A 57,671-nucleotide genomic window follows, 5' to 3' on the forward strand; every position below is an offset into this window, starting at 1 on the left:
AGGGCGTGTCTTCAAACTCCCGTCGTCCGCCCGGAGGGCGGGCGTGGCGGCGTTGGGGTGCGTGCATCGCAAGGCGGAGGAGGGAGTCCATGCGGAGCATCGGCGACTGACGACAACGCGGCGAGGTGCGTGCCCCAACGCCGGCGCGCAGGCGGGAGTTTGAAGACGCGCCCTAGCGGCGGGCGAGGCCGTCGATCATCAGGGAGACGGTGAAGTCGAAGCGGTCGTGGCCCGTGCCGGCGGTGATTTCGGCGGCGTGGCGGGTGGTGTGGGGGAAGGCCGCGGCGGGCAGGGCGGTGAGGCGGCGCTGCAGTTCGTCGCGGTCGAGGACCCACGCGTCGTCGTCGTGTGCCGCTCGCTGGCGCACGATCGAGACTTCGAGGCAGTAGGCGGCCACGTACAGCAGGAGCGCGTCGACGGCCCAGGCGGCGGCCTGTGGGGCGACGCCGCCGGCGAGCAGGATCGCCAGCATCCCTTCGCTGACGCGCATGGTTTCGAGGTCGGTGGGGGCCATGGCGAGCGCGGCGCGGGAGATCCCGGGGTAGTCCAGGTACTGGTCGCGGATCTGGGTGCAGACGCCGCGGATCTGGTCCCGCCAGGCCGCGGGGTCGGGCTCGGGCAGGGCGAGCGCGGCGCACAGCCGTCCGATGAGCAGTTCGTCGAGGTCGGCCTTGTTGACGACGTGGGCGTAGAGCGAGGCGGGTCCGGTGTCGAGGGCGCCGGCGAGGCGGCGCATGGTCAGTGCCTCGTAGCCCTCGGTGGCGATGACGTCCAGCGCGGTGTCGATGACCTGGTCCACGGTGATGGGGGCCTTGCGGCGCCGCGGCCTGGGGTCGGTCTCGGTCTCGGCGTCGGGGTTCGGCGGCTGGTGGCGTGCCGCGCGTCGCTCTCTCGGGTTCACCGGACCATCATAGCTTGACACGAACGCCGTTCGTTTATAGAACACTGTTCGTGACTATGAATGTGAACCAGGATTCGAACCAGGCCGTGAGCCGGGACGTGCAGCGGGACGTGGACGTGACCGTCGTCGGCGCCGGGCCGGTGGGCCTCGTGCTCGCCGCCGAGCTGGCGCTCTCCGGGGCGACGGTGCAGGTGCTCGAACGGCTCGCCGAGCCGGACCGGTCGATGAAGGCGGGGGCGGTCAACGTCCCGACGGCCGAGGCGCTCGACCGCCGCGGCCTGCTGCCGGCCGCCGAACAGGTGCAGCGGGAGCAGCTCGAACGGGTCGGGTCGTTCGCCCGCGCGGTCGACCAGTCGCCCGGCGGCGGCCGGCCGGCGCGCGCACCCCGCTTCACCGGGCACTTCGCCGGGATGGTCCTCGACGCCGACCTCGTGGACTGGTCCGACGCCGACCTCGCCGCGCACACCGCCGTCGACGGAGCGCGGATGGTGCCGCAGCGCGAGCTGGAGGCACTGCTGGCCGGCCAGGCCGCGCGCCTGGGCGTGGCGGTGCGTCGCGGGGTGGAGGTCACCGCGCTCGAAGACACCGGCGACGGCGTGCTCGTCACCACCACCGCCGGCACGGTGCGCACCGGATGGCTGGTCGGGTGCGACGGCGGGCGCAGCACCGTGCGCCGCCTCGCGGGCATCGGCTTCCCCGGCACCGACCCCGAACTCACCGGACACCTGGCGGTCGTCGACATCGCCGACCCCACGGTGCTCGCGGACGGATGGGCGTGGTCGACCCGGGGCGCCTACCGCTACGGGCCGCAGCCCGGGCGGGTGGTCACCGTGGAGTTCGACGGCGGCCCCGCCGACCGCTCCGCGCCGGTCACCCTTGAGGAGGTGCAGAGCAGCCTGCGCCGGGTCTCGGGCACCGACGTCACCCTCACCGTGCTGCGCGGCCCCGCGACCCGCTGGAGCGACAACGCCCGCCAGGCCGCGGCCTACCGCTCGGGGCGGGTGCTCCTGGCCGGCGACGCCGCGCACGTGCACTCGCCGTTCGGCGGCCAGGGGCTCAACCTCGGGGTCGGCGACGCGATGAACCTCGGCTGGAAGCTCGGCGCCGTGGTCGCCGGGTGGGCGCCCGAAGGACTGCTCGACACCTACGACGCCGAGCGCCGCCCCCTCGGCGCCTGGGTGCTGGACTGGACGCGGGCCCAGATCGGGGTGATGCGCGGTGACGCCAAGTCGGCCGCGCTCCGGGAGGTCGTCGCCGACCTGCTGGGCACCGGGGCGGGCGCGACCCACGCGGTCAAGAAGATCTCCGGGGTGACGCAGCGCATCGACCTGCCCGGCGACCACCCGCTGGTCGGGCGGTACGTCCCCGACCTGTGGCTGGGGGACGGCTCCCGGCTGGTCGACCACGGCCACGGCGGCGGGTTCCTGCTGCTCGACCGCACGGCGGACGGCGCGTTCACCCGCCTCGCCTCGGACTGGACCGGGCGGGTGACCGTTGTGACCGCTGTGGCCGACGACAGCGCGACACCGACCGGAGTCCTCGTCCGCCCGGACGGAGTGGTCGCCTGGGCCTGCGACACCACCAGCACCGCCACCGGGGCCGCCGCCGACGCCGCCGCCCTCGAAGCCGCCCTGCACCGCTGGGCGGGCACCCCGTCCCCCTCGCCGGGGCCCGAGCCGGTGCGCTGAACTTCGAGCCCTCCGACCGCCCCCGGAATCGGGACGGCTGCACGGACGCCCGATGCCCCGGTTGGCGCGTCGGCGGCGATCGGGCCGAACTCGGCCGCGAAAGGAGCCCGATGAAGCAACGCCCGAGAGCGCCGACGAGGACACCGTGAACCGCCGGACCCCCCGCCCTGAAGACGGTCCGGGAGATCTGGAAACGCTCGATGCCTGAGTCCGTAAGGTCCTTGACGCGCGAGACCTCTTGCGAACCGCCACTGCGAACTCCCTAGAGCACTCAACCTGTGTCCTAGGTCAGAAGGTAGAGCGAGGAGAAGTGCTGTCGGCTTCAACGTCGGTTCACTAGTGTGCTCCTGAGTGACTGTCACCTCGACCGAGGAGTAGCGCATGGCCGGCTCCAAGACGTTCACCGCGATCGCCGATCACTACCGGCAGGCGATACTCACCGGCGAACTCGTTCCAGGCGAGAAACTCCCGACCAACAGGGAGATGTGCCAGCGGTGGAACGTCGCAGCGGCAACCGTCAGCAGGGCCTTGAACCAGCTGATGGTGGAAGGGCTCATCAGGACGAGTCCGCGTGGCACGTTCGTCGCGGACGAGGTGACGTCGACCGCGACGGGACGGGACCGGCTGACCACGGTCCAGCGGCTCAGGTCCAGCCTGATGGAGGGCGAAACCAGCCGGGTCACGGCCGCCGAGCTGGTGGTGCCCCCGTTGTACGTGCAGGACATCTTCAACCTTGATCCCGGCGATCAGCTGGTCAGGCGCGAGTACATCGCGGGCCGGGGCCGGAGCCGGACCATGCTGGCGGTCGTCTGGTACCCGGCGCACTTCGCAGCGCTGGTGCCGGATCTGCTCTCGACGGCGCCCGGCAAGAACGCGGGTCTCACTGCGAAAGTGCTCGACGCTTCCGGCCGGACGATCACGCATGCCCGGGATGACATGCATGCCCGGGAGTGCGATGCCCGAGAGGCATCGGCCCTGGGTCTTCGCGTGGGGTCCCCGGTCCTGGGCGGGGTGCATCGCTGGTCGGACGACGAGGGCGTGATCGAGTTCGGCCTCTGGGTCGTCCCGACCCGGGTCACGGTCGGCTACGAGTACGGCGCCTGAGCCCCCGACACCTGCGCCACCGACAAACGCACAAGCCGCCCCGGCCCCTTAGGCCCTGTCCGGCCGATCTTGCCGGGCCCGCGACGCCGGGCATCCCGGCTGGACGCACGCCCGAATCGCCCAAGTACGTCCAGTACGAGGACGATTCGGGCGCACGCCCAGCCGGGCGCCCAACGCCGCGGGCTGATCCGCCAAGATCGACCGGATAGGACCTAGGCCGGGGCGGCTTCCTCGAATGATCGGTCCCGTCTCGGTCAGGGGGAGTCCGGCCTGGGGATGCGGACGCTGGCGGAGCGGAGCCTGGTCTCGACCAGTGCGACCAGCCGGGCCTCGGCCGATCCCTGTTCTTCGCCGTGGTGGGCGATCAGCTGGTACCGGGTCGCGGCTTCGGTGCGGGCTTGGAGGCCGGTCACGATCTTCAGCTGGGCGGGGTTGGCGAGGAAGTGGTCGGCCGCGGCGGTCGCGAGTTCGGCGATGCGCGGGTCGTCCGGCTCCCAGGTCGCGGCTTCGGCGCCGCGCTTGAGCAGGGCGACGAACCGGCTGTCCAGCAGGGCGTGTTCGACATGGGTGAGGTAGTCGTCGAAGCCTTCCGGGACCAGGGCCCTGGCCAGCACCCAGCCCTCCCTGGTGGCCGCCGCCTCGTCCGGGGTGAAGCCGAGGCCGGCCATCCGCTCCAGCAGCGCCACGGCGCGGTCGGGCAGCAGCGCCCGGTCGCCGTCGGCGAGCCGGTGCAGCGTGTCGCGCCGCGCGGTCAACTCCTCGATCCGCTCGGTGAGTTGACGTTCGACGTCGGCGAGCTTGGCGGTGAACAGCGCGGCGTCGGCGTCGAGCAGGGGCCCGGTCTCGGCCAGCGGCACCCCGGCGGCGGCCAGCGTCCGGATCTGCACCAGCCGCAACAGGTCGGCCGATCCGTACCGCCGGTATCCGGAGCTGTCGCGTTCCGGCTCCTCGGCCAGGCCGAGCTTGTGGTAGTGCCGCACCGTCTTCACCGTGATGCCGACGAATGCCGCCGCCTGCCCGATCGTGACTCCGTTCATCCGCCAATCCTGCCCCGTATTCGAACTCGGTGGCTACGCACGCCACATCAGTCCGTCGGCCGGGACGGATCGGCCGGCCCGCCGCAGAACACCTCGTCGACGAGCCTGTGCATCGCCTGCTGGAACGCCCCGCCGATGGACAGGTCGGCGTCGTCCACGCAGTTCAGCGCGGCGGTCAGGGTCCTGCTGCCGTCGGGCGTGCTGTACATCAGCGCCGCGTGGCCCACGGCGGCGCCGTTGTGGGAGACGACGGTGGCGCCGCCGTCCGTCGTCACCACGAACACGCCCAGGCCGTAGTCCATGTTCGGGATGCCCGTCGGGTGCGGGGTGCACATCTGCGCCAGCAGCGGGGCCGGCAGGAGCCTGCCGCCCAGCAGTGCGGAGATGAACGTGTGGAGGTCCCGGGTGGTGGAGATCATGTCGCCGCCGCTGGAGATCCAGGAGGGGTTCTGGCGGGTGATGTCGATCGTCCTCTGCTCGCCGGCGTCCTCGTACCGGTAGTAGGCGTGGGCGTGCGGCTCGGGGATCTCGGGCGAGGCGCCCGGCAGCACGGTGCCCGACAGCCCGAGCGGCCCCAGGATCAGCCGCTGCATCTCCTCGGCGAGCGGGCGGCCGGTGACCTTCTCGATCAGCAGCCGGGCCAGCACGTAGTTGGTGTTGGAGTAGCTCCAGCCCGCCCCCGGCTCGAACCGGGCCGGCCTGGACAGCGCCGGCCGTACCAGCTCCTGCGGCCGGTAGGTCTTGAACCGGTTGTCCATCCACTCCCTGCCCGCGGTGCCGTAGGGGATGGGGATGCCCGGCGCGACCGTCCCGTCGGCGTAGACCTCGCCGGTGTGGTTGAACACCCCGCTGGTGTGCTGCAGCAGCATCCGCACCGTGATCCGCCCGTCCAGCCCGAACTCGGGCAGGTAGTGCGCCGCCGGGGTGTCCAGCCCGACCTCGCCCTCGGCCACCAGTTGCAGCACCAGGGTCGCGGTGAAGGTCTTGGTATTGCTGCCGATCCGGACGTGCCCGTCCGTCGGCGGCTTCGCGGCCCCGCCCAGTTCGGCCGCCCCGGCGCTGCCGACCCACGCGCCCCGCTCGTCGTGCACGCGCAGCGACACCCCGGTGAAACCGGAGTCGACGATCTCCTCGATCGCCTTCTGCAGCTCCGGGCGGTCCTGCCCGGGGGCGCCGAGGGCGACGGTCCGCAGGGTGCTCTCGTCCTGGCCGGAAGGGCCGGAAAGGGGGAGTGACATGGTGGTGTGCTCCTTCGCATCGGTGACGTCCGGGTCGGCGTCGTGCCGTTGCGAGGAGCTTGAGCCCTGACCCAGGGTCAACCTCAACGGTGATCTGGCTCACAGTCGGGCGGGGGCTCGGTCGTCCGTGTCGCCGCCCGTGTCGCCGTCCGGCGCGCCTTGCGCCGCACACCGGGCACAGGTGCGGGTCACTGTCACACGAGCAGCGCCTCGAACTCCGGAAGTCGGCCGAACAGGTCGGGGAGGCCGCGCAAGCCGTTGCGCACGGACTCGTGCGACAGCGCGAGGTCAGGGCCGGTGCTCGCCTCGACACCGGCGAGGCACCGGAGGATGTTCCACCTCGTGTGCCCCAGCCAGCCGCCGATCATGAACACGAACCAGTTCGGACCTGACGGCGGCAGCGCTCCGCCCCCCGCGACATAGCCGTCGAGGACCGAGCGGAAGACGGCGGGCTCGATGTGGTCGAAGCCAGGCCCCTTCGCGAGGCTCAGCGCGGTCGAGCCGAGCTCACCGGACAGGTCGAGCATTCCCGAGAGCTCCCAGTCGAGCACCACCGGCCGACCCTCCCGAGCGAGCAGGTTCCACGGGTGGATGTCCTTGTGGGTCAGCACGACGGGGCCCGGCCGTTCGCAGGTGTCGACGAAGTGGGCGATCGCGAGGAACGCCTCGACGCGAGAGGCGAGTTCGTCGGCCCACGGTTGTCCGGTCGCCGCCGCCCGCGCGGCGAGCTCGGGCCAGTCCCGTGACGTCGGTTCCTCGATCGGCACATGGGTCCACGCGACGTCGAGCGCGTGGATGCGCGCGAGGATCTCACCGATCTCGAACGCGTACGCCGCCGACACCGGTGCTTCCGGCACCTTCTCTCCCTCGGCCCATCGGTGCACGAGCGTGTGCTGGCCGGCCGAGATCGGCTCCGGCATCGGGATGCCGGCGGCGAAGGCCGCCCGCTCAAACCTGAACACGTCCTCGACGCGATAGGTCCAGCGGCGGTCGACGAGGTTCAACTCCTTCACCGCGAACGACCCTTGGTCGGTGTCGAGCCGGTACATCCGGTTGGCGAACCCGCCGTGGACACGGATCATCGGCCCGATCGGCACGCCGAGATGCGAAAGGTTCACCCACGCATGCTAGGGGCCGGCAGTCATCGATGCACCGGACTTTCCCGCGCCGTGGTGCGGAGGTGCTGCGGAGGGTGCTCAACCCGCACGTCGAGCGGGAGTGCCGAAGGCCGGACCGTCCCGGTGTCGCCGCAGGTCACAGACCCGTGCCGACTGCTGCGCCGGCCCCGCCGGGCGCGTTGCCGGGCGGGGCGGGTGTCGGTTGCCGACTGTGCGCAGCGCGGTCTGCCCGGGTGGGGGTCAGACGGCGTCGTTGCCCGTCAGACAGAAGTTCTTGTCGGCGACGTGTTCGGTCAGGTACCCGGCGGTGATGAGGGCGGCGACGTCGTACGTGCCCGGGATGTCGCCCGGCTTCAGGGCCGGGTCGAGCCACTGCTGGAGTCCGTTGCCCGGCTGGGAGAACGCGCCCGCGATGTGCCCCTGCTGGACCTGGAACGGCTTCTGCACCTCGAAGCAGTGGTAGTTGTCCTCGCCTCCGTTGAGGGAGTCCGGCGGAAGGGCGCGCTGGGGGAACGGCGTGCCGCCGGGGGCGAGGAACGAGCCGTAGGCGCTGTTCCCGAAGCGGTCCAGCTTCTGGTGCTCCGTCATGCTCTGTACGGCCATGTCGAGAGTGCCGTTGTTATCGGTGAAGCCGTTGTTGTCCGGGTACTTCCACCCCCTCCAGTCCCGGTACCAGTCCAGGAAGCGCACCGGCGTCACTCCGCCCAGCCGGTCGTAGCCCGCCAGCAGCTTGGTCACCACGGAGTCCGTCGGCAGGGTGACCGGGCCGAGTTCCTTCCGGGTGCAGAGGTAGTCCTCGGCGCCGGCGTCGCGGACCTTGGGGACGCCCGCGCACTCCGTGATCGGCACCCCTCGGGAGGCGGAGGACTGGGCGGCGGCGGTGCCGGTGGCGGCCAACCCCGTCAGAGGTAGGGCGAGCGCCAGGGAGAGGGCGGCGAGAGCGGGGGTGCGCATGGGTGGGCGACTCCGTTCGGGGGCGGGACGGGGCGGGACGGGGCGGGACGGGGAGGGCTGCGGCCATCGGCTCGTACGGCGGACCGTGTGCCCGCTGGACCCGCGCACAGTTACGCACGGCGATTTGCCTTCGTGCACGCACAAGGCTTCCGGCGCCGCTGGTGCCCACCCGTTCGGCCGATCTCGGTGTCGGCTGTCGCGCTTCGGCGCGGAGGGCCCGGTCGGGGAAGTGCGGCCGTGCCGTCAGGGTGTCGGCCGTCCTGCGGGGCCGTGGTGCGGTGGGGTGTGCGGACGACCCCTCAATACCTGGAGGAATCATGCGCTTTCGAAACGTGGCGGCTGCCGCGCTCGCGGGGCTGGTCTTGGCCCTCGCCGTACCTGCGGCCGGCCACGCGGCCGGCGGTGTCCGGCAGGTTGCGGGGCCCGGCGCTCGACCGGCAGGTGGGCGGAGTGTTCAGCGCGGACAGCCGAGAATTCCTGCTCGGTGGAGCGCGTCACGGCGTCGGACGGGCCCGGAAACCGAGGCGGTGCGGGGCCACGCCAAGGGCAAGGGCAAGGGCGAGTGCCTGCCCTTGGCGTGGAGAGGAAGTGAGGAGGTGTGTCAGCTGGTCGACTCGGTGGCCGGCCAGTTCTCGGTGATGTCGAAGGCGTACTCAAGCTCCCCGAGCGTCGTGCCGTTGTCGTCCACGAAGGTTGACTTGGCGGTGTAGCTGCCGCGGGACAGCCGCCCGCTCGGAGCCTCCTCCCAGCCGTGCCGGGGAAGGCGCACCGTGTGCTCCTTGTCCTGCGGGCCGAATGAGCCGAGCATCTGCTGGTCCTTGGAGACCTTGAGACCCTTGCGGAAGACTGCGGAGACGTACTTGAGGCCGGACACGATGTCACCGCTCACCGTGAAGCTGTAACTGAGCCTGTAGTGGGCACCTTCGGCGAGGACGAACGGAGTCTTCTTCAGATCGGCGAGCACCTGCGGGTCGTCAAGGCGCCACGTGGTTGAGGGTCGGCCCTCTATGTCCAGGGTCAGCGTGCGCAGGGTGGCGCGAGTTACGGTCTCGTTCTCAGGCATTCCGTCTCCATCGTGTGTGTCGCGGGGCAGAACCGGGCCGCCGAACTCGGCGGTCCGGAACGAAGGGAAGCACAACCGGTGGTGGATCCGGAGTCGAAGTCGCGGAACCTGACAGAACCTCAACTTGATGATCTAGGATGTCGCCACCTCGCCCCGGGAAGCCCCGGCTGAGCCGCTCTTCGCCGGTCGCGACGCCCGGCATGGCAGCCTTCTGTCAACCGGTTCGCCTTCGCAGTGACCAGGCGCTCGGGACAGGACAAGACCATGCGGGTGTGGTGACCTTGCGATGCGGATCCCCGGGCGCCGGAGTGGCGGCCGGGGCGGCGGTCGTTGTGCGCATCACCAGGGCACTACGCCGGCGTCCTCGAAGAACTGGCCGGTGGGGCCGTCGTCGGGCAGGGTCGCGAGTTTGATCGCGATCGCCGCGCCCTGTTCGGGGGTGCGCACGCCGCGGAAGCCGTTGAGGTCGGTCGCGACGTAGCCGGGGCAGCCGGCGTTGATCAGGATGTTCGTGCCGCTCAGCTCCCGGGCGTACTGGAGGGTGACGGCGTTCAGGAACGTCTTCGACGGCGCGTACGCCACGGCCACCGGACCCGCCGTCTGCTCGGCAGCGGCTCCTGACTGCCGGGTGAGGGAGCCGACGCTGCTGGACATGTTCACGATCCGCGGCGAGGCGGAGCGGCGCAGCAGCGGCATCATCGCGTTGGTGACGCGGATGACGCCGATCACGTTGGTCTCCACGACCGTCCGGATGGTGGCGGGATCGACCCGGGTGGGCTCCTGCGGCATGCCGCCGGCGATGCCGGCGTTGTTGACGAGCACGTCGAGGCGCCCGGCCCGTTCCTCGATCAGCCGGGCGGCGGCGGTCGCGCTCGCGTCGTCGGTCACGTCCAGCGGGACGCCGAACGCGTCGACGCCGGCCGCGCGCAGCCTCTCCACCGCGGCCTCACGGCGCTGGTCGTCGCGGGCGCCGACGCCGACGCTCCAGCCGAGGGCGCCCAGGCCCGCGGCGATCTCGTAGCCGATTCCCTTGTTCGCGCCGGTGACCAGCGCAGTCGTTCGTTCGCTCATGGGGCCATGCTGCCCGCGGCCCCCGGTTGGGGTCCAAGACCGATCGGGTGGGCACCGATACCGTCCGGGTATTGATCCGGAGTACCGTGGCCGGATGGAGACCCGGGAACTGCGCTACTTCGTCGCCGTCGCCGAAGAGCTGCACTTCGGGCGCGCCGCGCAGCGCCTCGGGATCGCGCAACCGCCGCTGTCACGGGCGATCCAGCAGCTCGAACGCCGGCTCGGGGCAGCGCTGCTGGATCGGACCAGCCGCACCGTCACGCTGACCGAGGCCGGCTCGGTGCTGCTGGTCGAGGGCCGGGCGGCCCTCGACGCGGTCGACGCCGCCGAGCGTCGGACCCGCCGCGCCGCCGCTTCCCCCACCGGCGGCCCCGGCCTGGTCCTGGTCACGAAGGCCAGCGCGTCCAGCGAACTGCTGGCGGAACTGCTCGACGCGTACGCCGCCGAACCCGGCTCGGTCCCCGTCGACGTCATCCTGTGCGGCCCGGCCGAGCAGGCACGATTTCTGCTTGAGGGCCGGGCCGACGTGGCGCTGCTGCACCGGCCGTTCGACTCGACGGTCGGGCTGCACACCGAGGCGCTCAGCACGGAGGGCCAGGTGGCGGTCCTGCCGGCCGGGCATCCGCTCACCGTCCGGGACCACGTACACATGGCCGACATCGCCGGGCTGCCGGGCCTGCCGCTGCCGCGCTGGCCCAACCCCGACGGCACCTACGCGCCCGGACCCGGCCCCCAAGTCCGCGACCACGCACAGTTGTTGCAGCTCGTCGCGCTCGGCCGGGCTTGCGCGGTCTCGCCGGAGTCGTGCCGAGTCCAACTGCACGGTGGCCTCGCCGCCGTGCCCGTGCTGGACGCGCCGAAAGTCACCACGGTGATCGCCTGGCCACCGCACAGCCGGTCCAGGGCCGTCGCCGACCTCGTCCGGACGGCGACACGTCTCCCGTAGTTCCCACATGCCCGGCCGGGTTCCACCTGTGGTGGCCCGGTTCATCGTGCTCGTCAGGTGGCTCCCCGGGTCCCTCGGGTCCATCGGTACGCGCGCGCTTTGGTGTCAGCTGTCACGCTTCGGCGCCACCTGCGGAGCCTCCCCGGTGGTGCCGTAGCATCCGGATGGCACAACGCACACCTGTCAGCGGGGGAGAGTACTGCACTTGTTCAAGAGATCGACGGCCGTGCCGTCCGGGGCGGCCGGACGGGCGGCCTGCGCGGCCGTGTTGATGGTGTCGGGCGCCCTGGTGCTCGGCTCGTGCTCGTCCGTGGGGTCGCCGGGCGGAGGATCGGGAACACCGAGCGTGCCCACACGTGTCGAGTCCCGGGAGGAGGCGCTGGCCCGGACGGATCGGGTCCAGGACCACGTGCGCGAGCTGACGGGCCTTGAGCGCGATCCGTGGAGCAAGCTCGTCGGCTACTACAGGTGCCAGGGGCGGGGGTTGGGTGTGGCCGATGAGGGCGAGGCCTATCAGCTCAGCTCCGGGGTCCTGTTGAAGGCCGAGGACGACAAGCGCCCAGAGGTGCTGCGGGCGCTGCGGGAGAAGCTCGCCGGCGAGGGCTTCAAGATCACCTCGTTGGCGTCCGGTTCGGACGCTCAGTCCACCGCGCCCACCTGGGAGTTCGATGCCGTCCACGAGCCCGACGGCTACACCGTTTCGGCGGGTGCGTCGAAGCCCGGCCAGGGTGTGAGTGTGATGGTCGTCCTGCCCTGCCAGGCCCCGCCCACCGGCGCGGCTTCGCCCACTCCGACGGCCACCGGCTGAGGCCGGCGCGGCGGGTGCGTCAACTGCGTTACTGGATACGGTAGTTGGCGCCGGCCCCGGTGTGCATTCGGCGCCCGACGGGGCGAAAGGGGCGCTGGGATGCCCCGGCGTGGGTGCGCCGGGGCGTCCGGTCAGGCGTCGGTGCGGCTCGCCGCGGTCAGCGGGGCGTACAGCTCGGGGCGGCGGGTGCGCAGGAGGCCGAACTCCCGCCAGTCCCGGCACTGGTCGAGGTCGAGGTCGGCGACCAGGACGGCGGGCCGGTCGCGCGGGGCGCGGAGCAGGATCCGGCCGTACGGGTCGGAGATGAACGACGAGCCGTAGAAGGTGGACCGGCCCTCCGTCCCGATCCGGTTGGGCACGATCATGAACAGCGCGTTGGCGAGGCCGTTGGCGCTGATGGCGTGCTCCCACATGGGCCGGGTGTCGAAGTCCGGGAGGTCCACCTCGGAGCCGATGGCGGTGGGGTGGACGAGGACCTCGGCGCCGCCGAGCGCGTAGGCGCGGGCGAGTTCGGGGAACCACTCGTCCCAGCAGGTGGGGAAGCCGAAGGCGGCGCCCTGGTGGGTCAGGACGGGGAACCCGCTGTCGCCGGGGCGGAAGCACAGGTCCTCGCGGTAGCCGGGGAAGGCCGGGATGTGGTTCTTCCGCGTCCGGGCGACGAGGGTGCCGTCGCGGTCCACGCAGATGGCCGTGTTGTAGCCGAGGCCGCCGTCCTCGGCGCGCTCGTACAGGGAGGCGTGGACGCTGATGCCCAGTTCCGCGGCGAGTTCGGTGGCGAGGCGGGTGGTGGGCCCGGTTTCGACGTCCTCCAGGTAGCGGGCGGCGCCCTCCCCCATCGGGTCGTCGGTGTTGCAGAAGTAGGGGCTGCGGGTCAGCTCGGGCAGGCACACCATCGTCGCGCCCTGCTCGGCGGCGAGTGCCACGCCCTCGCGCAGCCGGGCGTCGTGCTCGGCCGGGTCGGCGTACCAGCGCATCTGCACGAGTCCGACGCGCAGCGGTGCGCGTTCGGCCGGCCTGGTGCGGCCGGGGGAGCCGAGCGGGGAGCCGAAGGAGGTGAGGGCGGCGTACGAGGTCACGGGCGGACCGCCCTCGGCTGCCGGCGGGGCGTCCGGCAGGTGCGGGAGGCGGGGCCTCCGGCGGCCGGTGGTGGTGGACGTGGTCATGGGTGTTCCTTCTGTTCTCTGGTGCTGGCGCGACCCTGCGGCATAACTGAAAGTTCAGTCAGCTTTGCTGGCGTGATGAAGAATGTAGCCATGCCGGAACGTTCCGGCAAGGGGTGAGGGCCAGCGAAGGAACAGCACGTGCCGCCGGAGGGCGGGGTGGGTCCTGCCCCGGCACCTCCGGCGGGCGGGCGGTCAGGCTCCGGCGGAGACGGCTTCGGGCGCCACAGCGGCCTTCGCGGTGAGGGTGCGGCTGTAGCGGCGCAGGAGGAGGGCGGCGGTGGTGGCGAGGCCGATGAGCAGCCCGAACCAGAGGCCGCGGATGTCGCCGCCGAGGGGGTAGGCGAGGAGCCAGGCGGAGGGCAGGCCGACGGCCCAGTAGCCGATGAGGGTGATGCGGAAGCCGCTCCTGGTGTCGTCGAGGCCGCGTAGCAGTCCGACGCCGATGTTCTGGGCGCAGTCGAAGAGCTGCAGGACGGCGACCATGACGAGGAGGCCGGTCGCGATGGTCAGGCCCTGCTGGTCGGCGGGCGAGTCCGGGTCGAAGTAGGGGCGCAGGACGAGGTCCGGGACGGTGAGGTAGACGATGCCGACGAGGGTGGTGACGACGGCGCCGCAGGCGAGTGCGGTGTTCTTGATCCGGCGGGCGGCCGCGTGCTCGCCGAGGGCGAGTTCGCGGCTGACGTTGATGGAGGCCGCGTGGGAGAGGCCGACGGCGACCTGGAAGACGATGTAGACGAGCTGGTTGACCGCGGTGTGGGCGGCGAGCGCCGCCGGGCCGAAGCTGCCGGCGAGCAGGGCGGTGACGGAGAAGAACCCGGCCTCGGAGCCGTAGGTGGCCGCGATGGGGGTGCCCAGGCCGAGCAGGCGGCGGACGGTTGCCGGATCGGCGCGCCAGAAGTCGAGGCTGAGCAGGGGGGCGAGGTGCGGGTCGCGGCGGGCGGAGGCGTAGAGGGCGAGGAAGGACAGCAGGTGGACGCTGCTGGTGGCGACGCCGATGCCGGTGAGGCCGAGCCGGGGCAGGCCCCAGGTGCCGTGGATGAAGGCCCAGTTGAGGGTGGCGTTGACGGCGACGGAGGCGAGGGTGATCTGCAGCAGGGCCTGGGGGCGGCGCATGCCGACGGTGAACTGGCGGACGGCCTGGAACCAGAGGCAGGGCACGAGGCCGGGGGCGAGGGCGGCGAGCATGCCCTGGGCGCGGTGGGCGACGGTGGCGTCCTGGCCGAGCCAGGTGGCGGCCTGGCCGATGAGGACCATCAGGACGGCGCCGGCCAGGCCGGCGAGGGTGGCGACGGCCATCGCGGCCCGCACCAGGCCCCGGACCTCGTGGTCGGCGCCGGTGGCCGGTTCGGCGCCGGTGGCCGGTTCGGTGGCGGCTCCGGTCTCCTCGGCGCCGCGCTCGGCGCGGGCCGCTGCCGCCGCCACCTGGTTGCCGACGGAGGTGACCAGCCCGACGCCCATGGTGCGGAGCTGGTTGAAGATCACCAGGGCGAGGCCGCCGGCGGCCAGCGCCTCGGTGCCCAGGACGCCCATCATGATCGTGTCGGTGGTGGTGAGGGCGACCTGGGCGAGCTGGGTGAGGGCGAGCGGGACGGCGAGGGCGGTGAGGGCGCGGCTGTCGCGCGCCAGGGTGGTCAGCTGCTGCATGGTGGGTGTCAGTCTCTCAATGTCACGTCTCTGGATGTCAGGGCCTGCGGAGTTTGGCGAGGGACTCGTCGATCTCGGCCTCGACGGCCTCGTCGATGAGGTTGCGGGCGGTCATCCAGTCGTCGTTGAAGACGGTATCCATGTACTTCTCGCCGCCGTCGTTGATGAACGCGACCATGACGGCGTCCGGCGGAAGAGCCGTCAGGCGGGCCAGGGCGTCGTGGACGACGCCGCCGGCGGAGCCGCCGATGAGCAGGCCGGTGCGGCGGGCGACGACGCGGGCGGTGGCGAAGGCCTCGACGTCGCCGACCTTGACGCCCTCGTCGATGAGGTCGTAGTCGACGAGCAGGCCGATGGTGGCGCCTTCGGGGGTGCCGGTGCCGGACTGGTGGTAGTCGTGGGCGGGCGGGCCGAAGGCGATGGAGCCCTTCGGCTCGACACCGACGACCGAGACACCGGGCACGTACTTCCTGAGCTCGCGGGCGGTGCCGCACAGGCCGCCGCCGGTGCCGACCGCGCCGATCAGCACGTCGACCCGGTTGTCGAGGGCCTGGGCGATCTCCCGGCCGACCGCGAAGTAACCCACCGCGTTGCTGGGGTTGTTGTGCTGCTCGGTGAAGAACGTGTTGTCCTTGCCGCGGGCCATCTCCTCGGCCAGTTCCTCGCGGGCGGCGGTGTGGAGTTCCTCGCCGTCGGTGTCGGCGTCGACGTACACGAGCTCGGTGCCCATCGCCTTCATGCCGCGCAGCTTGTCGGCGGCGGCGTGGTTGTCGACGACGGCGGTGAAGCGGTGGCCGCGCTCGGCGGCGACGACGGCCAGCCCGAGGCCGGTGTTGCCGGAGGTGGACTCGATGATGTGGCCGCCCTCGCGCAGCAGGCCGCGCTCCTCGGCGTCGAGGACCATCTGCCGGGCCATGCGGATCTTGGCGCTGCCGGTGGGGTTGAACATCTCCAGCTTCAGCAGGAGGCGGGCGCCGTTGTCGGCGCGGGCGAGCTCGAACAGCGGGGTGCAGCCGATGAGGTCGGTCATCCGGGTGACCACCGGGGGGCGGTGGAGGGCGTCGGTCATGGCGAGGAGCGCTTTCTCGGGAGCGGTGCGGTGTCGGGTCACAGGGCCGGGCGGCGGTCGAGACGCCAGCGCAGCCGGCCGTTCTCGTGGTGGATGACGACCTTGGCCGGCAGGGGGAGGTCGTGGAAGGGGGACTCGTTCGAGTCCATCTGGTAGCCGGCGGTGTTGGGATAGACGAGCAGGTCGCCGACCCGGGGGCGGCGGGGGAAGGCGATCTTGCGCCAGGTGAGCAGGTCGGAGTCGAGGCAGCTGGCCCCGCCCACGCACGCCCGGTACTCCGCGGCGTCCTGGTCGGGGTGCGGGGTGAGGAGCAGGGGGTCGGGCAGGTACTCGCTGTTGAACCACTGCTCGGACAGGCTCAGACTGCTGCCGTCGACGGTGACGATCCCGTACCCGGGGCGGTCCTTGACGCCCTGGACGGCGAACACCGAGGATCCGGCCCCGGCCAGCAGGGTGCGTCCGGGTTCCAGCAGCAGCATCACGCCCGCCTCCCGCAGCCGCCCGGCCAGCGGGTCACCCGTGCCGTGGGGGCGGGCGGAGAGGACGGCCCGCAGGGCATCGGCCCCGGCGACGGGCGAGTGGTAGGGGTAGAAGTCGCTCGTGCTGAAGGACTTGCGGGCGTGGTAGTCGTCGGGGCCCTGTTCGGCGAGGAAGGCGTGCCAGGCCTCGGCGGGCACGTAGTCGACGGCGAAGCCGCCGCCGATGCTGATCCGGTCGGCCTGCAGCCCCAGGAGCCTTGCCTTGAGGCAGAGTTCGACGAGCTCTCCGGCGAGGTCGGCGCGGGGCTGCACGTCGTAGCCGGACAGGTGGAAGCTGAAGCCTTCCATCCGGACCCGCTCCTTCGCCGCGGCGCAGCGCAGCAGCGCGGTGTCGAGCTGGTCGTCGGTGAGGCCGAAGCGGCTCCCGGTTCGGGTGGGTGGGAAGCGGCGCAGCAGGATGCGGACGGGCCGGGGGACGTCCAGGTGCAGGACGCGGCTCAGTTCGTCGAGGGAGTCGACGGCTATCAGTGCGCCTTGGAGGGCCGCGACGCGCAGCAGCGGCTCGGCTTTGGCGGGGCCGGTGACGACGAGGTCCTCGCCGCGCACACCGTGGCCGAGGGCTTCGCGCAGCTCGCCGTGGCTGGCGACGTCCACGCCGACTCCCGCACGGGCGCAGCGTTCGACGAACGCGGCGGCCTTGTTGGCCTTCTTCGCGAAGTACACCGTGCCCTCCACGTCCGCCTCGTCGAGCGCGGCCCGGAAGGCTGCGAGGTTGGCGTCGAAGCGTTCGGGCAGCACGAAGTGGAACGGTCCGCCGAAGGCGTGGGAGAGGTCGTGCAGGAGGTCTCCGGCCGCGATCCTGTCGTGGAGGGGATCGGGGTGGGCGGGAAGGGTCAGCGCCACAGCGCGACCTCGGTGCCGAGGTTCTGGTCGGCGGCGAGCTGGGCGAAGCGGTGGCCCAGCGCGATGTCGGTGACGACCAGGCCGCTGTTGTAGGCGAAGATCCGCTGGCCGGGTGCGGTACGGGCCTGGGAGGAGCCGGAGATGGCGGCGGGCAGCTCCAGGTCGACGGCGGGCAGGTTGCCGTCGGCGTCGGCCATGTCGGTGCCGGTGACGCGCATCTGGGCCTCGCTGGTGGCGATCACGCGGTCGGCTCGGTGCAGCGTGGACGGGGCGAGGCCGTGGCCGACGAGGATCGCGGTCGCGCCGGGCTTCAGCCAGTCGGCCTCGACGGCGGCGGAGGTGTGAGCGCCGGCGGTGGCGACGATGACGTCCGCGTCGTGCGCGGCGCGCTCGAGGTCGGTGACCAACTCCAGCTCGCGGCCGGGGAAGTGGCGCTCCAGCTCCTGGCGGACGGCGGCTATGCCGTCGGGGTGGGTGCCGGCCAGCAGCAGCCGCTCCAGCTTCGGCAGTGTGGTGAGCAGGAACGGCAGCGCGAGGCGGCCCTGCGTGCCCGTGCCGATCACCAGCGCCGTGGAGGCGTCGGGGGAGGCGCACTCGCGGGCCAGCAGGGCGGAGACGGCCGGTGTGCGGAGCGAGCCGATGCGCGAGCAGTCCATCATGGCGACCGGTAGGCCGGTGACGTCGTCGTAGACGGTCAGCGTCGTGTAGTAGTGCTGCTCCTCGCGGCCCTTGTCGAGGCCGTGCTTGTACGAGGTCTTGATGGCGACGACGTTGCGCGCCCCGTCGCGGCCGAGCATGGCGTAGGAGACGGAGTGTCCGTCGGTGGGCTTGACGGTGAGTTTGCGCGGGTTGTCGGACTGGCCCGCGGCCAGGGTGCGGTAGGCCTGTTCGACGGTGTCGACGACGTCGGTCAGGGTGATGTCCAGGCCGGCGAGGTCGCTGGTGGAGAGTACGCGCAGGGTGGTGTCGTCCCGGTCCACGGGGGTGCCCTTTCGGATGGGTGAGGCGGCATCTGGAAGGCGGTAAGTCGGTATGGCAGGAGAGCAGGAGAGCAGGAGAGCAGGAGAGCAGGAGAGCAGGAGAGCAGGAAGGCAGGTCAGGCGGTGAGCGCGGCCTGGCCGTAGCCGTGTTCGTCGTGTTCGGCGACCGGGCGGGTGGGGCGGCCCTCGACGCGCACGGAGGCGCGCTTGAGCCAGCGGTCGGTGCCGTCGTAGCGCGCCCGGAAGGGGACGCGGCCGTGGACGACGATGTCGTTGTCGACGACCAGCACGTCGCCCGGCTCCAGGCTCACCGCCACCGAGACGCGGGCGAGTTCGTCCTCCAGGCGCCGGTAGGCCGCGCGCCAGGTCTCGTCGGCGTCCTCGACCGGCGTGTAGGCGGGGTCGAAGCGCATGGTCAGGCCCTCGGGTGCCGCGAAGAGGGTGGGCACCGGTGCGGGTCGGCCGGCGAACTGCCGGGCCTGTTCGTAGGCGTCGTCGGGCAGGATCGGCACGATCGGACGCTTGAGCTGGGCGACGTCCTCGTCGGCGAGGTCGGTGAGGCGGATGCTGGCCGCGGTGGTGGCGATGTTGTCGTGGTTGCGCATGCAGCACAGCAGGAGCAGGTGGGCGCGGCCGGGGTGGAAGGCGTCCTCGGTGTGGGGGGTGAGCAGGACGGAGCTGGAGGCGCCGGTCTGCTCGCTCTCGTGGCCGGGCGAGGGGACGATGTTGTGTACGAACCGGCCTTCCTGCTGGCCGTCCCAGGCGATCGGGGTCCCCATCAGCGTGGAGACGAGCAGCAGCACGACGTCCCACAGCGCGCCCGCGTCCCCGACGGTCGACCAGTGGCCGGGTGTCGGGCCCAGCTCCGTGTCGTCCGGGTGCAGTCCGCGCAGCACGAACAGGCCGTCGGGGGTGTCCACGGGCCGCAGCGCGTGCCGGAGTTCGCGGCTGAGCTGGGCGCACATCACGGGCAGGTCGGCCAGCAGGCGGGGGCTGGTGGCGGAGCCGTGGAAGTCCAGCAGCTTGGCGGCGGTGGCGGTCAGTTCCGCGGTGGCGGCGGTGTCGAGACGGCGTACCGGGGCAGGGCAGGTGGGCACGGCGGGGCCTTCCGTGGGCAGGGGTGGGGAGAGGTGTTGCGGGCACGCGGCATCACCGCGCCGGTGCGGGACGGCGGGCGGGAGCAGCGCGTGAGGCGTGGGGTCCGGGTCGGCTCGGACGGCCGGACGACAGGAAACGTAACAACGACTTCGAGGTAAGGCAAGCCTTACCCGATCGGATGTCTACATTTACGTAGTCTCAGTTCGGGGTGGCGGCGCATGCGCCGCGCGGGGGCAACTCCGCTGCTCGGATTGCTGTTTGCGGCAGGGGGGCGCACGCCCGGTGGGCCGGTGCGCTCCGTCGGGCGGCTTGCGACCCGTCTCAAACTTAGGGTAGGTAAGCCTAAGCAAATCGAGCTCAACCCGAATCGAGGAACGAACGTGGGCGTCACCAGACGAGAGCTGCTGTGGGCCGGTGCCGGTATCGGGGCGGCCGGTGCGCTCGCCGCCTGCGGTAGTGGCGCGGGCGGATCCAAGGACGCCGCGTCCGCGGGCGCGGTGTCCTCGCAGCCCCGCGCCGGGGGGACGCTGAAGGTCGGCGCTCTCGGCAAGGCCTCCGCGATCACCCGTGACCCGCACGGCACGCAGGCCAACGAGAGCGACTACCTGATCATCAGTCTGCTCTACGACACGCTGGCCGTTCCCGGATCCACCGCCAACACCGTCCCGCGCCTGGCCTCCTGGAAGCCGTCGGAGGACCTGAAGACCTGGCGCTTCACGATCGCCGACGGCGCGACGTTCCACGACGGCACCCCGGTCACCGCCGCCGACGTGGTCTGGTCGCTGCAGCGCCTGCGCAACACCCCGGCGGGCAAGAGCCGGCTGCCCGGCATCCAGCCCGAGGGCATCAGGGCCGAGGACGCGAAGACCGTCGTCCTGGTCTCCGACTACCCCAACGCGGATCTGCCGCTGCTGACCCGTCTGACCACCTTCGTCCTGAAGAAGGACACCAAGGACGACGCGATCGCCGGGGCTCCCGGCACCGGCCCGTTCAAGCTCGACTGGTACCGCGACGGCAACGCCCGGCTGGTGCGCAACGACAACTGGTACGGCGGCAAGGTGCTGCTCGACGCCGTCGAGGTGCGCCTGTTCGAGAGCCCGCAGGCCATGGCCAACGCCCTGCTCGCCGGGCAGATCGACCTCGCCTCCAACGTCGGCGCCGTCGCCGCCCGCACCGCCGAGGCCCGCAAGGACGTCCAGATCCTGCGCCGCCCCAACGACATGGCGATGCCCGTCGTCATGCGCACCGCCGACGGCCCGTTCGCCGACGCACGGGTGCGCGAGGCCCTGAAGCTGGCGGTCGACCGCGACGCCATGGTCAAGCAGGTCCTCTCCGGCTACGGCAGCGTCGCCAACGACATCCTCGGCACCGGCGACCCCGCCTTCGCCAAGGACATACCGCAGCGGGGGCGCGACCTCGCCAAGGCCAAGCAGCTGCTCTCCGACGCCGGGTTCGACACCTCCCGGACCTACGACCTGGTCACCACCGAGGACGTCTCCGGCCTCGCCGAGTCCGCGACCCTGTTCGCCACCCAGGTCCGCGAGGCCGGCGTGAAGATCAACGTCGTGAAGCAGGACTCCAAGGTCTTCTGGGACGCCACCTGGCTCAAGGCGCCGCTCTACACGACGTACTGGGGCACCAACGACTCGGTCGTCTTCTTCGCCTCCAAGACGATGCTCTCCGACGCCGGCCAGAACGAGTCCGCCTTCAAGGACCCCGCGTTCGACGAGGCCTACCGCACGGCCATGGGCACCGCCGACGCCGCCGCGCGCGACAAACTGCTGCACCGGCTCCAGGAGATCGAGTTCGCCGAGTCCGGCTACCTGCTGTGGGGCATGGCCGACGGCATCGACCTCGCCGGAGCCGCCGTGCGTGACCTGCCCAGGCTTCCCGGCTACGGCCGCGTCCAGCTCGACAAGACCTGGCTGGCGCGTTGACCACGCTCCAGCCGGCCGGCGCCCGCGCGCCGCAGGGCACCCCGGCCCGCATCCTCCCCGGTGCGGGCCGGGTCGCCCGGCAGGCGGCCCGGCGCCTGGCCCTGCTCGTCGTCCTGCTCGCCGGCGTCTTCGCCGCCGTCGAGCTGCTCCCGGGCGACGCCGCCGGCGCGACCGCCGAGCGCGGGGTCACCGCCGCCGACCTCGCCGCCCGCCGCAGCGCCCTCGGGCTCGACCGCCCGGTGGCCGAACGCTTCTGGGACTGGATGACCGGCCTGCCCACCGGCGACCTCGGCGTCACCGCGCGCGGCCAGCACGTCACCGACATCCTCGCCGGCCCCTTCCCCAACACCCTGCTCCTGGGCGCCCTCGCCCTCGCCCTGAGCACCATCGGCGCCCTCGCGCTCGGGAGTTGGGCCGCCCTGCGCCCCGGCGGACGCGCCGACCGCGCCATCGACGCCGCCTCCACCGCCGCGTTCGCCCTCCCGGAGTTCGTCGTCTCCGTCGCCCTCCTGCTCCTGCTGTCCCAATGGACCGGCTGGCTGCCCGCCGTCACCCTCACCGGCCCCGACGGAGCCCCCGAGTCCTGGACCATGCTCGTCCTGCCGGTGCTCTCACTGGCCGTCCCCCAGATCGGCTGGAACACCCGCATCGTGCGCGGCGCGCTCGCCGACCAGGCCGCGCTGCCGCACGTCCAGGCCGCCGTCCTCGACGGCCTCGCGCGCCGACGCATCCTCAGCCACCACATGCTCCCCGGCGCCCTGTCCGCCATCGCCGTCGGCATCGCCACCTCCGCCGGCATGCTGCTGGGCGGCACCGTCGTCGTCGAGACCCTCTTCAACTACCCCGGCATCGGCGCCGTCCTGGCCGGGGCCATCGCCGACCGTGACACCCCGCTCGTCGCCGGAGTCGTGGCCGCGGCCGGCGCCGCCATCAGCCTGCTCCTGCTGCTGGCCGACCTCATCCGCACCACCGCCCTCGGAGAGGAGCGCCGATGACCGCCGATGCCCCGACCGCAGCGGCCCCCGCGCCCGCCACCCGGCGAAGGAGGCACGTGCTCGTCCGCGCCGTCCCCGCGCTCCTGCTCGTCCTCCTCGCCCTCGCCGGACCGCTCCTCGCCCCTCACCCCATCGACACCCCCGTCACCTTCCCCTACGCCGAAGCCGGCGGCGACGCGCCGCTCGGCGGTGACCAGCTCGGCCGCGACGTCCTCAGCCGCCTGCTGACCGGCGGCGCACCCCTGATCGCCACGGCCGTGGCCATCGCCCTGGTCGTCACGGCGGCGGCCACCGTCCTCGGCATCCTCGCCGTCCTGCGGCCCCGGCTCGGCCGGTGGATCGAACGCGCCGCCGACCTGACGATCCTCCTGCCCTCCGTCCTCGCCATCATGCTCATCGCCCTGGCCTGGCCCGCCGGCGGACGCCTGGCCGTCGCAGCCGCCGCCACCCTCCTGGGCATTCCCTACGCCGTGCGCATCGTCGCCGCGGCAGCCGCCCCCATCGCCGCCACCGGCTACGTCGAGGCCGCGGCCGTCGGCGGCGAACGCCTGTGGCACCTGATGGTCCGCGAGGTCCTGCCCAACCTGCGCTCCACCCTCCTCGCCCTGTTCGGCCTGCGCTTCGTCGAAGGCGTCTACATCGTCTCGGTCGCCGCCTTCCTCCAGCTCGGCCCCCAACCCCCGGAAGCCGACTGGGCGTTGATGATCCGCGAGAACGCCGCCGGGATCACCCTCAACCCCTGGGCGGTCGGCGCGCCGTGCCTGGCCATCGGGCTGCTCGCCATCAGCGTCAACCTCGCCGCCGAAGCCCTCGCCCCCGCCCGGCCGACCCCGGAGACCCCGCTGTGAGCACCGCCGCCCCCGCCGCCCGCGCCACGGGCCTGTCCATCACCCTCGCGGACACGCCCCTGCTCACCGACGCCACCCTCACCCTCACCCCGGGCCGGGTCACCGCCGTCACCGGCCCCTCCGGCGCCGGCAAGACCACCCTCCTGCGCGCCCTCGCCGGAGCCCTCCCACCAGGCGCCCGCGTCACCACCGGCACCCTCGACGTCCTCGGCCACGACATCCTCGCCCTCCCGCCCGAGGACCTGCGCCGCCTTCGCCGCCACAAGCTCGCCTTCGTCGGCCAGGACCCGGGCTCAGACCTCAACCCGCGCATGCGCGTCGACCGCCTCCTGACCGAGACGGCCGCCGACCGCCGCCGAACCTCCGTACCCGACCTGCTGCGCGCCGTCCGCCTGCCGGTCGGTGAGCGCCTCGAACACCGCCGCCCCGCAGGCCTGTCCGGCGGCCAGCAGCGGCGTGTCGCCCTTGCCCGCGCCCTCGCCCGACGGCCCGAGATCCTCCTCCTCGACGAACCCACCGCCGGCCTCGACCCGGCCCTGCGCGACGACATCGCCGACCTGCTGCGCGAGATCGCCGACTCCGACGGCCTCGCCATCGCCCTCACCAGCCACGACCCCGACTTCGTCGCCCGCTGCGCCGACGACGTTCTGGCCCTGTGGCCCGACCGCCTTGCCGCGGCCCCGGCTGGGGCCCCGGCTGCGGTTGGGGCTGCGGCGGTGGCTGGGGCTGTGGCCGGGGTTGTGCCGGCAACGGCCGTGCAGGCCGGACGCGTTCGTACCAGGGCCGCCTCCGGAATGCCGCCCGTCGTGGAGGCGAAGGCGCTCAGCGCCGGCATCGGTACGGTCCGCACCCGCCACCGCGTCTTCGCCTCCGTCGACCTCGCCCTGATGCCCGGCACGCTGACCGGGATCACCGGCCCGTCCGGATGCGGCAAGAGCACGCTGCTGCGCACCCTGGCCGGCCTTCACCGGCCCGAGTCCGGCAGCGTCATCCTCCACGGCGAACACCTGGCCCCGTCCTACCGGCGCCGCAGCCGCGACCAGCGCCGCCGCATCCAGCTCGTCCCCCAGAACCCCCTCGGCGCCCTCAACCCGGCCCACACCGTCGGTGCCACCCTCACCCGGCCGCTGAAGCTGCACTTCGGTCTTCCCGCCGCCCGGTGCGAGGAGCGCGTCGCCGAACTGCTCACCGCCGTCGGCCTGCCCCCGCACTACGCGACCCGCCACCCCCACGAACTCTCCGGCGGCCAACGCCAGCGCGTCTCCCTCGCCCGCGCCCTGGCCGCCGAACCCGACGTCCTGCTCTGCGACGAGGTCACCTCCGCCCTCGACACCGACACCGCTGCCGCGCTCATGGACCTTCTCGACGACCTGCGCACCAGCCGGGGCCTGGCGGTGGTCCTCGTGAGCCATGACCTCCCCCTCGTCACCGGCCACGCCGACCACGTCCTGCCTCTCGCGGGCCCCCGCCCCGCACCGCTCACCGCGCAGCAGCCCGCCGGCGTCCGCTGACTCCTACTCGGAGATCCACCGTCGGCGCTGTCCGCCGGTGAGCACCCAGCCGGGGCCCGAGGGCGAGGGCGAGGGCGAGGGCGAGGGCGTGCGGCGTCCCGCGCCGCGGGCGGCCGCCGTGCACACCCGCCGCAGCAGGGAGTTGAGTTCGGCGCGCTGGCCCTTCGTCAACGAGCCGAGCAGGTCGCCTTGGACGGCGGATGCGTCGTCGTGCAGCACGTCCAGCGCTGCCTGCCCGGCCGGGGTGATCGTCAGCACCTCCTGCCGCCCGCCGATCTGGACGACCATGGAGTGCACCAGGCCTGCCGACAGGAGGTCGTCCAGTGCCTGGGCGGAGTCGGCCCCGGTTGCGGCGGTTGCGGTTGCGGCGGCGTGCTCGGTGAGGTCGCGGCGCCCGTGCGGCCCCAGCTGGGCGAGTGCGGACAGCAGCGCCTGATGGGCCGGGCCCATTCCCCTCGCGTCGAGCCGGTCGGCCAGCAGCCGGTCGACCGCCCTGCCGGCCGTCGACAGGAGGTAGACGGTCTGTTCGAAGGGGCTCGTCGAGCCCGTCCTCCCGTCGTACACGCCAGGTCCCATCGTCCGGTGGCCGCCGTGTTCTCGGACCGGGGCCATGGTGGCGGCACCCGCGCGGGGATGCCGAGCCCGGAGGCCGGAGTGAACGCGGCCTCTGATCGCCGGCGGGCGGGCGGCTGCGCCAAGACCCGCACGGGTAAGCCGAGCCTCACCATAGCCGGACCCGCACGGTTGGTCTACATCGATGTCGTCAGACCGGGCCGTGAGCCCTCAGGGTCCGGGCCGCGTACTCGACGTACTCGTGCAGCCCGTAGGCCAAGGCCACGCCGAGCAGGGCCGCGACCGTGACGGCGGCGACCAGGGCGACGGCGGCGTGCGCCCTGCGGCCGGTCGGGCGGGCGGGTGCGGGGCCCAGGAGGGCCTGGACGCGCTGGGGCACGGGGCCGGTGTTCACGGACAGCAGGGGCCCGGCGGTTCGGCGGGCGGACGGCGATCCGGCCAGGGCCGCCCGGGCGATGGCGGTCGCGGCGGTGCGCCGGTCGGCGACCGCGGCGGCGGCCTGCTCGTCGGCCCAGCGTTCCAGGTGGTAGTCGAGGTCGGCCCGCAGCCGGGCCAGCGCCGGGTGTACGGCGGCGGCGAGGTCGACGGCGGCGGACAGCAGGTGGTGGCGCCCGCGCAGGTGGGCGCGCTCGTGGGCGAGGAGCACCGCGCGCTCCGCCGGGCCCAGCGCGCTCAGCATGCCGGCCGAGACGACGACGCGGCCGGGGCGCCCCCGGTGGCCGGGCAGGGCGAAGGCCTCGGCGTCCTTGCCCGCGACCACGAGCAGGTCGCCGTCGCTCGTCGCATCAGCGGTCAGGCCCCAGGCGCGGGCGAGGAGCACGCGGTGCCCGCGCCACCGCAGCGTCAGCCGTACGGCCTGGACGGCCAGCGCGGCCCCGGCAGCGCAGGACACCGGCACCACGGCCGGCCACCGGGCGACGACGCCGGACAGCGGCAGGTGCTCCAGGCCTGCCAGGAACGGGACGTGGAACAGCCCGGCGAGTGCCGCGACGGTGCCGCCCGCCAGCAGGACGGCCGCGCCCGTGAGTACGAGCGAGGCCTCGCGCGGAGGGAGCAGCAGGGCCAAGCGGCGTGCGGCGGGCGCCGCGGCCCAGGGGAGCAGCAGGGCCAGGGCGACGACCGTCAGGATCAGGCCCATGCGTCGTCCTCGGGCCCGGGCCTGCCGGAGTCCGCCGCGGTCGCGGCCCTGGCCCCGGTCTGGGCCCCGGTCTGGGCCTCGGCCTCGGTCTGGGCATCGAGGAGCAGGCGGCGCAGCACGTCCTCGTCGTCCTCGGACAGGGAGGAGACGAACCGCTTCAGCACGAGGTCCCGCTGGGGTTCCTTCTCCAACTCCCGGCGCATGCGCCCGGCCGCCAGTCCGGCGGCGTCCTCCACCGGGGCGTAGGCGAAGGACCGCGCGGGGCGGCTGCGGACCAGGGTCCCCTTCTCGTGCAGGCGCGTGAGGATCGTCGTCACGGTGGTGCGGGCCAGCCCGTGGTCCAGCGCCTCCTTGACCTGCTGGGCGGTCAGCGGCTCGCCGGCCGCCCACAACACCGCCAGCACGTCCGCGACCAGTTCCCCGTGCGGACGCCTGGCGTCCCGACCGACCCTCACATCGTTCTCCCTGTCCCGACACTCCCGGAAGGCACACTCCCGGCAGGCGCACCTCCGGCGCCGACAGCGGTCGGCGGCCGAGGCCTGCCCGCGCCGGTATGGCGAAGATGGGCCCGGCCTGTGTTGCTTAGGTGTGCCTCAGCTAACTTTACGGGCTCGTGGCCCCGCGCTGCCGGGCGCCTGATTTGCGGACACCGTCCGGTCACGTGCCGCTCGGCGCGGTGGAAAGCCGATGGCGCAACGCGCGTGCGGGCCTCTGGACTTACTAGGACGTCCAACTATATGGTCGACGGCAGGTCCGCGGTGTCAGGGAAGCCGGTGTGAGTCCGGCACGGTCCCGCCACTGTGACCGGGGAGTTCGTCCTCGCAGATGAAGGCCACTGGCAGCCAGCCGGGAAGGCCTGGGGGCGTGCGGTGATCCGGGAGTCAGGATACCGGCCGCGGGTGTTCCGTGTTTTCCACGAGGATGGAGACGACACGCATGACTCCGGGCTGCTCCCGCTCCACTGCCGCTCCTGGTCGTCCCGTGCCCACGGCCGCCGGGGCCCCGACGCCCTGACGTTCCGTTCCGCCGCCGCACGCCCGTGTCGCGGGGCGCACCACCGTGCGCCCGCCGACCGGCGGCGGCCTCCGATCCTCCTCCTCTCCCCACCCCTGTCGAGAGAAGGAACCCGATGGTCCGAGAACTGACCCACTTCGTCGCCGGCAAGCCCACCGCCGGCACCTCCGGTCGCTTCGGCGACGTGTACGACCCCAACACCGGCCGGGTGCAGGCCCGGGTGCCGCTGGCGAGCCGGGCCGAGGTCGAGGCGGTGATCGCCGACGCCGCGCAGGCCCAGCCCGCATGGGCCGCGTGGAACCCGCAGCGGCGCGCCCGCGTCCTGCTGCGCTTCCTCCAACTCGTCGAGCAGGAGAAGGAGGAACTGGCCCGGCTGCTGTCCGCCGAGCACGGCAAGACCGTGGCCGACGCCCACGGGGACATCCAACGCGGCCTGGAGGTCGTGGAGTTCGCCGCCGGCATCCCGCACCTGCTGAAGGGCGAGTTCAGCGACAACGCGGGCACCGGCATCGACGTGTACTCGATGCGCCAGCCGCTCGGCGTGGTCGCGGGCATCACGCCGTTCAACTTCCCCGCGATGATCCCGCTCTGGAAGGCCGCACCCGCCATCGCCTGCGGCAACGCCTTCGTCCTCAAGCCCTCGGAGCGCGACCCCTCGGTGCCGCTGCGCCTCGCCGAGCTGTTCCTGGAGGCCGGGCTGCCGCCGGGCGTGCTGAACGTGGTCAACGGCGGCAAGGAGGCCGTCGACACCCTGCTGGAGGACCCGCGGGTGCAGGCGGTCGGGTTCGTCGGCTCCACACCGATCGCCCAGTACGTGTACGCCACCGCCGCCGCGCACGGGAAGCGGGCGCAGTGCTTCGGCGGCGCCAAGAACCACCTGGTCGTGATGCCGGACGCCGACCTCGACCAGGCCGCGGACGCGCTGATCGGCGCCGGCTACGGCTCGGCCGGCGAGCGCTGCATGGCGATCTCGGTGGCCGTCCCGGTGGGGGAGGAGACCGCCGACGCCCTGGTGGCCAAACTGGTCGAGCGGATCGCCGCGTTGAAGGTCGGGCGCTCGGACGACCCGGCGGCGGACTTCGGCCCGCTGGTCGGCGCCGACGCGCTGGAGCGGGTCCGCGGCTACCTGGACCTCGGGGTCGAGGAGGGCGCCGAACTCGTCGTCGACGGGCGGGACTTCCGGCTGGAGGGGCACGAGGACGGCTACTTCCTCGGCGCCTCGCTGTTCGACCGCGTCACGCCCGACATGCGGATCTACCGGGAGGAGATCTTCGGCCCCGTCCTGACCGTGCTCCGCGCCGCCGACTACGAGGAGGCGCTGCGCCTGCCCGGCGAGCACGAGTTCGGCAACGGCGTGGCCGTCTACACCCGGGACGGCGACACGGCGCGGGACTTCGCCCGCCGGGTGAACACCGGCATGGTCGGCGTCAACGTGCCGATCCCCGTGCCGGTCGCGTACCACACCTTCGGCGGCTGGAAGCGCTCCGGGTTCGGCGACCTCAACCAGCACGGGCCGGACTCGATCCGCTTCTACACCCGCACCCGCACCGTCACCTCGCGCTGGCCCTCCGGGGTCAAGGAGGGCGCGAGCTTCACCATCCCGACGATGGGCTGAGGGCGCCGTGCACGACCTCACAGAGGACCAGCTCGCCATCGCGGCGACCACCCGGGCCTTCGCCCGCGAACACCTGGCGCCGAACGCGGTCGCGTGGGACCAGGCCAAGCACTTCCCGGTGGACGTGCTGCGCAAGGCGGCGGACGTCGGCCTGGCCGGTGTCTACGTCCGCGAGGAGTCCGGCGGCTCCGGGCTCACCCGCGCCGACGGCGTGCTGGTGTTCGAGGCGCTGGCCACCGGCTGCCCGTCCATCGCCGCCTACCTGTCCATCCACAACATGGTCGCCTGGATGATCGACCGCTACGGCGACGACGCCCAGCGCGCCCGCTGGCTGCCGGGCCTCAGCGCCATGGCGACCCCCGCCAGCTACTGCCTCACCGAGCCCGGCGCGGGCTCGGACGCGGCGGCACTGACCACCCGAGCCCGCCGGGACGGGGCGCACTGGGTCCTCGACGGCGTCAAGCAGTTCATCTCGGGCGCGGGCGTCTCCCAGGTCTACCTGGTGATGGCCCGCACCGGCGGGCCGGGGGCCGGCGGGGTGTCCGCGTTCGTCGTCGAACGCGACGACGCCGGCGTCTCGTTCGGGCCCGACGAGAAGAAGATGGGTTGGAACGCCCAGCCCACCCGCCAGGTGCGGCTGGACGGCGTCCGGCTCCCGGCCGACCGCCTCCTGGGAGCCGAGGGCGAGGGCTTCCGGATCGCCATGAACGGGCTGAACGGCGGCCGGCTCGGCATCGCCGCCTGCTCCCTCGGCGGAGCGCAGGACGCCCTGGAGCGGGCCACCCGCTATCTGGCGGACCGCGAGGCGTTCGGCGCCCGGCTCCTGCACGCCCAGGCGCTGCAGTTCCGGCTCGCCGACATGGCCACGGAGCTGGAGGCGGCCAGGTCGCTGCTCTGGCGGGCCGCCTCGGCCCTGGACCGGGGGGACCCCAGAGCGCCGGAGCTGTGCGCGATGGCCAAGCGGCACGCCACCGACACCGGCTTCGAGGTCGCCAACCAGGCGCTCCAACTGCACGGCGGCTACGGCTACCTGGCCGAGTACGGCATCGAGAAGATCGTCCGCGACCTGCGGGTGCACCAGATCCTGGAAGGAACCAACGAGATCATGCGCGTCATCGTCGCCCGCGGCCTGACCGGGGCCGCGTGATGGCCGGGAACGACCTCGACGAGGTCCTGGTCCACCGCGAGGGCCGGGCGGGCCTGATCGTCCTCAACCGCCCCGCGGCCCTGAACGCCCTCACCCACGGCATGGTGCGAAGGATCTCCGAAGCCCTGGACGCGTGGGAGGAGGACCAGCGGGTCGACACCGTGGTCATCACCGGCGCCGGTGAGCGGGCCTTCTGCGCCGGCGGCGACATCGTCGCCATCCACCGCGCCGCCACCGGCGCGGACCCGGGCGCCGTCGAGGAGTTCTGGCGCGACGAGTACCGCCTCAACGCCCGCATCGCCCGCTACCCCAAGCCCTACGTCGCGCTCATGAGCGGCATCGTGATGGGCGGCGGGGTCGGGGTCTCCGCCCACGGCAGCGTCCGGATCGTCACCGAGACCACACGCGTCGCCATGCCCGAGGCCGGCATCGGCTTCGTCCCCGACGTCGGCGGCACTTACCTGCTCGCCCTCGCACCCGGCGAGCTGGGTACCCACCTCGCCCTGACCGCGGGCTCCGTCGGCGCCGCGGACGCGCTGCTCTGCGGCCTCGCCGACCACTTCGCCCCGGCCGAGCGGCTGCCCGCGCTGCTGGACGACCTGGCCGAACTCCCCGTGCACGACGCCCTCGAACGGAACGTCGGGCCCGCACCGGCCGGCCTGCTGGACGGTCGGCGGGCCTGGATCGACCACTGCTACGGGGCCGACACCGTGGAGGAGATCCTCGACCGCCTGCGGGACAGCGGCGAACCGGAGGCCAAGGAGGCCGCGGACCGGATCGCCGCCAACTCGCCCGCCGCCGTGAAGGCCACCCTCGCCGCCCTGCGCCGGGCCCGCACCCTCGGCCCGCTGGAGGCCGTCCTCGACCAGGAGTACCGGACCTCCTGTGTGGCGCTCTCCACGCCGGACCTGGCCGAGGGGATCCGCGCCCAGGTGATCGACAAGGACCGCTCCCCGCGGTGGAACCCGTCGACGCTGAGCGCCGTCGAGCCCGCCACGGTGGCCCGCTACTTCGCCCCGCTCGGCGACCGGGAACTCGGCCTGGCCCCCACCACACCCCTGGAGCGCTGGTGACCCACCGCAACGGATTCAACGGATTCAACGGATCCAACGGAGTCATCGGATTCATCGGACTCGGCAACATGGGCGGCCCGATGGCCGCCAACCTCGCCACGGCCGGACACACCGTGACCGGCTACGACCTGGCGCCCGAGGCACTGCGGCGGGCGTCCCGGACGGAGAACGGCGTCCGTCCGGCGCGGTCCGCGACCGAGGTGGCGCGGGAGGCCGACGTCGTCATCAGCATGCTGCCGGCCGGCCGACACGTGCTGGCCGCCTACGCGGACCTGCTGCCCGCCGCCCGCCCGGGAACGCTCTTCGTCGACTGCTCCACGATCGACGTCGCGGACGCCCGGGCGGCGCACGACCTCGCCGTGCACGCCGGGCACCGGGCCGTGGACGCGCCGGTCTCCGGCGGGGTGGTCGGTGCCACGGCCGCGAGCCTCACCTTCATGGTCGGAGCCGCCGAGCCGGACTTCGAGGCGGCTCGACCGGTGCTGGAGGCGATGGGCCGCAAGGTCGTGCACTGCGGACCCCCCGGTGCGGGGCAGGCCGCGAAGATCTGCAACAACATGATCCTGGGCATCTCGATGATCGCGGTCAGCGAGGCCTTCGTGCTCGGGGAGAGCCTCGGGCTCAGCCACCAGGCCCTCTACGACGTCGCCTCGACCGCCTCCGGCCAGTGCTGGGCGCTCACCACCAACTGCCCCGTCCCCGGACCGGTGCCGACCAGCCCGGCCAACCGCGACTACGCGGCCGGGTTCGCCGCCGCCCTGATGGCCAAGGACCTCGGCCTCGCCGCCGGGGCCGCCGACGCCGCCGGCCTGCCCACCGAACTCGGACGCAGGGCGGCACAGCTGTACGCGGACTTCGCGCAGGCCGACGACGGCGCCGGCCTGGACTTCTCGGCGATCATCACCACCCTGAGGGAGGACGGCAAGTGACCGGCTACGAGACGATCCTGGTCGAGCGCAAGGGCCGGGTGGGGCTGATCACGCTCGACCGGCCCAAGGCGCTCAACGCGCTCAACACCCTCCTGATGAACGAAGTCGTGCAGGCGGCAACGGAGTTCGACCGTGACCCGGAGATCGGCTGCCTGGTCATCACCGGCTCGGAGAAGGCCTTCGCGGCCGGCGCCGACATCAAGGAGATGCAGTCCCTCGACTTCGTCGACGCCTACCTCGGCGACTGGTTCGCCGCCTGGGACCGCTTCGCCGCGCTGCGCAAGCCCGTGGTGGCGGCGGTGGCGGGCTACGCGCTGGGCGGCGGCTGCGAGCTGGCGATGCTGTGCGACATCCTGCTGGCGGCGGACACCGCGAAGTTCGGGCAGCCGGAGATCAAGCTCGGCGTGATCCCGGGCATCGGCGGTTCGCAGCGGCTGACCCGGGCGGTCGGCAAGGCGAAGGCGATGGAACTGTGCCTGACCGGCCGGATGATGGGCGCCGAGGAGGCCGAGCGGGCCGGCCTGGTCTCCCGGATCGTCCCGGCGGACCAGCTGCTGGCCGAGGCCCTGACGGTGGCCGAGACGATCGCGGCGATGTCCACCCCGGCGGCGGTCATGCTCAAGGAGAGCGTCAACCGCTCGTACGAGACCACGCTCGCCGAGGGCGTGCGCTTCGAACGGCGCCTGTTCCACGCCACGTTCGCCACGGCGGACCAGAAGGAGGGCATGGCGGCCTTCGCCGAGAAGCGCCCGCCGGAGTTCCTCAACCGCTGACGGTCCGAGCAGTTCGCGGCGCGATGTGGCGCGATGTGACGCACGAACCCTTGACCGGATCTTTTCCGTATCGCCATGATGGGCCGTCAAGTTGTGACTCCGCCGCTGGGGGAAGTCCGGTTCGAATCCGGCGCTGACCCGCAACGGTAGGCCGCCGACTCCACGTCGGCGGCGAGCCCGAGTACCCGGCGGCGGAGGTGTGTCGTCCCCTCCTCCCGTCGTGGTCTGCGGGCCGGAGCTCCGAGGGCTGCCCGGCTTGTTGCCGCCGCCCTCCGGGCCCCTGCGTGCGGGCCCGGAAAGGCCCACCGTGTCCCCGTTCCGACGCCCCCTGCGCCTCTTCGCGATACCCGCGCTCGCCCTCGCCACCGTCCTCCCGGCGGCCGCTGCCGCCCAGGCCGCGCCTGCCGCCGCGACCTCGTCCTCGACGATCCGCCCCGACGCCGCCGCGGGCGGCTGGCTCGCCCGCCAGCTCGTCGACGGCGACCACTTCGAGTCCGTCTTCAACGGGACCGCCTACCCCGACCAGGGCCTGACCATCGACGCCGTACTGGCCTTCGCCGCCTCGCGCAGCTCCGACCAGGCCGCCGCGAAGGCCACCGCCTGGCTGGCCAAGCCCGAGATCATCAGCGGCTACCTCGGCGACGGCACCACCGAGGCCTACGCCGGGGCGACCGCCAAGCTGCTGCTCGCCGTCGAGGTGCGCGGCGGGAACCCGACGGCCTTCGGCGGCGTCGACCTGCCGGCCCGCCTGCGCTCGCTCCAGACCGCCGAGGGCCGGTTCTCCGACCGCTCGCAGTGGGGCGACTACAGCAACGCCTTCGGCCAGTCCCTGGCCCTGATCGCCCTGCACCGCACGACCGGTGGCGCCCCGGCCGCGGCCGTCGACTTCCTCGCCAACAGCCAGTGCGCGGACGGCGGCTACCCGGTCGCCTTCGGCCAGGCCACCTGCACCAGCGACCCGGACGCCACCGCGCTCGCCGCCCAGGCCCTCGCCGCCACCGGCCGCACCGCCAAGGCCAACGCCGGGCTCGGCTGGCTGACCGCCCACCAGAACGCCGACGGCGGCTTCCCGGCCGCCGGGGCCGCCGCGTCCAACGCCAACACCACCGGCCTCGCCACGCAGGCACTGCTGGCCGGCGGGCGCTTCGGGGCCGGACTCAAGGGCTGGAGCAGCCTGGTCAAGCTCCAGCAGGGTTGCGCCACCGACCCGGCGGTGCGGGGGGCGGTCGCCTACGACGCGACCGGCTTCAACCCGGCCACCGGCGCCCGGGCCACCGCGCAGGCCGTCCTCGGCCTGGCCGGCACCCCGCTGGCCACCCTCTCCGCCGCCGGTGCCCGCCCGGACGCGCCCGTGCCGGCCTGCCCGGCGACCACCCGCTGACCACCCGCTGACCCCGAGAGGAGAGCTCCGATGACCGACACCCCGGCGCCCGCGCGCCCGGCCCGCCGCACCCTCGGCTCGATCGCCGCCGCCGTTGCCCTGACCGCCGGCCTGCTCGGCGTCTCCGCCGTCCAGGCCCCGAAGGCGCAGGCCGCCGCCTGCGACGGCACCACCGGCGTCACCGTCGTGGTCGACTTCACCGCCGTCGGCGGCGGTATCCAGACCGGCTGCGCACCCGGCGACCCCGCCAGCGGCCTGGCCGCGCTGACCGGCGCCGGGTTCGCGTACACCTTCCACCCGCGCTACCCGGGCTTCGTCTGCACCATCAACGCCCTGCCGACGACCTGCACCAACCCCACCGGCAGCGCCTACTGGTCGTACTGGCACGCCCAGCACGGCGGCCCCTGGTCGTACAGCAACCTGGGCGCGGGCAGCTACAACCCGGCACCCGGCGACGTCGAGGGCTGGTCCTTCGGCGCCGGCGCCCAGCCGGGCGTCACCGCGCCCTGACCTCCGGAGACACCCCGGTGCCCCGGCCCCCCCGGAAGGGGGGCCGGGGCACCGGCGGTGCGGGGTTCAGACGGCGCGGGACGTTCGGCGCCGCCGGGCGAGCGAAGGGGCGAATGCCAGGTCGGCGGATCACCGCTACCTGGTCCAGGGCATTTCCGTCGACCCGGTGGGCCGGTACCAGGTGATGCCCCACTCCGCGCCCCAGTCCTTGCCGGTCCAGTCGTAGGCGGGTGTCCAGAGTGGCCGGGCCGGTTGAGGTCCCCACTCCTCCGGGTCCGGGCGCACCAGCAACTCGTCCTCATGGGCGTAGCCGCCGGTGAGTACGGTCGCCACGAACTCCGCGAAGCCGCCGTCGAAACGGTCGAGCGCACCGTCGTCGACGCCACCGAAGTCGCAGAAGACGGCCACCGGCCACTGCTCCGGGTCCGGGCCGTCGGTCAGCCAGCAGCAGTAGTTGTGGTTGCTGTTCATGCCCCAGGGCAGCAGCCCGCCCGGGTCCGGGAACACAGGGGTGCGCTCCTGGTCCCAGAACTCGTCCTCGCCCTCGACCTGCCCCCGGAACTCGGTGTCGCTCTCGAAACGCCACCCCGCCAGGCCGCCCGGCGAACCGGCTCCGTGGGAGCGCTCCGTCGGCGACCGCACACCCCACTCGCCGTTCAGGTTCACCGCACCGTACAGATCGACGAACGCCCGTTATTCCGACGGCAGTTGGACCCCGAGCTCGGCCGGTGCCAGCTCCCACGGCACCCGCGCCGGGGTGTACACCGGCTCGCCCATGATCGCCCGCAGTCGGTCCCATGCCTCGGTCATTACCCGACCCCTCTCCGGCCGCCCGTCGTCAGAAGCTGCACTTTAGGCGACGGCTCCGACAAGCCACTGACCCGACCGGAAGACCGCCGGCTGACGGGCCCCGCTCGATCTCAACGGTCCGAACGGGCGGGCTGGATGATCACTCGTCCGGACGTTTCCAGGACGGCGGTTTGGCTGTTGCGTGATCGTGAACTCGGCTAAGAGGTGGGGGACTTGAGGCGAATTGCCCTGACCGGCAGGGGCGCCGGGACGTGCGAGCGGCCCCGCGCACCGGAGTCGGTGCGCGGGGCCGCTGTGGGGCACCGGGTGGTTCAGCAGTGGGGCAGGCCGGGCACGTCGTGGAACATCGTCGCGCCGTCCCCGCTGCTACCCGGCGTCCAGGGTCTTCGGATCAGTTGCCGTAGCGGAGCGAGACGGTGTCGCCGAGGTGGACGGTGGTGGCCCGGGTGGCGGTGGTGGCGGTGGTGCCGTCCAGGGTGATCTTCCAGGTGGAGGAGCCGCTGTTGGCGGTGCCGTTGATCGCGGTGACGGCGCCGGTGCCGGAGGACGGGGTGACGGCGGTGACGCAGCCGGCGGGGGTCGCGGATGCGGCGGCGTCGAGGACGTCGCCGAGGGTTGCGGTGGTGCCGGTCGGGGTGAGGGTGACGGCGCAGACCTTGAGGGGGTTGGTGCCGTCGTCGATGACCAGCGCGAGCTTGGCGGCGGTGCCGGGGACGAAGGTGGTGGCGGCGGCCCAGGCCGGCTCGCCGGCGGTGGTCGGGGCCGGCGGGGTGGCGGTGAAGCCGGCGCCGGCGACGGCGCGCAGGCCGTCGACGGAGGCGTAGGGGGAGGGGGTGGTGTCGGTGGGCAGGTACTTGAAGCCGCCGCCGGGCTTGAACTGCTGGGCGATCAGGAAGTCGACGGGGCTCTTGCCGGTGCCGCTGGTGAAGTCGGCGCCCTGGGGGTTGATGCCGCAGGCGTTGAGGCCGGAGACGGCCCAGCCGTTGGAGTCGGTGTTGACGCCGAACATGGCGTTGAAGGCGCCGGAGGCGGTGAGCTTGCCCTTGAGGAAGTTCTTGGCGGCGACGATCGCCGGGTCGGTGGCGGGGACGCCCCCGGTGCAGAGCGAGGCCATGGCGGCGCCGGTCATGTCGATGTCGCTGCCTTGGGCGAGGGCGTTCGGGTCGCCTGCGGCCTTGCTGAAGTTCCAGCCGCCGTCGTTGTGCTGGTTGGCGCGCACCGCCGTGACGGAGGCGTCGAGCAGCGGCTGCGGGACGCGGGGGTTGCCGGCCTGGGTCTTGGCGCCCGCGAGGGCGAGGAGGCCGAAGACGGTGCCGTTGAAGTTGGCGGACGGGCCGTAGTAGCCGAGTTCGGCGGTCTGCCAGTAGGTGGCGAGGTCGGCGACGAGGTTGCGGCCCGGGCCGACCCGGGCGGGGTCGATGCCGGCGGCGTAGGCGTTGAGGATGCCGCGCTCGTAGTCCGTGACGACCGGTGAGGCGCTCGGCCAGCCGGGGGCGGCGAGTTGGCCGCGGTACACCAGGCGGGCGTTCTTGGTGGGGTCGCCGCCGGGGGTGACGTCGGCGGCGGCCGTGCCGGCGGCCGCGAGTGCGCTGAACGCCCACTCGTTGGAGAGCCCGCCGCCGGTGACGTAGCTGCCGTCGGCGGCCTGGAGCGACTTCAGGTAGGTGACGCCGGTGCTCTTCGAGGTGGCTATCTGGGTGGGGCTGGCCGTCGCGTGGGCGGGGACGGCGGAGAGCAGGAGTGCGCCGGCCGTCAGGGCGACGGAGGCGGCGCGGGAGGGGGCGGTCCGCGAGGAGGTGGTCTGCGAGGGGGTGGTTCGCGAGGGGGCGAGGAGGGACACGGGACAGGCTCCTTGGGGTGGCGGGCGCCGACCCTGCCCCGGAGTTCCGGCGTCCGTTCAAGGGCGCGCGACTGCCGGAGCGGTCGCCGCCCGGATCGCGTGGGCCGGCTTTCGCCATGGTGCGCGGCCGGGCGGGCATTCGGGCTCAGGGCGGCACGATGGCCACCCCACACCGCTGCGCGTCAGCCCCGGATTCGCACCGGGTTCCCCCGCTCGGCCACCGCGGACGCTACCGCACGGCGCACCGGCGCACGAGGTGGTGTGATCGACATGACGACCCGTTGACTCCTGTTCTACCGGCGTGGTCTGATGAACCGATTTTTTGCCCTCGGCATTCAGGGGAAGCCGGTCCAACTCCGGCGCTGACCCGCAACCGTGGACCCACCTGTGGTGGGTGAGCCGGAATGCCTGGACCGGGGGCCTGTTCACAGAGCACTTGCGTCGTCGCGGACTACGACGCGGTCCGGACGGTCCCTGCCCAGGAGACCGTCGGCTGCGCCGTTGCGTCCCGCGTCGACCGACCAGGGAGTCGTCGTGAGGGTCAGCAGCAGTCGCACACGTCACAGGAACCGGGACCTCGCCTCCGTGGTGGTCGCCGGTGCTGTCGCGGTCGCCGCCTGCGGAAGCGTCCTGTTCGGGCGCCCCGGCACCGCGGCCGCCGACCCGATCGAGCAGTGCACGGCGACGACGGGCGCGATCGTCGCCGTCGACTTCACCCACTGGGGCGGCGGCGTCGTCCGGGGCTGCGACGCCCACCCCACGACCGGGATGAACCTGCTGCACGCCGCCGGCTTCACCACCGCCGGAACCGAGCACGACGGACCCGCCTTCATCTGCCGCCTCGGAACCGGGACCTTCAACAGCGGCACCCAGTACCCGACGCCGGCCGAGGAACCCTGCGTCAACACCCCGCAGGCCACCGCGTACTGGTCGTACTGGATCGCCGAACCCGGCCAACAGGCCTGGTCCTACAGCCGGTTCGGCGCCGGGACGCAGAAGCCCAAGCCCGGCGAGGTCGAGGCCTGGGTGTACGGCGGCACCGACATCGGCGGCACCAGCGGGGCACCGGGCTTCACCCCGGACTCCGTGAGAGCGAAGAGCGGTGGTTCGTCGGCTTCGCCGTCCGCCTCGCCATCCGCCTCGCTGTCACCCTCGGCGACCCCGACCCCGACCCCGACCCCGACCCCGACTCCGACACCGACCCCGACTCCGACCGGGCCGACCTCGACCGGGCCGTCCGCCACCGGTGACCCGGCGGCCGCCGTGGCCTGGCTGGCCCGCCAACTCGTCGGCGGCGACCACATGGAGAACTGGGCCGTCGAGGGGCCGGACTACCCCCGGACCGCCCTCACCGCCATCGCCCTCGCCGCCGCCGGCACGCAGGACCCGGCGCTGCGCAGGACGACCGCCTTCCTCGCCGCCCACACCGACGCCTTCCTGTACCCCGACGGACCGGCCGGCCAGCCCGATGCGAGGGCCGCCGCACTGCTGGCCCTCGTCGCCGAGAGCGCCGGCAGCGATCCCCGGGCCTTCGGCGGCCGGGACCTGATCGCCGCGCTCACCGGCCACGTCTGCACGGCGGCGGGGGAGAACGGCAGGTGCACCGCCGCCGGGGACTTCCTCGGCGCGGCCTCGCCCTGGGTCCAGTCCCTCGGCGTCATCGCCCTCCAACGCGCCGGTGTCACGCCACCCGCCCCGGCGCTCGCCCGCTTCACGGCGCTCCAGTGCGCCGACGGCGGGGTGGCCGGATCGATGATCGTCGCCGGCGAGCACTGCGAGTCCGACCCGCTCACCACCGGCCTCGCGGTGCTCGCCCTTCGCACGGCCGCCGGGTACGAGACGGCGGCGAAGAAGGCTTCGGACCAGCTCGCGGCCGGACAGCAGGCCGACGGATCCCTGCTCCCGTACCTCGGCGCCCCCGGCGACACCATCAGCACCGCGAGCGCGGCCCAGGCGTTCAAGGCCACCGGACAGGACACCCGCCGGGCCGCCGCCACGGCCTGGCTCGCCGCCCGGCAGGGCGCGGACGGCGGCTTCGGCCCCGACGCGTCGACCACCGACCCGGACCCGGCCGCCACCGAGCAGGCGATCCTGGCCCTGACCGGCACCGACCTCACCAGCGTCCGGCACAACCCGGACGCCACCACCCCGCCGACGACGCCCGCCACCACGAAGCCCGCCGGAAGAACCCCCGACGCCGCCAAGGGCAGCGCCTACCTCACCGACCCGTCCCGCCTGATCAACGGCCGCTACTACGAGGGCTTCCCGGCCTTCGCCGACTTCGGTCTCACCATCGACGGCGCCTACGCCCTCGCGGCCACCGGCACCGACGACGCCGCGCTGCGCAGGATCGTCGACTTCCTGGACCAGCCGGGCAAGGACGCCGGTGAGCGCACCGTCAACGACTGGACCGGCATCGGCACCGAGTACGCAGGCGGCGGCTCGATCGGAAAGGAGGCGCTGCTCGCCGAGGCGGTCGGCCGCAACCCGCGCGCCTTCGGCGGCCACGACCTGATCGCCGCCCTGGCCGCCCTCGTGTGCACCAAGGCCGACCAGAGCACCGGCTGCGCGGCGCCCGGCAACTACACCTACGCCACCTCGGTGTTCTCCCAGGCGCTCGGCATCATGGCCCAGCTCCGGGCCGGGGACTCGACGAACGCCGCTCCCGCGATCGCCTACCTGAAGGGCCTCCAGCACCAGGACGGCTCCTGGCCGAGCCTGATCCCCGCCACCGGTGACTCCGACGTGGACAGCACGGCGATGGCCGTCATGGCCCTCGCCCTCGTGCCGGGGGACGAGGCCGCGCGGGCCGTCGACCAGGGCCTCGGCTGGCTCGCCGCGCGGCAGCTGCCCGACGGCGGCTTCCCGGGAGCGGCCGGCGACTCGACCAACTCGGCCGCGCTCGCCATCCAGGGCATGACGCTGCGCCAGGCCTCGTACGGCGCCCGGATCGCCAAGGCGCGCGACTTCCTGGCGGGTCAGCAGAACGGCGACGGCGGGTTCAACGTCGCCTCTGCCGGGCAACCGGGATCGGACGTCCGCGCGTCCACGCAGGTGCTCGGCGGTGCCACCGGGATCTCGTTCGGCACGCTGTTCCGGGACCTCGGGGGAACGTCGACGCCGACGCCGACTCCGACTTCCACCGGGACGGCGACCCCGACGGGTACGCCGACGGGCACGCCGACGGGCACGCCCACTGGTACTCCCACGGGCACGCCGACCGATACCCCGACCGGCACGCCCACGAACACATCCACGAACACGCCCACGAACACGCCGAGCCCGACGGGCTCTCCCGCCACGACTGGGCCCTCGGACACCGCCGCTCCCTCGACCGGCGACGGTTCGGCCACCTGGTCGGCCGGTGGCATCGACGCTCCGGCCGGTGGCGGTGGCGCACCCGTCGCCCCCGCCGGTGGCGTGGCGGCGCAGACCGGTTCCGGCAGCCTGGCCGGCACCGGTACCCAGGCCCTGGCGCTGACGGCGGGCGCGGGTGTGCTGACCGCGCTCGGCGCGGCGGCCGTCCTCGTCGCCCGACGTCGTAGCGCGGCCGCCCCGGGGCGGCACCGGTGAGCCGGGGACTCGGCGGTCGGCTCGGCGGGCTGTCCGGGGCGGCGGCCCTGACCTTCGCCCTCGCGTTCGGCGGCGTCGCCGTGGGCACCGCCCCGGCGTCCGCGGCGCCGCTGCCGATCGACCAGTGCACCACCACCTCCGGCGTGGTGCTCGCCGTGGACTTCAGCAAGTGGGGCGGCCCGCTGCTGCGCTCCTGCGGGACCACCCCGACCACCGGCTTCACCCTGCTCAACCAGGGCGGCTGGAAGACCACCGGGACCGGCCACGACGGTCCGGCGTTCATCTGCCGGATCGGCTACAGCGGCTTCCAGGGCGGCAAGCAGTTCCCGGCCCCGGACCAGGAGAAGTGCGTCCTGACGCCCCCGGCCACGGCCTACTGGTCGTACTGGCACGCCGATCCGGGCCAGAACGAGTGGTCCTACAGCCAGCTCGGCGCGATGAGCTACCAGCCGAAGCCCGGCAGCGTCGACCTCTGGATCTTCGGTGGCACCAACATCGAGGGCACCGAGGGGCGGCCGGGCTTCTCGCCGGACAGCGTGCGCGCGAACAACTCCAGCCCCGGCGGGCAGCCCGCCGACCCCGGCCAGGGCACCACGGGCGGCTCGGGCGGCGGCTCCAGCGGTTCCGGCGGTTCCGGCGGCGGGTCGACGGGCGGCACGGGTACGACCGGCGGCAGCGGCAGCGGCACCGGTTCGAGCGGCGCCACCGGCACCACCGGAAACGCAGGCGGAACCGGCAGCACCGGCAGCAGCGGCGGAACTGCCGGCACCAGCGGCGCCGGCACGACCGGTGGCACCGGATCGGGCCGGCCCCCGGCCCCCGCCAAGCCCCCGACGGGCGGAGCCCGCCCGCCCGCGCCCGCCACCACCCCGGGGCCCGGCGCCGCCGCCACCCCCGAGGACGGCATCACTCCGCCCGGAGCGCCCGAGCCGACGCCCGTGCCCGCCACGCCGGTGCCGGTCGAGCCGCCCACCGCGCCGCCGACGGACATCCCGAGCGATCAGCCGACCCCGCAGACGGTCGAGGCCGCGGCCGCGCCGACGTCCACCCCCGCCGTGCCCGGCGGCGTGGTGGACGCCAATCCGGTGGCCGATGCCCCGCACGACTCCGGGTCGATGGCCCCTGCCGTCATCGCGACCGCCCTCGTGGGGGCGCTGGGCGCGGCCACCGTGGTCGTCGCGCGCCGCCGCCGCCGACGGGCCGAGTGATCCGGTGACCAAGCCCGACGAACCCGGCGCCGTCCCCCCGAAGCCCGACCCGAAGCCGAAGCCCAACCCGAAGCCCACCCCCCGACGGGACGCCGGGAGCCGGCGCAGCCCCCGGAACCTGCACCCGCTGGCCTGGTGGACCTGGGCGCTCGCCCTGGCGACGGCGGCCAGCCGCACCACCAACCCGCTGCTGCTCCTGCTGGTCCTCGCCGTGCTCGGCTACGTGGTCACCGCCCGCCGGACCGAGGCCCCGTGGGCCCGCGGGTTCACCTACTACCTGTGGCTGGCCCTGACCGTGGTGGCGATCCGGGTGGTGTTCCGGTGCGTCTTCGCCACCGGCATCACCCCGCACGACCACCTGCTCTTCTCGCTCCCGCACCTCCCCACCCCCGCCTGGTACGCGGGCATCCGGATCGGCGGGCCGGTCTCCCTGGAGGCGACCCTCTCCGCCGCCTTCGACGGGCTGCGTCTGGCCTGCCTGATCTGCTGCATCGGCGCCGCCAACACGCTCGCCAACCCCAAGCGCGCCCTGCGGGTCCTGCCCGGCGCCCTGTACGAGCTGGGCGTCGCCGTGACGGTGTCGCTGAGCGTCGCCCCGCAGCTGGTGCAGAGTGTCCAACGCGTCGCCCGGGCAAGGCGGTTGCGGGCCGGGCAGCGGAAGGGCGTCCGCGCGCTGCGCAGCATCGTCGTCCCGGTGCTGGAGGACGCGCTGGAGCGTTCGCTGCACCTGGCCGCCGCGATGGACTCGCGCGGTTACGGCCGCTCCGGCACCGCGACCCGCCGCTCCCGCCGCGTCACCGGCGCCCTGATGCTGCTCGGCATGTGCGGCCTGTGCGCCGGGGTGTACGGGCTCCTGGACGGAACCGCCCCCGCTGCCCTGGGGCTTCCGGCCTTCCTCGCGGGCGCCCTGCTCTGCGTGGCGGGGCTGATCCTCGGCGGCCGGCGCGTGCGGCGCACCACCTACCGGCCGGACCGCTGGCAGGCCGCCGAGTGGGGCGTCGCGGGCTGCGGGGTGATTGCCGCCGTCCTGCTGTTCGCCACCGTCGGCTACGCCGCCACCGACCTCAACCCCTCGCTCTACCCGCTCAGTTGGCCGAGCCTGCCGCTCGTCCCGGTGTTCGCCCTGCTGCTGGCCGGCGCCGCCGGGGTGATCGCGCCGCCGCCGGGCCGTACCCCGGAACCCGCCACCGGGGCCCGCCGCACCGGCACCGACCGCACGACCCCCGAGGTGAGCACGTGATCCGATTCGACCAGGTCGGCGTGGTGTACGACGGCGAGACCACCCCCGTCCTGCGCGACGTCGACCTGCACATCCCGGAGGGCGAGCTCTGCCTGGTGGTCGGCCGCACCGGCGTCGGCAAGTCGACCCTGCTCGGCGCCGTCAACGGCCTCGTGCCGCACTTCACCGGCGGCACCCTGCGAGGCAGGGTCACCGTGGACGGCCGGGACACCGCGCACCACCCGCCGCGCGAACTCGCCGACGTGGTGGGCGTGGTGGGGCAGGACCCGCTGGCCGGCTTCACCACCGACACGGTGGAGGAGGAACTCGCCTACGTCATGGAGCAGTTGGCCGTCCCGCCGGAGGTGATGCGCAAGCGCGTCGAGGAGACCCTCGACCTGCTCGGCCTCGCCGACCTGCGCCACCGCGCCCTGCACGAGCTCTCCGGCGGCCAGCAGCAGCGCGTCGCCATCGGCTCGGTGCTCACCGCGCACCCGCGCGTCCTGGTCCTGGACGAACCGACCTCGGCGCTCGACCCGACCGCCGCCGAGGAGGTGCTCGCGGCCATCACCCGCCTGGTCCACGACCTCGGCGTCACCGTCCTGCTCGCCGAACACCGCCTGGAGCGGGTCGTCCAGTACGCCGACCGCGTCGCCTACCTGCCCGGCGACGGGACGGTCGTGCACGGGCCGCCCGCCGAGGTCTTCCGGCACGCCGCGATCGCGCCGCCCGTCGTCGACCTCGGCCGGCTGGCCGGGTGGCGGCCGCTGCCGCTCTCCGTCCGGGACGCCCGCCGCGCCGCCGCCCCGCTGCGGGAGCGGCTCACCGACGTGCCCGTTCCTCCGCCGCGCCGGGCAGCGGTGGCGGGGGAGCGGGTGCTGGACGCCCGGGGGGTGGTCGTCCGGTACGGGCCGGTCACCGCCGTCCGGGAGGTCGGGCTGGAGCTGCGGGCCGGCGAGGTCACCGCGCTGATGGGGCGCAACGGCTCGGGCAAGTCCTCGCTCCTGTGGGCCCTCCAGGGCTCCGGCTCCCGGCAGGGCGGCAGCGTGCAGGTCCGCGGAGCCGACGGCGGGCCGGCCGCGGACCCCAAGCGGCTCTCCGCGACCAGGGCCCGGCAGCTCGTCGGGCTCGTCCCGCAGACCCCGACCGACCTGCTGTACCTGGAGACGGTCGCCCAGGAACTCGCCCAGAGCGACCTGGAGGCCCGCAGCGCAGCAGGCCCGACCACAGCCGGGCCGACCGCCGCAGGTCCGACCACAGTCGGCCCGGCCGCAGCAAGCCCGACCGCGCGGCAGATCCTCGACCGGCTCGCCCCCGGGATCCCCGATGGCACCCACCCCCGGGACCTCTCCGAGGGCCAGAAGCTGGCCTTGGTCCTGGCGATCCAACTGGCCGCCGCGCCAAGGGTGGTGCTGCTGGACGAACCCACCCGAGGGCTCGACTACCACGCGAAGGAAGCGCTCACCGGCATCGTCGACGCCCTCGCCGCCGAAGGCCGTACGGTCGTCGTCTCCACCCACGACGTCGAGTTCGTCGCCGCCGCCGCCGACCGGGTGGTGGTGATGGCCGAGGGCGAGATCGTCGCCGACGGTCCCACCGCCGAGGTCATCGTCGCCTCGCCCACCTTCGCCCCCCAGACCGCCAAGGTCCTCGCCCCGCTGCCCTACCTGACCACCCGGCAGGTCGCCGCCGCCCTCGCGCCCGCGCAGGCCGCCCGGTGAGCGCCGTCCGGATCCCCGGCCGGGCCCGCGTCGTCGCGGCCCTGGCCGCCTTCATCGGCCTGGTCGCCTTCACCTGGCCGTTCGTCGTCGCCCCCGGGAAGTTCGGTTCCTCCTACGCCCCGCCGCTGATCTTCGGCGCCCTGCTGGTCCTGGTGCTCGCCGTCGTCATCGCCGAGATCGCGGCCGGCGGCATCGACGCCAAGGCCCTCGCCATGCTCGGCGTCCTGTCCGCCGTCAACGCCGGACTGCGCCCGCTCGGCGCCGGCACCGCCGGGGTGGAGACGGTCTTCTTCCTCCTCGTCCTGGCCGGCCGGGTCTTCGGCCCGGGCTTCGGCTTCACCCTCGGCTGCACCTCGCTGTTCGCCTCCGCGCTGCTCACCGGCGGCGTCGGCCCCTGGATGCCGTACCAGATGTTCGGCTGCGCGTTCGTCGGCATGCTCGCCGGGCTGCTGCCGAGAACCCGACGGCGGCGCTGGGAGGTGGCGATGCTGGCCGCGTACGGGGCGTTCTCCGGGTACCTCTTCGGCTTCCTCCTCAACCTCTCCTTCTGGCCGTTCTCCACCGACCCGAACAGTTCCATCGCCTACCTGCCGGGGCTGCCCTTCACCGAGCAGTGGCACCGCTACCTGCTCTTCGACCTCGCCACCTCGCTCGGCTGGGACACCGGCCGGGCCGTCACCACCTTCACCGCCGTGCTCGTCGTCGGCCCGGCCGTCCTCACCGTCTTCCGCCGCGCGGCCCGCCGCGCCAACTTCGAGCCCATGGTGCGCTTCGAAGCCCCGGACGCCCCGGACGGTCGACGAGTCACCGCGAACGACACCGCGAACGCCGCCGCGAACGGCACCGCCACCGGCTCCGCGAGCGGCGAGGGAGTCTCACCATGCGGACGGCTTCCGTGAATTCCGCGTCGGCCCCGGCGGTTTGCCCCTAAGCTGGCGACGCAGCTGGTTCGTCCTGCCCGCCAGGCAGGACGTCGCAAGAGGGAACCCGGTGGGAATCCGGGACTGCCCCGCAGCGGTGAGTGGGAACGACCGCCGTCATACGCACTGGACCCGGGACGGGTCTGGGAAGCGATGGCCAGTAGGTACCGGACGCCAACAGGCCCGGTGCGCCCACGAGTCCGAAGACCTGCCCGTTGCCCGCCCGCGGACCGTTCCGCGTGCGGATATCCCGGTGACCTCGTGGGCGGGTCGGCGACCATACCAGGCGGGTCCGGCACGCGCATCGACGTGAGCCGCCGCCCGGTTCGTCATCCCTTCGCGCTCTCGTCCCGTCCCCGGGCACTTGAGGAGCCAGACTCGCGAAGGAGAGTCCCTTGACCACGAAGTCCGCAGCCGCGGCAACCAGGGCCACCGTGTACGGCTACCCCCGGCAGGGCCAGGGCCGGGAGCTGAAGAAGGCCGTCGAGGGCTACTGGAAGGGCACGGTCACCGCCGACGCCCTGCGGGAGACGGCGGTCGGCCTGCGCCGGAAGAACTGGGCGCAGCTCGCCGGGGCCGGTGTCCTGGAAGTGCCCACCGGCGACTTCTCGCTCTACGACCACGTGCTGGACACCACGGTCGCCGTCGGCGCGATCCCGCCCCGGCACCGGGATGCGGTCGAAATCGACGCGCTGGACGGCTACTTCGCCATGGCACGCGGCACCCAGGAGGTCGCGCCACTGGAGATGACCAAGTGGTTCGACACCAACTACCACTACCTGGTGCCCGAACTCGGCCCGGACACCGTCTTCACCGCGAACCCGGCCAAGGCCGTCGGGGAGTTCCGGGAGGCGCTGGCGCTCGGCCACACCGCACGCCCCGTGCTCGTCGGCCCCCTCACCTACCTGCTGCTCGCCAAGCCCGCCCCCGGCGTCGCCGAGGACTTCCAGCCGATCACCCTGCTGGACCGGCTGCTGCCCGTCTACGCGCAGCTGCTGGCGGACCTGAAGGCGGCCGGGGCGCAGTGGGTGCAGCTGGACGAGCCCGCCCTGGTGCAGGACCGCACCCCGGCCGAGCTGAACGCCGCCGCCCGCGCCTACCGTGAGCTGGGCGGCCTGGCGGACCGTCCGAAGCTGCTGGTCGCGAGCTACTTCGACCGCCTGGGCGAGGCCCTGCCGGTGCTGGCCAAGGCCCCGGTCGAGGGCCTGGCGCTGGACTTCACGGGGCCCGCCGCGGCGAACCTTGACGACCTGGCCGCCGTCGGCGGGCTGCCCGGCAAGCGGCTGGTCGCCGGGGTGGTCGACGGCCGCAACATCTGGATCAACGACCTGGAGAAGTCGCTGGCCACCCTGGCGACCCTGCTGGGCCTGGCCGAGCGGGTCGACGTCGCGCCGTCCTGCTCCCTGCTGCACGTGCCGCTGGACGCCGCCGCCGAACGCGACGTCGACCCGCAGATCCTGCGCTGGCTCGCCTTCGCCCAGCAGAAGGCCAGGGAGGTGGCGCTGCTGGCCCGGGGCCTGCGCGAGGGTACGGGGGCGATCGCCGCCGACCTGGCCGCCAACCGCGCCGACCTCGCCTCGCGCGCCAACTCGCCGATCACCCACGACCCGGCGGTGCGCGCCCGCACCGCCGCCGTCACCGACGCGGACGCGCGCCGCGCCCAGGCCTACCCGCAGCGGGCCGAGGCCCAGCGTGCCCGGCTCGGCCTGCCGCTGCTGCCGACCACCACCATCGGCTCGTTCCCGCAGACCTCCGAACTGCGGGTCGCGCGGGCCGACCTCACGGCGGGCCGGATCGACGCGGCGGCCTACCGGGAGCGGATGGAGACCGAGGTCCGGGAGGTCATCGCCTTCCAGGAGAAGGCCGGACTGGACGTCCTGGTGCACGGCGAGCCCGAGCGCAACGACATGGTCCAGTACTTCGCCGAACAGCTCACCGGCTACCTCGCCACCCGGCACGGCTGGGTCCAGTCCTACGGCACCCGGTACGTGCGCCCGCCGGTCCTGGCCGGGGACATCTCCCGCCCGCACCCGATGACCGTCGACTGGTTCCGCTACGCGCAGGGCCTCACCGACCGCCCGGTCAAGGGCATGCTCACCGGCCCCGTCACGATGCTCGCCTGGTCCTTCGTCCGAGACGACCAGCCGCTCGGCGACACCGCCCGCCAGGTCGCCCTCGCCCTGCGCGACGAGGTCACCGACCTGGAGGCCGCGGGCGCGGCCGTCGTCCAGGTCGACGAGCCGGCCCTGCGCGAGACCCTGCCGTTGCGCGCCGCCGACCGCCCGGCGTACCTGGCGTGGGCGACCGAGTCCTTCCGCCTGGCCACCTCGGGCGTCCGCGCCGACACCCAGGTCCACACCCACATGTGCTACGCCGAGTTCGGCGCGATCATGACGGCGATCGACGAGCTCGACGCGGACGTCATCTCGCTGGAGGCCACCCGCTCGCACATGGAGGTCGCCGGAGAGCTCGCCGGGGCCGGCTACCCGCGCGAGGTCGGCCCGGGCGTCTGGGACATCCACTCCCCGCGCGTCCCGAGCACCGAGGAGGCCGTGGAACTGCTGCGCGCGGGCCTGGCCGCCATCCCCGCAGAGCGGCTCTGGGTCAACCCCGACTGCGGCCTGAAGACCCGCGGCTGGACGGAGACCCGCGCCTCGCTCGACAGCCTCGTCGGCGCCGCCCGCCACCTGCGCGCGGAGCTGGCCGGCTGACCCACCGGTGACGCGACCCGGCCGGGCCCCGCACGCCGTGCGGCGCCCGGCCGGGTCGGGCCGCTTCCCCGACGGCGGCCCGGCCGGTTTCACCCGGACCCGGGAAGCCCGAGGTTCTGGTAGATCTCCGTCGTCACCGTCGAGAAGTTCATGGTCATGAAATGCAGCCCGGGAACTTCCTCGGACAGCAGGCGCCGGCACATTCCGGTGGCGTGATCGATACCGATCGCCCGGACGGCCTTCGGGTTGTCCTGCTGCTTCAGCATGCTTTCGGAAAGCTCATCGGGAATGGCGGCGGTGGTCAGCGTCGGAATCCTCCGAAGTGACCGGATGCTGGTCACCGGCATGATCTCAGGAATGACCGGAACGGTGCAGCCGGCCGATTCCAGTCGATCCCGGAAACGGAGGTAGCTGTCCACGTCGAAGAACATCTGGGTGATGGCGTAGTCGGCTCCGGCCCGGCACTTCTCGATGAAGTGCCTGATCTCGGAATCCCAGTCGGGGGACCTCGGGTGCAGGTCGGGGAACGCGGCCACGCCGACGCAGAAGTCGCCGGACTCCTTGATCAGCCGTACCAGGTCGGCGGCGTACTCCACCCCGTCGGGGTGGCGGTGCCAGGTGCCCAGCGGATCGCCCGGCGGGTCGCCGCGCAGCGCCAGGATGTTGCGAACGCCCTGGTCAGCGTAGTGGCCGAGGATGTTCCGCAGTTCGGCGACGCTGTGGCCGACCGCGGTCAGGTGGGCGGTCGGCGTGAGGGTGGTCTCCTGCGCGATGCGGCCGGTGACGTTCACCGTCCGCTCCCGTGTCGACCCGCCGGCGCCGTAGGTCACCGAGACGAAGGTGGGGGACAGCGCTTCCAGGCGCCGGATCGCATTCCACAGGCCGACCTCCGCTTCGGCGCTCCGGGGCGGCATGAATTCGAATGAAGAGGAAAGCCTGCCGGTCGCGAGGAGTTCGCGGATGGAGGTCGCCCGATCCGTGCGCGTGGAGGGAATTCCGAGTGTCATGGCAGGAGGTTAACCAGCCGGGCTATCGGTCGTCCTCAGGTGTCCACTCTGTGATACGAATTTTCTCGGGGGTGCGAGTTGGGGGACAGGTGGGGCGGGCGGCACAATGGGGGCATGAAAAGACCTTCGCAGGTATTGTCGGGGCTGCCCGAATGGGACCGGTGCGCGGTGATGGGAGTCGTGAACGTGACCCCCGACTCGTTCTCGGACGGCGGCCGCTGGCTGGACCCGGGGCGCGCGGTGGACCGAGGACTGCTGCTGGCCGAACAGGGCGCCGACATCGTGGACGTCGGCGGCGAGTCGACCCGGCCGGGAGCGACCAGGGTGTCCGAGGAGGAGGAACTGCGCCGGGTCCTGCCGGTGGTGCGCTCGCTCACCGACAAGGGTGTCCTGGTCAGCATCGACACGATGCGGGCCCGGGTCGCCGAAGCGGCGGTGGAAGCCGGCGCCCGGATCATCAACGACGTCAGCGGGGGCCGGGCCGACGCGGGCATGATCGGCGCCGCGGCCAGGGCCGGAGTGCCCTTCGTCGTCATGCACTGGCGCGGGCAGTCCGCCCGCATGGACGAACTGGCCGCGTACGAGGACGTCGCGGCCGAGGTGATCCGTGAGGTCGCACGGCAGATGGACACGGTGGTGTCGGCCGGGGTCGACCCCTCCCAGGTCATCGTGGACCCGGGCCTCGGCTTCGCCAAACGCCGGCAGGACGACTGGGCGCTGCTGGCATCGCTGGACGCCTGGCGCGTGCTGGGGCGCCCGCTCCTGGTGGCGGCCTCGCGCAAGCGGTTCCTGGGCGAGCTGCTGGCCGACCCGCGGACGGGCGAGGCCCGTCCGGCCCGTGAACGCGACGCGGCCACCGCGGCGGCCAGCGTCCTGGCCGCCGCGCAGGGCGCGTGGGCGGTGCGGGTGCACGAGGTCCGGGACACGGCCGACGCCGTCCGGGTCGAGGCCGCGATCCGAACCAACCGGGTCTGAGAGAGGAAGTACGCGCCATGCCACGTCCGACCGGGCGGAAGGTCTACGCCCACGCCAAGCTGCGCCGGCTGCGCCGCGAGCACGGCATGAACCAGGTCGAGCTGGCGCGCGAGCTCGGCATCTCGACCAGCTACCGAGACTATTCGCAGTGCGTCGGGCTTCAGCCCGGTGGTGAGGCGAATCCTTGGCCCGTAGGCGCGGAGCGCCGGAGTGCGCTCCGTGCAGGTTCTAGGCCGGGCGGTTCTGCTGCTCGATGTACTGGCGGAGCACGCTGATCGGTGCTCCGCCGACCGACCCCGCGAAGTACGAGCCGGACCACAGCTTCTGTGCGCGCCAGTAGTGGCGGACCAGTTCGGGATACTCCTGGCGCATCCGGCGTGAGCTGACGCCCTTGAGGCTGTTGACCAGCTTGGACAGGGCGACCTTCGGGGGGAAGTTCACCAGCAGGTGGACGTGGTTGTTCTCACCGTTGAACTCCACGATCTCGCACTCGAAGTCTTCGGCGACCGCCCGCATGATCTCCTCCACCCGTCGAAGATGGGCGTCGTTGAACACCTTGTGCCGGAATTTCGTCACGAAAACCAAGTGCGCGTGAAGCGCGAATGTGCAGTGCCTGCCTGTACGGATCTCCTGATGATCAGCCATAAACCAACTGTAGTGCTGTGTCGATTGTGCAGCTTCGGTACAGCTTCCGCCTGTACCCGACGGTTGGTCAGCGTTCCTCTCTGGCCCAGGCGTTCGGGTGCGCCCGCGTCGTCTTCAACGATGCCCTTCGGGAACGTGAGGACGCGCGAGCTGCCGGGCTGCCGTTTCCGAAGGCCGCCGAGCTGTCCAAGCGGCTGACGGAGGCGAAGAAGACCCCGGAACGCGCCTGGTTGGGCGAGGTGTCCGCCGTGGTGCTGCAGCAGTCCCTGCGGGATCTGGAGACCGCGTACGGAAACTTCTTCGCCTCCCTCAAGGGCACCCGCAAGGGTCCGAAGATCAGACCGCCCCGGTTCAAGTCCCGCAAGGACAACCGGCAGGCGGTGCGGTTCACCGCGAACGCCCGATGGTCGATCACACCGGGCGGCAAGCTGAACCTGCCGAAGATCGGCCCCGTGCCGGTCCGCTGGTCCCGTGTGCTGCCGTCCACCCCGTCCACCGTGACCGTGATCAAGGATGCCGCCGGAAGGTACTTCGCGAGCTTCGTCGTGGAGACCGGCCCCGACCTGCTGCCGGAGACAGGCCAGGCGGTGGGTGTCGACCTCGGGCTGACGCACTTCGCGGTCCTGTCCGACGGCCGGAAGATCGAATCACCGAAGTTCCTGCGCCGTGCCGAGAAGAAACTCAAGCGCGCGCAGCAGGCCCTGTCCCGCAAGGCCGAGGGCAGCAACAACCGCGACAGGCAGCGGGTCAAGGTCGCACGGGCACATGCCCGCGTGGCCGACGCCCGGCGCGAGTTCCACCACCAGCTCTCGACTTCCCTCGTGCGCGAGAACCAAGCGCTCGCGGTCGAGACACTGTCGGTCAAGGGACTCGCGCGCACGCGCCTCGCCAAGTCGGTGCACGACGCCGGATGGTCCGCGTTCCTGAACATGCTGGGATACAAGGCCGGCCGGGCGGGGCGCGAGTTCATCCGCATCGGACGGTTCGAGCCGACCTCTCAGGTCTGCTCGCACTGCGGGATCAAGGACGGCCCCAAGCTCCTGCACGTCCGCGAGTGGACATGCGGGGACTGCGGGACCGTCCACGACAGGGACGTGAACGCCGCCCGGAACATAGCCAAGGCCGCAGGACTTGCGGTCTCAGCCTGTGGAGCGCAGATAAGACCAGGACTCGTCCCGGCACCGCGCGGTGAAGCAGGAACCCACCCGGACGCCGCGTGTTCCACGCGCAGCGTGGAGGGAATCACCGGCCTTCAGGCCGGTTGAGGATGTCAATTCTGGATCGCCCGCACCGTCTCCCACGGGGGTTTCGGCCACCGCGCGCCGCGCAGCGAGTTCGCCGTCGCGCTCGGCTGCGAGCTGCGCCACGCGCACCGCCTCGTCTACGCCGAGGGCGTCGCGCTCGACGCTGCGGGAGCGGCCGCCCCGATCGGGCTGGGCTGCCGGATCTGTGAGCGCCGCGACTGTGCCCAGCGCGCCCGCCCGCCGGCGGGCGGGCGCCTGGCGGTCGAGCCGGACCGCCGCAGCCGCGTTCCCTACGCCGTGCTCGGTGACAGCCCCGGCACCGGGCGCTGGCCGGGGCCGTCGTAGCGGGCGAGCGGGCGGATCAGCGAGTTGTGGGCGAGCTGTTCGGTGATGTGGGCGGTCCAGCCGGTGATGCGGCTCAGCACGAAGAGGGGTGTGAAGACGGGGGTGTCGAAGCCCATCAGGTGGTAGGCGAGGCCGGCGGGGTAGTCGAGGTTGGGGTGGATGCCCTTGCGTTCCAGCATCGCTTCGCGCAGTGCGGCGTGCAGGGCGGCCAGTCGGGCCGTCCCGGGGTCGGCGCTGCGGGCGACCAGGTCGTCCAGGGCGGCCTGCATGATCGGGACGCGGGAGTCGCCGTGCCGGTAGACGCGGTGGCCGAAGCCCATGATCTTCCGCTTGGCGGCGAGTGCCTCGTCGAGCCACTGCGCGGCCCGGTCGGGGTCGCCGATCTCCTCCAGCATGTGCATCACGGCTTCGTTGGCGCCGCCGTGCAGGGGGCCCTTGAGTGCGCCGATCGCGGCGGTGACGGCGCTGTAGAGGTCGGAGAGGGTGGAGGTGACGACGCGGGCGGTGAAGGTGGAGGCGTTGAAGCTGTGCTCGGCGTACAGCACGAGGGAGATCTCGAAGCAGCGGACCACCTCGGGGGCGGGCACCGCGCCGAAGCACATGTGGAAGAAGTTCTCCGCACAGCCGAGCCCGGGGTCCGGCGGGATGGGCGCCAGGCCCCGGCGTCGGCGCTGGTCGGCGGCGACGGCGGTGGGCAGTTTCGCCAGCAGGGTGAGGGACTTGGCGAGGTGGGGCGCGGGGCGGCCGTCGTCCTCGGTGGGGTCCTCGGCGCCGAAGAAGCTGACGGCGGTGCGCAGCACGTCCATCGGGTGGCAGGTCTCGGGTAGTTTGGCGAGCAGTTCGGCGGTGGTGCGGTCGAGCGGGCGCAGGCCGGCCTCGCGGGCCCGGAACTCCCGCAGCTGTCCGGGGTCGGGCAGTTCGCCGTGTCACAGCAGGTACGCGACCTCCTCGAAGGAGCGCTGGGCGGCGAGGTCCTGGACGGGGTAGCCGCGGTAGGTGAGGGAGTTGGTCTCCTGGATGACGGTGGAGATCCCGGTGGTGTCGACGACGACTCCGGCGAGTCCGCGGTGGATCCCGGGTGCGGTGGTGGGCATGGCTGGTCTCCGATGCGGGGTCAGGCGCCGGGTGGGAGGGTGAAGTCGTAGACGGCGGTGTCGAAGGCCGCGTACTGCTCGTAGCCGAGGAGTTCGTACAGCCGGGAGCGGGTCTGCATGCGCGGCAGCAGCGACTCCTGGGTGCCCTCGGCGGCGAGGGTGCGCAGGCCGTCCTCGACCGCGCCCATGGCCAGGCGCAGCAGGGTGACGGGGTAGAGCGCGATCTCGTACCCGAGGTCCTGGAGGGTGCGGGCGTCGAGCAGCGGGGACTTGCCGAACTCGGTCATGTTGGCGAGCAGCGGGACGTCGACGGCCTTGCGGAAGGCCTCGAACTCGGCCTCGTCGGCGAGGGCTTCGGGGAAGATCGCGTCGGCTCCGGCGTCGACGTAGGCCTTGGCCCGGTCGATCGCGGCGCGCAGGCCTTCGACGGAGCGGGCGTCGGTGCGGGCCATCAGCAGGAAGTCGGGGTCGCGCCGGGCGTCGACGGCGGCGCGCAGGCGGCGGGTCATGTCCTCGCGGGGGACGACCGCCTTGCCGTCGAGGTGGCCGCAGCGCTTGGGGTTGACCTGGTCCTCCAGGTGCAGGCCGGCGAGGCCGGCGTCCTCCATCAGCTGGACGGTGCGGGCGGCGTTCATGGGCTCGCCGAAGCCGGTGTCGGCGTCGATCAGGACGGGCAGGTCGGTGGCCCGGGTGGTCTGCTGGGCGCGGGCGGCGACCTCGGTGGCGGTGGTCAGGCCGATGTCGGGCAGGCCGAGGTCGGCGGCGAGGACGGCGCCGGAGAGGTAGGCGGCCTCGAAGCCGAGGTCCTGGATGAGCCGGGCGGAGAGCGGGTTGAGCGCGCCGGGCATCGTCAACAGCCGTCCGGTGGCGAGGCGTTCGCGTAGGGCGCGGCGGCGCTGGGCGGGGGTGGTGCGGGTGTGCAGCATCAGAACAGGCCCTTCGGGAGGAGCGCGTCGAACGCGCGCACGGCCTCGGTGTCGACGGCGGGGAACAGCTCGTCCAGGTCTGCGGCCTTCAGCTCGGCGAGATCGGCGGCGGCTGCCAGGAAGCGGTCCTGGTCGGCGGGGGAGACGACGCCCTCGGCCAGGGTGCGGAACTTCCGCTGGTACGCGGGGCGGTCGAAGGGGCGGGCGCCGGCGGGGTGGGCGTCGGCGACGCCGAGCTCGTCCTCGATCACCGTGCCGTCGTCCAGGGTGATCACCACGCGGCCGCCGAAGGCCCGGCGCTGAGGGTCGGGGTCGTGGTAGCGGGCGGTCCACTGCGGGTCCTCGACCGTGGTGATCTTCCGCCAGAGCGTCACGGTCTCGGGGCGTCGGGCCCGCTCGGGGGCGTAGGAGCGCTCGTGGTGCCAGGCGCCGTCCTCCAGGGCGACGGCGAGGATGTACGGGATCGAGTGGTCGAGGGTCTCCCGGCTCGCGGTCGGGTCGTACTTCTGCGGGTCGCCCGAGCCGGAGCCGATGACGTGGTGGGTGTGGTGGCTGGTGTGCAGGACGACCGAGCGGACGCCGCCCAGCGGTCCGGCCTTCTCGCGCAGCCGCCGTGCCAGGTCGATGATCGCCTGGGCCTGGTACTCGGCGGAGTGCTCCTTGGTGTAGGTGTCCAGGATCGCCCGCCTCGGCTCGCCGGGCGCGGGCAGCAGCACGGTGTAGTCGGACTGCGGGCCGTCGAGCAGCCAGGCGAGGAAGCCGTCCTCGCCCTCGTAGACGGGGGACGGGGAGGTCTCGCCGCGCATCGCCCGGTCCACCGCCTCGATCGCGGCCTTGCCGGCGAAGGCGGGGGCGAAGGCCTTCCAGCTGGAGATCTCGCCCTTGCGGGACTGCCGGGTGGCCGTGGTGGTGTGCACGGCCTGCTGCACCGCCTGGTACACCGTCTCGGTCGGCAGCCTCAGCAGCGCGCCGAGCCCGCAGGCGGTGGCCGCGCTCAGGTGCGCGACGTGGTCGATCCGGTGGGCGTGCAGGCAGATGCCCCGCACCAGCGCGACGTGGACCTCGTAGGCGGCGACGATGCCGCGCAGCAGGTCGGCCCCGCTGCGGCCGGTGTGCTGGGCGACGGCCAGCAGCGGCGGGATGTTGTCGCCGGGGTGGGAGTAGTCGGCGGCGAGGTAGGTGTCGTGGAAGTCCAGCTCGCGCACCGCCGTGCCGTTGGCCCAGGCGGCCCACTCCGGCGAGACCCGGGTCGGGCTGCCGAACACCTGGGCGCCCGGCGCGCCGCGGTGGGCGAGCGCCTGGGAGCGGGCCACCGCCACGGGACGGCGCAGCAGCGACGCGACGGCCACCGCCGCGTTGTCGATCACCCGGTTGACGGCCATGCTCACGCCGGCCGGGTCCAGCTCCTCGGTGCCGGTGCCGGTGCCGGTGGCGACGGCGGCGAGCTTCCAGGCGAACTGCTCCTCACGCGGCAGCCGGTCGGCGCTGGGGTGGACTCGGACGTGGTGCTCGATCACGGGACTCCTCGGGGGCGTTCGACGGCTCTCGGGCTTGCATGATCGAGCCTGCGCGTCGGACGGCCGATGATCCAGCATGCCAATCGGTGGAATCCGTACGGCGGATTCCTGTGAAGCTGCGAAACCTGCGAACCCGCCGGGGAACCGGCTCCCCGCAGCGGCCCGGGACAGCACAGCGCCCCGGAGAGTGCACGGTTGGCGCTTCCTCCGGGGCGCTGGGCGTAGCGGGCGCCGAGGGGCCGTCAGGTCGAGGGGTGTGCGTGGAACCCGCGTCCGCTCTTGCGGCCGAGCAGGCCCGCCTCGACCATGCGGGAGAGCAGGGGCGGCGGCGCGTAGAGCGGCTCCTTGTACTCGTCGTACATGGACTCGGCGATGGCCTGCACGGTGTCCAGGCCGATGAGGTCGGCGAGTTGGAGCGGGCCCATGGGGTGGGCGCAGCCGTGGACCATGCCGGCGTCGATGTCCTCGGGGCTGGCGTGGCCGGCCTCGGCCATCCGGACGGCGGAGAGCAGGTAGGGCACCAGCAGGGCGTTGACGACGAAGCCGGCCCGGTCGCGGGAGCGGATGACGTGCTTGCCGAGGGTGTCCCGGGTGAAGGCCTCCACCCGGTCGAGGACGGTCGGGGCGGTGTGCAGCGAGGCGACCAGTTCGACGAGCGGCATGACGGGGGCGGGGTTGAAGAAGTGCAGGCCGAGGACGTGGGAGGCGCGGTCGGTGGTGATGCCGAGGCGGGTGACCGGGATGGCGGAGGTGTTGGTGGCCAGGACGGCGTCGTCGGCGACGAGCACCTTGTCCAGGGTGCCGAGCACCTCGGTCTTGACCCGTTCGTCCTCGACGACTGCCTCGACGACGAGCTGGCGGTCGGCGAGCGCTTCCAGGTCGTCGGCGAACAGCAGGTGGGCCCAGGCGTCCGTGCGCTGCTGCTCGTTGATCCGGCCACGGTCGACGGCGCGGTGCAGCGAGCGGTCGATCCGGGCCCGGGCGGCGCGCAGGGCGCCTCGGCCGGCCTCGCAGACGACGGTGTCCAGGCCGGCGCGGGCGAAGACCTCGGCGATGCCGGAGCCCATCTGCCCGGCGCCGACGACCGCGACGCGGCGAATGTCGTTCATGGTGTTGCCTCCGTGGTCGGGCGGCTCAGGCCGCGGTGCGGATCCGCACGAGGTGGCGGGCGTAGGCCTCGGTGGTGAGGAAGGCGGGCAGGTCGGCGC

General features: G+C 73.1%; 47 protein-coding genes, 3 pseudogenes and 5 riboswitches (1 of these 55 running past the window's edge). Of the genes and pseudogenes, 25 read left to right on the plus strand and 25 right to left on the minus strand.

Going from position 1 to position 57,671, the window contains the following annotated elements:
- Positions 1-172: 172 nt before the first annotated feature.
- A complete protein-coding gene (locus ACFVX9_RS09640) occupies positions 173-901 on the minus strand; it encodes a TetR/AcrR family transcriptional regulator (RefSeq protein ID WP_387981144.1) in 729 nt (242 codons plus the stop codon).
- 56 nt (positions 902-957) lie between these two features.
- Here ACFVX9_RS09640 and ACFVX9_RS09645 point away from each other — a divergent pair, with 56 nt between their 5' ends.
- Together ACFVX9_RS09645 and ACFVX9_RS09650 are read left to right on the plus strand one after the other, a co-directional pair.
- Positions 958-2,589, plus strand: a complete 1,632-nt coding sequence (locus ACFVX9_RS09645; RefSeq protein WP_387981290.1) for an FAD-dependent oxidoreductase — start codon at positions 958-960, stop codon at positions 2,587-2,589.
- Between the two features lie 381 nt (positions 2,590-2,970).
- Positions 2,971-3,693: a GntR family transcriptional regulator gene (locus ACFVX9_RS09650; RefSeq protein ID WP_063352252.1), complete on the plus strand. Its 723-nt coding sequence runs from the start codon at positions 2,971-2,973 to the stop codon at positions 3,691-3,693.
- Between the two features lie 254 nt (positions 3,694-3,947).
- On the opposite strand, the gene ACFVX9_RS09655 is transcribed toward ACFVX9_RS09650, so the two are convergent.
- The 6 genes from ACFVX9_RS09655 to ACFVX9_RS09680 form a co-directional block, all read right to left on the minus strand.
- Entirely contained in the window at positions 3,948-4,730 is a 783-nt protein-coding gene (locus ACFVX9_RS09655) for a MerR family transcriptional regulator (RefSeq protein ID WP_387981146.1), read from the minus strand.
- Positions 4,731-4,777: 47 nt separating this feature from the next.
- A complete protein-coding gene (locus ACFVX9_RS09660) occupies positions 4,778-5,968 on the minus strand; it encodes a serine hydrolase domain-containing protein (protein WP_387981148.1) in 1,191 nt (396 codons plus the stop codon).
- Between the two features lie 194 nt (positions 5,969-6,162).
- On the minus strand, positions 6,163-7,065 hold the full coding sequence (locus tag ACFVX9_RS09665; protein WP_387981150.1) for a phosphotransferase family protein: 903 nt from the start codon (positions 7,063-7,065) through the stop codon (positions 6,163-6,165).
- Between the two features lie 261 nt (positions 7,066-7,326).
- Positions 7,327-8,040 (minus strand): TNT domain-containing protein, encoded by a 714-nt coding sequence (locus ACFVX9_RS09670; protein ID WP_387981152.1) that lies wholly within the window; start codon positions 8,038-8,040, stop codon positions 7,327-7,329.
- Between the two features lie 601 nt (positions 8,041-8,641).
- The gene (locus ACFVX9_RS09675; protein ID WP_380480150.1) at positions 8,642-9,103 is read right to left on the minus strand and encodes a hypothetical protein; all 462 of its coding nucleotides are present in this window, start codon (positions 9,101-9,103) and stop codon (positions 8,642-8,644) included.
- A gap of 339 nt (positions 9,104-9,442) precedes the next feature.
- A complete protein-coding gene (locus tag ACFVX9_RS09680) occupies positions 9,443-10,174 on the minus strand; it encodes an SDR family oxidoreductase (RefSeq protein WP_387981154.1) in 732 nt (243 codons plus the stop codon).
- Between the two features lie 94 nt (positions 10,175-10,268).
- On the opposite strand from ACFVX9_RS09680, the gene ACFVX9_RS09685 reads away from it, so the two are divergent.
- Both ACFVX9_RS09685 and ACFVX9_RS09690 read left to right on the plus strand, forming a co-directional pair.
- Positions 10,269-11,120, plus strand: a complete 852-nt coding sequence (locus tag ACFVX9_RS09685; protein WP_387981155.1) for a LysR family transcriptional regulator — start codon at positions 10,269-10,271, stop codon at positions 11,118-11,120.
- A gap of 346 nt (positions 11,121-11,466) precedes the next feature.
- Complete coding sequence (locus ACFVX9_RS09690; protein WP_380368439.1) at positions 11,467-11,928, plus strand: hypothetical protein; 462 nt, start codon at positions 11,467-11,469, stop codon at positions 11,926-11,928.
- A gap of 131 nt (positions 11,929-12,059) precedes the next feature.
- On the opposite strand, the gene ACFVX9_RS09695 is transcribed toward ACFVX9_RS09690, so the two are convergent.
- The 6 genes from ACFVX9_RS09695 to ACFVX9_RS09720 form a co-directional block, all read right to left on the minus strand.
- Entirely contained in the window at positions 12,060-13,091 is a 1,032-nt protein-coding gene (locus ACFVX9_RS09695; protein ID WP_387981156.1) for a nitrilase-related carbon-nitrogen hydrolase, read from the minus strand.
- A 192-nt stretch (positions 13,092-13,283) separates the two neighbouring features.
- Complete coding sequence (locus ACFVX9_RS09700) at positions 13,284-14,735, minus strand: MATE family efflux transporter (protein ID WP_387981157.1); 1,452 nt, start codon at positions 14,733-14,735, stop codon at positions 13,284-13,286.
- A gap of 37 nt (positions 14,736-14,772) precedes the next feature.
- Positions 14,773-15,804, minus strand: a complete 1,032-nt coding sequence (locus ACFVX9_RS09705) for a cysteine synthase family protein (RefSeq protein ID WP_380368430.1) — start codon at positions 15,802-15,804, stop codon at positions 14,773-14,775.
- Between the two features lie 38 nt (positions 15,805-15,842).
- A complete protein-coding gene (locus ACFVX9_RS09710; protein ID WP_387981158.1) occupies positions 15,843-17,186 on the minus strand; it encodes a Y4yA family PLP-dependent enzyme in 1,344 nt (447 codons plus the stop codon).
- Positions 17,177-18,166 carry an ornithine cyclodeaminase family protein gene (locus tag ACFVX9_RS09715; RefSeq protein ID WP_387981159.1) on the minus strand — a complete coding sequence of 330 codons (990 nt, stop codon included), beginning with the start codon at positions 18,164-18,166 and terminating at the stop codon, positions 17,177-17,179. Before ACFVX9_RS09715 ends, ACFVX9_RS09710 begins: the two co-directional genes overlap by 10 nt.
- 116 nt (positions 18,167-18,282) lie before the next feature.
- Entirely contained in the window at positions 18,283-19,263 is a 981-nt protein-coding gene (locus ACFVX9_RS09720; RefSeq protein WP_387981160.1) for a TauD/TfdA family dioxygenase, read from the minus strand.
- 381 nt (positions 19,264-19,644) lie between these two features.
- On the opposite strand from ACFVX9_RS09720, the gene ACFVX9_RS09725 reads away from it, so the two are divergent.
- Genes ACFVX9_RS09725 through ACFVX9_RS09740 form a run of 4 tightly spaced genes read left to right on the plus strand, consistent with a single transcriptional unit; the run spans position 19,645 to position 24,555 of the window.
- Positions 19,645-21,201 carry an ABC transporter substrate-binding protein gene (locus ACFVX9_RS09725; RefSeq protein WP_387981162.1) on the plus strand — a complete coding sequence of 519 codons (1,557 nt, stop codon included), beginning with the start codon at positions 19,645-19,647 and terminating at the stop codon, positions 21,199-21,201.
- On the plus strand, positions 21,198-22,196 hold the full coding sequence (locus ACFVX9_RS09730; RefSeq protein WP_387981164.1) for an ABC transporter permease: 999 nt from the start codon (positions 21,198-21,200) through the stop codon (positions 22,194-22,196). Before ACFVX9_RS09725 ends, ACFVX9_RS09730 begins: the two co-directional genes overlap by 4 nt.
- Positions 22,193-23,044, plus strand: a complete 852-nt coding sequence (locus ACFVX9_RS09735) for an ABC transporter permease (RefSeq protein ID WP_387981166.1) — start codon at positions 22,193-22,195, stop codon at positions 23,042-23,044. The genes ACFVX9_RS09730 and ACFVX9_RS09735 overlap by 4 nt, the downstream gene beginning before the upstream one ends.
- The gene (locus tag ACFVX9_RS09740; protein WP_387981168.1) at positions 23,041-24,555 is read left to right on the plus strand and encodes an ABC transporter ATP-binding protein; all 1,515 of its coding nucleotides are present in this window, start codon (positions 23,041-23,043) and stop codon (positions 24,553-24,555) included. The genes ACFVX9_RS09735 and ACFVX9_RS09740 overlap by 4 nt, the downstream gene beginning before the upstream one ends.
- A 3-nt stretch (positions 24,556-24,558) precedes the next feature.
- Here ACFVX9_RS09740 and ACFVX9_RS09745 read toward each other — a convergent pair whose 3' ends face one another.
- The 3 genes from ACFVX9_RS09745 to ACFVX9_RS09755 all read right to left on the minus strand — a co-directional run bounded on the left by ACFVX9_RS09745 (position 24,559) and on the right by ACFVX9_RS09755 (position 26,721).
- Positions 24,559-25,119, minus strand: coding sequence for a MarR family winged helix-turn-helix transcriptional regulator (locus ACFVX9_RS09745; protein ID WP_387981169.1), 561 nt, complete (start codon positions 25,117-25,119; stop codon positions 24,559-24,561).
- Positions 25,120-25,318: 199 nt separating this feature from the next.
- On the minus strand, positions 25,319-26,266 hold the full coding sequence (locus ACFVX9_RS09750; protein WP_380368405.1) for a M48 family metalloprotease: 948 nt from the start codon (positions 26,264-26,266) through the stop codon (positions 25,319-25,321).
- Positions 26,257-26,721 carry a BlaI/MecI/CopY family transcriptional regulator gene (locus tag ACFVX9_RS09755; RefSeq protein ID WP_387981171.1) on the minus strand — a complete coding sequence of 155 codons (465 nt, stop codon included), beginning with the start codon at positions 26,719-26,721 and terminating at the stop codon, positions 26,257-26,259. The genes ACFVX9_RS09750 and ACFVX9_RS09755 overlap by 10 nt, the downstream gene beginning before the upstream one ends.
- Positions 26,722-26,987: 266 nt before the next feature.
- Positions 26,988-27,179: riboswitch (cobalamin riboswitch) on the plus strand.
- Positions 27,180-27,395: 216 nt separating this feature from the next.
- On the opposite strand from ACFVX9_RS09755, the gene ACFVX9_RS09760 reads away from it, so the two are divergent.
- From ACFVX9_RS09760 to ACFVX9_RS09790, 7 genes are all read left to right on the plus strand, one after another.
- Complete coding sequence (locus tag ACFVX9_RS09760; RefSeq protein ID WP_380480178.1) at positions 27,396-28,895, plus strand: CoA-acylating methylmalonate-semialdehyde dehydrogenase; 1,500 nt, start codon at positions 27,396-27,398, stop codon at positions 28,893-28,895.
- Positions 28,896-28,902: 7 nt separating this feature from the next.
- Positions 28,903-30,042, plus strand: a complete 1,140-nt coding sequence (locus ACFVX9_RS09765; RefSeq protein WP_387981172.1) for an acyl-CoA dehydrogenase family protein — start codon at positions 28,903-28,905, stop codon at positions 30,040-30,042.
- The gene (locus ACFVX9_RS09770; protein WP_387981173.1) at positions 30,042-31,115 is read left to right on the plus strand and encodes an enoyl-CoA hydratase/isomerase family protein; all 1,074 of its coding nucleotides are present in this window, start codon (positions 30,042-30,044) and stop codon (positions 31,113-31,115) included. The genes ACFVX9_RS09765 and ACFVX9_RS09770 overlap by 1 nt, the downstream gene beginning before the upstream one ends.
- The gene (gene mmsB, locus ACFVX9_RS09775) at positions 31,112-32,044 is read left to right on the plus strand and encodes a 3-hydroxyisobutyrate dehydrogenase (protein WP_387981175.1); all 933 of its coding nucleotides are present in this window, start codon (positions 31,112-31,114) and stop codon (positions 32,042-32,044) included. The genes ACFVX9_RS09770 and mmsB overlap by 4 nt, the downstream gene beginning before the upstream one ends.
- Positions 32,041-32,817, plus strand: a complete 777-nt coding sequence (locus tag ACFVX9_RS09780; protein ID WP_387981177.1) for an enoyl-CoA hydratase — start codon at positions 32,041-32,043, stop codon at positions 32,815-32,817. Before mmsB ends, ACFVX9_RS09780 begins: the two co-directional genes overlap by 4 nt.
- A 67-nt stretch (positions 32,818-32,884) precedes the next feature.
- Positions 32,885-33,025: riboswitch (cobalamin riboswitch) on the plus strand.
- Between the two features lie 99 nt (positions 33,026-33,124).
- Positions 33,125-34,198, plus strand: a complete 1,074-nt coding sequence (locus ACFVX9_RS09785) for a peptidase (protein WP_387981179.1) — start codon at positions 33,125-33,127, stop codon at positions 34,196-34,198.
- 30 nt (positions 34,199-34,228) lie between these two features.
- Positions 34,229-34,708, plus strand: a complete 480-nt coding sequence (locus ACFVX9_RS09790) for a flagellar hook-length control protein FliK (RefSeq protein WP_387981180.1) — start codon at positions 34,229-34,231, stop codon at positions 34,706-34,708.
- A 135-nt stretch (positions 34,709-34,843) separates the two neighbouring features.
- Here ACFVX9_RS09790 and ACFVX9_RS09795 read toward each other — a convergent pair whose 3' ends face one another.
- Together ACFVX9_RS09795 and ACFVX9_RS09800 are read right to left on the minus strand one after the other, a co-directional pair.
- Positions 34,844-35,374 carry a hypothetical protein gene (locus ACFVX9_RS09795; protein WP_387981182.1) on the minus strand — a complete coding sequence of 177 codons (531 nt, stop codon included), beginning with the start codon at positions 35,372-35,374 and terminating at the stop codon, positions 34,844-34,846.
- 535 nt (positions 35,375-35,909) lie between these two features.
- Positions 35,910-37,274: a hypothetical protein gene (locus tag ACFVX9_RS09800; RefSeq protein WP_387981291.1), complete on the minus strand. Its 1,365-nt coding sequence runs from the start codon at positions 37,272-37,274 to the stop codon at positions 35,910-35,912.
- Between the two features lie 217 nt (positions 37,275-37,491).
- Positions 37,492-37,568: riboswitch (cobalamin riboswitch) on the minus strand.
- 77 nt (positions 37,569-37,645) lie between these two features.
- Positions 37,646-37,789: riboswitch (cobalamin riboswitch) on the plus strand.
- 103 nt (positions 37,790-37,892) lie between these two features.
- Between ACFVX9_RS09800 and ACFVX9_RS09805 the strand changes: the two genes are divergently transcribed.
- From ACFVX9_RS09805 to metE, 6 genes are all read left to right on the plus strand, one after another.
- Positions 37,893-40,931 (plus strand): prenyltransferase/squalene oxidase repeat-containing protein, encoded by a 3,039-nt coding sequence (locus ACFVX9_RS09805; RefSeq protein ID WP_387981183.1) that lies wholly within the window; start codon positions 37,893-37,895, stop codon positions 40,929-40,931.
- Entirely contained in the window at positions 40,928-42,139 is a 1,212-nt protein-coding gene (locus tag ACFVX9_RS09810) for a hypothetical protein (RefSeq protein WP_387981185.1), read from the plus strand. The genes ACFVX9_RS09805 and ACFVX9_RS09810 overlap by 4 nt, the downstream gene beginning before the upstream one ends.
- A gap of 4 nt (positions 42,140-42,143) precedes the next feature.
- Positions 42,144-43,379, plus strand: a complete 1,236-nt coding sequence (locus tag ACFVX9_RS09815) for a CbiQ family ECF transporter T component (RefSeq protein ID WP_380368372.1) — start codon at positions 42,144-42,146, stop codon at positions 43,377-43,379.
- On the plus strand, positions 43,376-45,079 hold the full coding sequence (locus tag ACFVX9_RS09820; protein WP_387981186.1) for an ABC transporter ATP-binding protein: 1,704 nt from the start codon (positions 43,376-43,378) through the stop codon (positions 45,077-45,079). Before ACFVX9_RS09815 ends, ACFVX9_RS09820 begins: the two co-directional genes overlap by 4 nt.
- Complete coding sequence (locus tag ACFVX9_RS09825; protein WP_387981187.1) at positions 45,076-45,978, plus strand: ECF transporter S component; 903 nt, start codon at positions 45,076-45,078, stop codon at positions 45,976-45,978. The genes ACFVX9_RS09820 and ACFVX9_RS09825 overlap by 4 nt, the downstream gene beginning before the upstream one ends.
- A 29-nt stretch (positions 45,979-46,007) precedes the next feature.
- Positions 46,008-46,230: riboswitch (cobalamin riboswitch) on the plus strand.
- Between the two features lie 164 nt (positions 46,231-46,394).
- On the plus strand, positions 46,395-48,710 hold the full coding sequence (gene metE, locus ACFVX9_RS09830) for a 5-methyltetrahydropteroyltriglutamate--homocysteine S-methyltransferase (protein WP_387981188.1): 2,316 nt from the start codon (positions 46,395-46,397) through the stop codon (positions 48,708-48,710).
- Positions 48,711-48,799: 89 nt separating this feature from the next.
- Here metE and metF read toward each other — a convergent pair whose 3' ends face one another.
- Positions 48,800-49,717 (minus strand): methylenetetrahydrofolate reductase [NAD(P)H], encoded by a 918-nt coding sequence (metF, locus tag ACFVX9_RS09835; protein WP_380480201.1) that lies wholly within the window; start codon positions 49,715-49,717, stop codon positions 48,800-48,802.
- 114 nt (positions 49,718-49,831) lie between these two features.
- Here metF and folP point away from each other — a divergent pair, with 114 nt between their 5' ends.
- On the plus strand, positions 49,832-50,692 hold the full coding sequence (folP, locus tag ACFVX9_RS09840) for a dihydropteroate synthase (RefSeq protein ID WP_380368358.1): 861 nt from the start codon (positions 49,832-49,834) through the stop codon (positions 50,690-50,692).
- Positions 50,693-50,709: 17 nt separating this feature from the next.
- Positions 50,710-50,826: pseudogene (locus tag ACFVX9_RS09845) on the plus strand (helix-turn-helix domain-containing protein); the annotation flags it as partial.
- A 94-nt stretch (positions 50,827-50,920) separates the two neighbouring features.
- Here the strand turns inward: ACFVX9_RS09845 and tnpA are convergent.
- Positions 50,921-51,337, minus strand: a complete 417-nt coding sequence (gene tnpA, locus ACFVX9_RS09850) for an IS200/IS605 family transposase (protein WP_387981190.1) — start codon at positions 51,335-51,337, stop codon at positions 50,921-50,923.
- A gap of 26 nt (positions 51,338-51,363) precedes the next feature.
- Here tnpA and ACFVX9_RS09855 point away from each other — a divergent pair, with 26 nt between their 5' ends.
- Both ACFVX9_RS09855 and ACFVX9_RS09860 read left to right on the plus strand, forming a co-directional pair.
- Positions 51,364-52,602, plus strand: coding sequence for an RNA-guided endonuclease InsQ/TnpB family protein (locus ACFVX9_RS09855; protein ID WP_387981292.1), 1,239 nt, complete (start codon positions 51,364-51,366; stop codon positions 52,600-52,602).
- A gap of 9 nt (positions 52,603-52,611) precedes the next feature.
- Positions 52,612-52,926 (plus strand): annotated as a pseudogene (locus ACFVX9_RS09860) (short-chain fatty acyl-CoA regulator family protein); the annotation flags it as partial.
- On the opposite strand, the pseudogene ACFVX9_RS09865 reads toward ACFVX9_RS09860, so the two are convergent.
- The 5 genes and pseudogenes from ACFVX9_RS09865 to ACFVX9_RS09885 all read right to left on the minus strand — a co-directional run.
- Positions 52,893-54,020 (minus strand): annotated as a pseudogene (locus ACFVX9_RS09865) (bifunctional 2-methylcitrate synthase/citrate synthase); the annotation flags it as partial. The pseudogenes ACFVX9_RS09860 and ACFVX9_RS09865 overlap by 34 nt on opposite strands.
- Before the next feature lie 20 nt (positions 54,021-54,040).
- Positions 54,041-54,946 (minus strand): methylisocitrate lyase, encoded by a 906-nt coding sequence (gene prpB, locus ACFVX9_RS09870; protein ID WP_380368349.1) that lies wholly within the window; start codon positions 54,944-54,946, stop codon positions 54,041-54,043.
- A complete protein-coding gene (locus ACFVX9_RS09875; RefSeq protein ID WP_387981192.1) occupies positions 54,946-56,463 on the minus strand; it encodes an MmgE/PrpD family protein in 1,518 nt (505 codons plus the stop codon). The genes prpB and ACFVX9_RS09875 overlap by 1 nt, the downstream gene beginning before the upstream one ends.
- 242 nt (positions 56,464-56,705) lie before the next feature.
- Positions 56,706-57,572: a 3-hydroxybutyryl-CoA dehydrogenase gene (locus ACFVX9_RS09880; RefSeq protein ID WP_063352214.1), complete on the minus strand. Its 867-nt coding sequence runs from the start codon at positions 57,570-57,572 to the stop codon at positions 56,706-56,708.
- A 25-nt stretch (positions 57,573-57,597) separates the two neighbouring features.
- A protein-coding gene (locus ACFVX9_RS09885) for a hypothetical protein (RefSeq protein WP_387981194.1) crosses the window boundary here: on the minus strand, positions 57,598-57,671 show its 3' end. The gene runs 490 nt beyond the window's last position; the window shows 74 of its 564 coding nt (coding positions 491-564); its start codon lies off the right edge, out of view; the stop codon is at positions 57,598-57,600.

The sequence above is a fragment of the Kitasatospora sp. NPDC058243 genome (genome assembly GCF_042882025.1).
Classification (GTDB): domain Bacteria; phylum Actinomycetota; class Actinomycetes; order Streptomycetales; family Streptomycetaceae; genus Kitasatospora.

Coding starts and splice junctions, on each gene's coding strand:
- ACFVX9_RS09650 (WP_063352252.1), top strand. CDS start 2,971: ATGGCCGGCTCCAAGACGTTCACCGCGATCGCCGATCACTACCGGCAG.
- ACFVX9_RS09700 (WP_387981157.1), bottom strand. CDS start 14,735: ATGCAGCAGCTGACCACCCTGGCGCGCGACAGCCGCGCCCTCACCGCC.
- ACFVX9_RS09790 (WP_387981180.1), top strand. CDS start 34,229: ATGACCGACACCCCGGCGCCCGCGCGCCCGGCCCGCCGCACCCTCGGC.
- tnpA (WP_387981190.1), bottom strand. CDS start 51,337: ATGGCTGATCATCAGGAGATCCGTACAGGCAGGCACTGCACATTCGCG.
- metF (WP_380480201.1), bottom strand. CDS start 49,717: ATGACACTCGGAATTCCCTCCACGCGCACGGATCGGGCGACCTCCATC.
- ACFVX9_RS09685 (WP_387981155.1), top strand. CDS start 10,269: ATGGAGACCCGGGAACTGCGCTACTTCGTCGCCGTCGCCGAAGAGCTG.
- ACFVX9_RS09695 (WP_387981156.1), bottom strand. CDS start 13,091: ATGACCACGTCCACCACCACCGGCCGCCGGAGGCCCCGCCTCCCGCAC.
- ACFVX9_RS09675 (WP_380480150.1), bottom strand. CDS start 9,103: ATGCCTGAGAACGAGACCGTAACTCGCGCCACCCTGCGCACGCTGACC.
- ACFVX9_RS09705 (WP_380368430.1), bottom strand. CDS start 15,804: ATGACCGACGCCCTCCACCGCCCCCCGGTGGTCACCCGGATGACCGAC.
- ACFVX9_RS09770 (WP_387981173.1), top strand. CDS start 30,042: ATGGCCGGGAACGACCTCGACGAGGTCCTGGTCCACCGCGAGGGCCGG.
- ACFVX9_RS09750 (WP_380368405.1), bottom strand. CDS start 26,266: ATGGGCCTGATCCTGACGGTCGTCGCCCTGGCCCTGCTGCTCCCCTGG.
- ACFVX9_RS09660 (WP_387981148.1), bottom strand. CDS start 5,968: ATGTCACTCCCCCTTTCCGGCCCTTCCGGCCAGGACGAGAGCACCCTG.
- ACFVX9_RS09760 (WP_380480178.1), top strand. CDS start 27,396: ATGGTCCGAGAACTGACCCACTTCGTCGCCGGCAAGCCCACCGCCGGC.
- folP (WP_380368358.1), top strand. CDS start 49,832: ATGAAAAGACCTTCGCAGGTATTGTCGGGGCTGCCCGAATGGGACCGG.
- ACFVX9_RS09645 (WP_387981290.1), top strand. CDS start 958: ATGAATGTGAACCAGGATTCGAACCAGGCCGTGAGCCGGGACGTGCAG.
- ACFVX9_RS09655 (WP_387981146.1), bottom strand. CDS start 4,730: ATGAACGGAGTCACGATCGGGCAGGCGGCGGCATTCGTCGGCATCACG.
- ACFVX9_RS09680 (WP_387981154.1), bottom strand. CDS start 10,174: ATGAGCGAACGAACGACTGCGCTGGTCACCGGCGCGAACAAGGGAATC.
- prpB (WP_380368349.1), bottom strand. CDS start 54,946: ATGCTGCACACCCGCACCACCCCCGCCCAGCGCCGCCGCGCCCTACGC.
- ACFVX9_RS09670 (WP_387981152.1), bottom strand. CDS start 8,040: ATGCGCACCCCCGCTCTCGCCGCCCTCTCCCTGGCGCTCGCCCTACCT.
- ACFVX9_RS09880 (WP_063352214.1), bottom strand. CDS start 57,572: ATGAACGACATTCGCCGCGTCGCGGTCGTCGGCGCCGGGCAGATGGGC.
- ACFVX9_RS09735 (WP_387981166.1), top strand. CDS start 22,193: ATGACCGCCGATGCCCCGACCGCAGCGGCCCCCGCGCCCGCCACCCGG.